Genomic DNA, 51,664 nt, shown 5'->3' on the forward strand with positions numbered 1-51,664 from the left:
AGGCCGACATCGTCGGGCTGTCCGGCCTGATCACACCCTCGCTCGACGAGATGGCGTTCTTCGCCGCAGAATTGCAGCGCGAAGGCCTCAAGCTGCCGCTCTTGATCGGCGGCGCCACCACGAGCCGCGTGCATACGGCGGTGAAGATCGACCCGAGCTATCGCGCAGGCCCCGTGGTGCATGTCAACGACGCCAGCCGCGCCGTCGGTGTTGCGTCGGCGCTGCTGTCGCCCGAGAGGCGCGAGGCCTATGCCGCGGAGGTGCGCGCCGAATACGCAAAGATCTCGGACGCCCATATGCGCGCCCAGGCCGACAAGAAGCGGCTGAAGCTGGCGACCGCCCGCGCCAACCGCGTGCCGGTCGACTTCACCGCGAACAAGCCGGTGAAGCCGACCTTCCTCGGCACCCGAAGCTTTGACGACTACGATCTCGCCGAGCTGGTGCCCTATATCGACTGGACCCCGTTCTTCCAGACCTGGGAGCTCGCCGGACGCTTCCCCGCCATCCTCGACGACGCCAAGGTCGGCGAAGTTGCGCGCTCGCTCTACGGCGACGCGCGCAAGATGCTCGACCTGATCGTCAAGGAGAAATGGTTCCGCGCGCGCGCCACCGTCGGCTTCTGGCCGGCCAATGCGCAGGGCGACGACATCGTGCTCTATGCCGACGAGAGCCGGACCAGCACGATCGCGACGCTGCACACGCTGCGCCAGCAGCTCGAGAAGCGCGAGGGCCGTTTCAACGCCGCGCTGTCCGACTTCGTCGCGCCCGCCACAACCGGCGTGCCCGACTATGTCGGCGGCTTCGTCGTCACCGCCGGCATCGGCGAGGATGTGGTCGCTGACCGTTTCAAGATGGCCAATGACGACTATTCCTCGATCCTGTGCAAGGCGCTGGCCGACCGCCTGGCCGAAGCGTTCGCCGAGCGCATGCATGCCCGCGTCCGCCGCGAATTCTGGGCCTATGCGCCGGACGAGACGCTCTCCCCCGACGAGTTGATCCTCGAAGAGTATCAGGGCATCCGTCCCGCCCCCGGCTATCCCGCGCAACCCGATCACACCGAGAAGGCCACGCTGTTCGAGCTGCTCGATGCCGAGAACACCGCCGGCGTGAAGCTGACCGAGAGCTATGCGATGTGGCCGGGCTCCTCCGTGTCGGGGCTCTATCTCGCCAATCCAGAGAGCTATTATTTCGGAGTCGGCAAGATCGAGCGCGATCAGGTCGAGGATTATGCTGCGCGCAAGGGCATGAGCGTCGCCGAGACCGAGCGCTGGCTCGCGCCGATTCTGAACTACATCCCGACGCGAGAGGGTGGGAGCGACAAGGCGGCGTTCACGGCAACGCCGGCGAACGACGAGACGTCGAAGGAGCTTGCGTCGCATCCGCCGGGCTGCACCTGCGCGGTGCACCTGGTCTGGCAGAAGAAGCGCGCGGGCGCGGGTTAGGCGCCCTCCAAACAGAAAACGAGAAATCAACCCCATGCACAGTAGGCATGGGGTTGAAAAAGCTCGATAATTTTTGCGGTGTCACCGAATAATTTTTCGATATTACCGAAATTGCTTGCGGCGTCGGGCAAAACACCTGTAACATTCCATCATCGCCGACCGTGCCCGTTTGATACTCCCTCGCCAGTCGCCATCACGGCGCGTGCCACACGTTCGCTGTCGTCCTGGCGAAAGCCATCCATACCGGGTGATCCATTGGTGGCCATCGCAGGCAATACCGAACGACCAATCTTCGCCAAATGACCCGCTGGGGCAATGGGTCGTGGCTTTCGCCAGGACGACATTGGTGAAGCAATGCCTGGCATGTGCTGGGGCAACGCACAGCATCGAACGCAAAGCGCGTTTGCCGCGACCAATGGCGGTCGTCGCCGAAGCGCAGGGGAATCGGATGCTGAACGCCCAACAATTGATGTGGACACAGATTGCCGCCGGCATCGCCGTGCTGCTGTTTGGATTGACGCTGTTCAATCTGATCCGCATGCGGGGCCGGATGGTGGCGGCGCGGAGCTGGGACAAGGTGGAGGGCATCATCACGGTCTCCCGGGTCGACCAGCCGACGGCGCATTCCTCGGACGATCGGAACGACGCCAAGCCCATCATCCGCTATCGATATCAGGCCGGCGGCCAGGAGCTGGAAGGCGACAAGATCTTTGTCGGCGGCACCGTCATCACGACGAGGGTCCTGGCCGCAAAACTGACCGGACGCTATCCGGTCGGCGCCCATGTCGAGGTCCATGTCGATCCGAAGCAACCGACAGAGGCGCTGCTGGAGCCTGCCGCCGCGCAGAACGTCGCGGCCCTGGTGGCGTTCACAATGGTCTTCGGCGTCATCGCCGCCACCCTGACCGCGCATTCGTTCGCGGGCCACGTGCTCTACGCCGACAAGGGCGTCCCGCTGTTCGCGTTCGCGGTGCCGATCATCGTGCTCGTGGGCGGGGTGTTCCTCGCCGCCGATTATGTCCGGACGCGCCGGCTGGCGAGCGCCAGCCTGCGCTGGCCGACCGCGTCGGGCAGGGTCACCCATTGCGACGTGATCGAGGAAATCATCGAAGAGAAGACCGAGCACGACAATCGACCGACGACTTCAAAGCTCGTCCACCGCTATCAGATCGACCTGCGCTACGCCTACAGGGTCGGCAAGCGCGACTTCATCGGCACCGAAGTCGATTGGAACGGCACCATGATCTCCGGCCTGCGCGAGGCCGCCGAAGAGGCCGCGGCGAAATATCGGCCTGGGAAGAGCGTCCAGGTCTATTACGATCCGGACCAGCCCGGACAAGCCGTGCTGGAGCCTGCAAGCCGGGGAGGCGCGCTGGGGCCGCTGATCGGTGCCGCGGTCTGCGCGGTTGTCGGCGGCCTCTTCCTGACGATCCTGATCAAGGTCGGGTTCGCATAGCGGCGATCACCCCTTCGGCGGTGCCAGGGGCTGCACAATCTCCTTGAACGGCGCCAGCGCCTCGCACGCGTCGGCATGCGCCGACAGCGCCGGATAGCGCGATGGCTCGAACAACTGCGGATGGGCCTCGCGGGTGAAGCGGACGACGCAGGCGACCACAATATCGGCGTGGCCGATGCGCTCGCCCAGCCAGTACGGCGTGGTCACCTTGGCGCGCTCGGCCTCCAGCGCTTTCAGCACGTCCGCGATCTGCGCCTGGCAGCGCTCGACCCATAGCGTAAGCTGCTCCTTCCGCAGCACGCGTTCGTAGAGCAGGCTCACGGCCTTGTCGCCGAGGCCGGACGCGAGCGCGCAGATGCGCAAGTGATGCCGGCGCTCGGCGCCGGAGCGCGGCAGCATCGCCTTCTCCGGCCCGGCGAGCTCGTCGAGATAATCGAGGATGAACGTGCTCTCGATCAGCGCCTCGCCGTTGTCGAGCACCAGCGTCGGCACGCGGCGCAGCGGATTATAGGGCGCGATCTTGTCGGCGTCGCCGAAGGTCGACCACGGCCTGTGCTCGAAGGCGAGGCCGTAAAGCCGCAGCGCAATCGCGACGCGGCGGACGAAGGGGGAATCATATTGGCCGATCAGGAACATGGTTTTGCGCTCTTCTCTGGCTTTTGGACGAGGCAGGGCCGATCAGTTTCCACGGCAAGGCCGCAGTGGCGCAAGCAAAATCATGGAAGTGGAGCATTGCGCTGCATGCAACGGCGCCGCGACAGCGGCTGCCGGATGCGTTATCAAGGACGGCATCATGACAGCAACAATGGACATCAATCGGGAGCGGATCGCGGCGACCGAGGCCGTCATCCGTCCGCACATACGGCGCACGCCGCTCGTTGAGGCCGATCTCGCCGATTTTGGCCTGCCGGCTTCTCCCGTCACGTTCAAGCTCGAGATGCTGCAGCATTCCGGATCGTTCAAGGCGCGGGGTGCCTTCGCCAATCTGCTGTTGCGCCGGCTGCCGGAAGCCGGTGTCGTCGCCGCATCGGGCGGCAATCACGGCGCGGCGGTGGCGTATGCGGCGCAGCGGCTCGGCATCCCGGCCACGATTTTCGTGCCCGACATCACCTCGCCGGCCAAAGCCGAGCGTATCAGAGGCTATGGCGCGAAACTCGTGATTGCGGGCAGCCGCTATGCCGACGCGCTCGCCGCAAGCGAAACCCATGTCGCGCAGACCGGCGCCATGGCGGTGCATGCCTACGACCAGGTCGAGACCTTGCTCGGTCAGGGCAGTGTCGGAATGGAGCTGGAGCAGGATGCACCGGGCATTGACACGGTGCTGGTTGCAGTCGGCGGCGGCGGCCTGATCGGTGGCATGGCAGCCTGGAGCGCCGGCAGGACGCGCATCGTGGCGGTCGAGCCCGAGCAATCGCCGACGCTTCACGCCGCCTTCGCGGCAGGCGCGCCGATCGATGCGCCGGCGGGCGGCACCGCCGCCGATAGTCTCGCCCCGCGACGTGTCGGACAATTGATGTTTCCGATTGCGCGGGCCCATGTCGAGCGGGTCGTCCTGGTCGCCGACGACGCGATCAAGCAGGCGCAGTCGGCCTTGTGGTCGAGCCTGCGCCTGGTGGCCGAGCCCGGCGGCGCCGCCGCATTTGCCGCCTTGCTCTCCGGTCGCTATCGCCCCTCACCCGGCGAGCGGGTCGCGGTGCTGCTTTGCGGTGCAAACACCACGGCGGTGAATTTCAACAGCTAGCGAGCTTCGCATGATCGGGTATCGCGGACTCATCGCCGCACGGAGCAGAGCGATTTGACTGCTGACAAGCCTCCCTCACTCACTCTCCTAGGCGCCTACTCCTTCAGCGCTGATAATGCTGCCTATGCCCGTTTCATCCGGGAATTGATCGACTCACACGATCCCCCCAATTTCAGCGAAGAGGTGAACGCTCTGCTGCGGAAAGCCGGCAGGGGCGATGAAATAGTGCCTCTGACTGGTGAGGACCGGCGGAAATTGGAAGACAATCTACGAGGTTACATGGATGACGCTGTAATTCTCGAGGTGCTCGTGGCGAATCCGGACGCGCGGTTCAATCCTCATGATTTTACCCAAATCGATCCGTCCAACCCGGAAGGCCACGCAGAGATGGCGTGGAACGAAACGTTCCTGACCGCGGATGGCGAGACGGTGATCGAGACCGACTACAAGCAAAGACTGCCCGCGGCGAAACAGTATCGCGTGGTGTTCGTCATCCATCGTTGGGAGCCTAGCCTCCCACTGCTCTCCAGCTACGGAGAGCTGTATGCTCCGCCCGTGCAGCCATTGACCGAGCGATTACGGCGTCTCGCTCCCTATGATCTTCCGGAACCGAGTGTTGGCGTGATCCGGTGATCCCGCCACGCGTAGCCCCAATGAAACGCGACGACAGCGCCACACTCCGTCATTGCGAGCGCAGCGAAGCAACCAGTATCTCCCACGGAACCAGACTGGATTGCTTCGTCGCAAGGGCTCCTCGCAATGACGGCGGAGAGGCAGCTGCTACCTATTCGATGATCGGCACATGCTTTGCCGCGGACCGCGGCGCCGTGCCATCGAGCCGCGGGTCGTCGGCGATCTCGATCTGGCGGCGGAACGGACGGAAGCCCGAGCGCTGGTAGAATGCGACGGCGGACGGATGGTCGAACGTGCAGGTGTGCACCCAGACGCGGGACAGGTCGCGTGACCATGCGAGCTCAAGCGCGCGGTTCATCATAAAGCGGGCGGCACCGCTGCCGATCAGTTTTGCGGTGACACCGAAATACACCAGCTCGCATTGGCCGGCCTCGCGAAAGTCCAGCTCCAGCAGGCCCTCATCGTGGCCGTCCACGACAAGCGCATATACCTCGACGCCCGGTGCATGGATGATTGCGGCGAGCTCGCCGTCGTTCATGCGCGCCCGCGAAAACCACAGCCACTCCTCGCCGACGCGGCGATGGAGGTCGCGATACCAATGAAGCGCGGGAGTATCGACCTTGCGCAGGGTCCATGCGCCAAGAGGATTGTCACGCAGCGGCGGACGCGCTGTCATCTCGAGATGCGTGACGACGGCAGCGATCTTGCTGGCGGGAATGTCGGAATAGCCGTCGGGGAGGATCATGGGATGCGTCCCTTAGAAGCTGAACGCCGGCAACACATTCCGGGTCGTCCTGGCGAAAGCCTGGACGACGGCGGGATTTCTGGATACGCCTCATTCACCGCGGCGTCAGCGTGATCGCCTCCGCCGTTGCAGCCTCGACCGCGGCGCGGCTGTAGAGCAGCGGCACATACTGGCCGGTCGCCCAGAGCGGCGCGAGGTCGCGATAATGGCCGCTGAAGGGATCGCCCGACTGGCCCGGTGTGTTGATGGTGCGGCTCGCATCCCAATTGCCGACGTCGAGCACCATGCGGAACGATGCGCCAGCGAACAGCTGATAATCGGTGCGGCGATAGGTGGCCGCGCGCGGCACGTTGGCGGCGCCGCCGTAGGCCAGCGGACCGACCGAGAGCTGAGCGGCCGTCGCCTTGTCGGCCAGCGGCATCAGAGCATGGTCGAATTTTGCGACGTGCAGGCGGCCCCAGCGCCAGGTTGAGGAATCGGCCCCGAGCTTGGCTGTGACATCGGCCACCGCGGCGCCGAGGCTGTCGCGCAGGATCTGGTCGCGCGCGGTGGCGGGATCGGAGCCAAACGACGCGTCCGGAGATTCCAGAAAGGCGACAAGCGCCGAAATGCTGGACGCCTCCGGCGCGATCAGGTCGGCAGCCTTGGGCGCCGTGGTCTTCAGCAGTACCGGTCCAAGATGATTGGAGATCCAGACCTCGAACACCGCAGCAGCGGCATTGTCGGCGGCATCACGGGCGTCCCAAGGCTTGAGCAGTTCGAGGCCCTTCTTCACGTTGGCATCGTCCGAAGTGAGCGGCTGCAACAGCTTGACCAGCCGCCGGCCCAGCATCGTGGTGTCGTCGTTCTGCAGATCCATGGCATCGGCCAGCGTCACCTTGCTGTTGGCCTTCAGGACCTCGGTGATGCGCTGCCAGCGCGCACTGTCCGCCCATTCGAAGCCGACCTTGCGCTCGCTGACGGGATAATCCGCCGGCAGGTTCATCTGGTTGGCGGTGGCGAGAAAGCCCTGCTTGGGCTGATAGGTCTTGGGCAGTTCGTCGAGCGAGAGAAAACCCTGCCATTCGTAGCGGCCGTCGCCGGGCACCGGCATCAGGCCATCATAGTTGGCGCGCCGCGGCGTCTTGCCGGCGGCGACCCAGCCGATATTGCCCTTGGTGTCCGCATAGACCTGATTCTCCGACGGCGCGCCCCAGCGCCGCATGGCGCCGAGGAATCCGTTCCAGTCCTTCGCGGTCATGTAGTCGGAGGAGCCGAAATAGGCCGAGGTGCCGGGCTCGAACCAGATCGAGCGGACGGCGAAGGCCCGCTTGTTGGCGTCGTCGACGTAGATCACCGGACCATGCCGGGTGAATTTCAGCTCGAGATCGCGATCGCTCTCGCCTTTCACCTGCTCTTTCTCGTGGACGATGCGCATGTCCTCCCAGCCAGCGCCATAGCGGTACTGGTTGGGATTCTGCGGATTGAGCTCGTAGATGTAGAGGTCTTCCTGGTCGACGTTGAAGATGGTGAGACCGAAGGCGATGGTGCCGTTGTGGCCGATGGAGATGCCGGGCAGCGCGGGCTCGCCCGCGCCGATCACGGAGAGGCCGGGCGCATTGAGGCCGACGATGTAGCGCAGCGAGGGCACGCTGTGCTCGCGATGCGGATCGTTGGCGAGGATCGGACGCCCAGTCGCGGTCCGTGACGCCGCGATCACCCAATTGTTGGAGCCGATGGTGTCGCGTTGCAGGTCGGCCTCGGTGAGGTACTTGTCGGGATCGTGCGCGAGTGCGGCCTGGCGATCTTTCGGCGCGGCAAAGGCGACCGGGCGCGTCGCCAGATCGTAGGGCGCCAGCACCGCCTTCGGCACGCTGCAGGGATCGAGACCATCTGGAATTTTCGTCGTCCACGCCGGCTCGAGCTTGACGCGAAACCGATCGGCATCGAGGCCTGCCGCGCAGGCGACCAAGGAGCGCTTGACCTCGGAGGCGACATTGCGCGTCAGGCCGTGGCTGCGGATGCGGACGATGTCATCCGCCGTCCACGCATCCGGCATCGTGCCGGCGATCCTGAACTCGATCGGCAGCGGGCGCTTGCCCGCGCGCACATCGGCGACGTAGGCGTTGACCCCGGCGACGAATGCCTCCGCATAGGTCTTCCCCTTGGGGCCGTAAGCCGCCCATTCCGCATTCATATCGCCGCGATAAAGAAAGAGACGCAGCGCCTTGTCCTGTTCGGCATAGGCCGGGCCGAAATCCTTGGCCAGCAGACCAAGCCCTCGCTTGCGCCAAAGATCGATCTGCCAGAGCCGGTCGCGCGCGGCGTTAAAGCCTTGCAGGAAGAACAGGTCGTGCTCATTGCCGGCATAGATGTGGGGGATACCCCAGACATCGACCAGAATCTGCGCGGGAGCATCGAGACCGGCGACGTCGGTCTTGACCTGCCGCGCGCTGCCGAGCGGGTCCGGCTTCTCACGCGCGAGGGAGGTCGAGGTGAGCAGCGCGGCGCAGATCGCGGCGCCGCAGAGCTTTTGGACGACCCGGTTGAAATCCGTGTTCATTGTCGTTTCTCCCGTTTGTTGTTGTTGGGCGCGTCGTGCGCGCCCGTTATTCGCCCTCGTCGCTCGCGAGCACGCCCTTCACCGCCCTCGTCCATCCCGCAAGCTTCCGCTCGCGCGTCGCCTGGCTCATGTTGGGCTTGAAGCGGTGCTCCAGCCGCCAGTTATCGGCGAATTTGGTCGGCTCGGGATAGACGCCGGCCTCGAGGCCGGCAAGATAGGCGGCGCCAAGTGCCGTCGTCTCCTGGATCACGGGGCGATCGACCGGCGCATCGAGCAGGTCGGCGAGGCGCTGCATGGTCCAGTCGGATGCGGTCATGCCGCCATCGACGCGGAGCACGACGCTTGCCACCTCCGAGCTCGGCCAGTCGGCGCGCATTGCGGCCCAGAGATCAAAGGTCTGGTAGCAGACGCTTTCCAGGGCGGCGTGGGCAAGCTCGGCCGGGCCGGTGTTGCGGGTGAGGCCGAACAGGGCGCCGCGCACGCGCGGATTCCAGTACGGCGCGCCCATGCCGACGAAGGCCGGGACGAGATAGACGCTCTGCATGGAGTCCGACTGATCGGCGAGAGGTCCGGTCTCGGCGGCATGCTTGATGATGCCGAGGCCGTCGCGCAGCCACTGCACTGCCGAACCTGCGACGAAGATCGAGCCTTCGAGCGCATAGGTGCGCTTGCCCCCGAGCTGGTAGGCGATGGTGGTGAGCAGCTTGTTCTTCGAGGCCACGGGCGTGGTGCCGGTGTTGAGCAGGGCGAAGCAGCCGGTGCCGTAAGTCGATTTCATCATCCCCGGACGGAAGCAGGCCTGGCCGATGGTCGCGGCCTGCTGGTCGCCGGCGATGCCGCAGATCGCAATGGCGCCGCCGAACAAATCCGGCGTGCTCTCGCCGAAACGGGCGGAGGAATCCTTCACCTCGGGCAGCATCGAGCGCGGCACGCCGATGATCTCCAAGAGCTCGTCGTCCCACTGGCCGGTGTGGATGTTGAACAGCAGCGTGCGCGAGGCGTTGGTGGCGTCGGTGGCGTGGACCTTGCCGCCGGTGAGACGCCAAAGCAGATAGCAATCGACGGTGCCGAACATCAATTCGCCGCGCGCGGCGCGCGCCCGTGCGCCGGGGACGTGGTCGAGAATCCAGGCGACCTTGGTGCCGGAGAAATAGGGGTCGATGATCAGGCCGGTCTTCTGCGAGATCACGGGCTCGCGGCCGTCGGCTTTCAGCTTGGCGCAGATGTCGGCGGTGCGGCGGTCCTGCCAGACGATGGCGCGGTGCACGGCCTGCCCGGTGGCGCGGTCCCACACCACGGTGGTCTCGCGCTGGTTGGTGATGCCGATCGCGGCGATGTCCTTTGCGCCGATGCCGGCCTGCGCGATCGCGTCGCGGCAGACCGTCACGGTCGAGGTCCAGATGTCCTCGGGCTCGTGCTCGACCCAACCCGAGGCAGGGAAATGCTGCGGAAACTCGGCCTGCGCCTTCGCCGCAATGGAAATGTCGCCGCGAAACACGATCGCGCGCGAGGAGGTGGTGCCCTGGTCGATGGCGAGGACGAAAGACATGGAAGCAAACCTTGGGGTTTCTTTGGCGTTTTCCCGGCGTTGTCCGGTGAGGGGCTATTGTGTTTCGCCAAAGGGAGCGGATTAGGGCGGGAAGGTCAAGACGGCTGTCCTCCCACCCTCCCCTGGAGGGCAGGGTGGGCTCGCATGCAGCGAAGCGGAACGCGAACCGGGGCGGGGTGACAGACTATCCGCGAACTTGATGAGCAGCAGCCGTCTCGTCGACGCAAGCGATACCGCCTTTGCGGCTTCACCCCACCCCGCCTCGCGTTGCGCTCTGGGCAACACGAAGCGACCCTCCCCCTCTAGCGGAGGAAAAGTGAAGCGCGCCCGGCGTACAATTGCAAGTAGAGCAGAAGTTACGGCGCCGCCGTGGTCACGCCGCCGTCGATGACGATCGTTTGTCCCGTCATGAAGCTCGACGCGTCGGAGGCGAGGTAGGCCACTGCGCCTGCGATTTCGTCGGGTTCGCCGATACGGCGGAGCGGCGTGGTGGCCGTGCGGCGTTTCAGATTCGCTTCGTCTTCCCACAGCGCGCGGGCGAAGTCGGTCTTGACGAGGCCGGGCGCGATGCAGTTGACGCGGACGCCTTTCGGGCCCCATTCGCCGGCGAGCGAACGACACAGCGCGAAGTCGGCGGCTTTCGAGATGCCGTAGGCGCCGATCACGGTCGAACCGCGCAAGCCCCCGATCGAGGAGATGATGACGACTGAGCCGTTGCCGCGGTCGGCCATCTGCGGGATCGCAAGCGCGGAGAGCCAGATGTTGCTCTTGACGTTGCTGCCCATGATCTTGTCGAAGGCCTCGTCGGTGATGTCGAGCAGCGGGCCGTAATACGGGTTGACCGCGGCGTTGCAGACGAGGATGTCGATCTTGCCGTAATGCTTGATCGTGCCCGCGATCAGCGCCTCGACCTCCTGCTTGCGCGCGATGTTGCAGGGGATGACGGTGGCCTCGCCGCCGGCCGCCTTGATGCCGTCGGCGACTGCCTTGCAGGCATCGGCCTTGCGCGAGGAGACCACCACTTTGGCGCCGAGCTTTGCGAGCAGCTCGGCGGAGGAGCGGCCGATGCCGCGGCTGGAGCCGGTGACCACGGCGACCTTGCCGGTGAGATCGAACGGGGTGTTCTTCATTGTTGTTGGGCTCCGTTGAGGCCACTTGTTCAGACGTCATCGCCCGGCTTACCCGGGCGATCCAGTATTCCAGAGACGGCGCGGCTAGAACCGAGAAGCCGCAGCGTACTGGATCCCCCGCCTGCGCGGGGGATGACAGCGACCTTGTAGCTAGATCAACCCGCCACCGTCCGCCACGCGGCGCTGGTGGTAGTCGGTGTCGCCGAACGAGTTCTCGATCATGGTCAGGCGCTTGAAGTAATGGCCGATCTTCGCCTCCATGGTCATGCCGATGCCGCCGTGGAGCTGGATCGCCTGCTGTCCCACGAACTTCAGCGACTTGCCGATCTGCACCTTGGCCGCGGCAATAGCGTTGCTGCGCTCCTTGGCGTCCTGGAAATCGCCCGCCATGGTCGCGAACATCGACATCGATCGCGCCTGCTCGGTGGCGACGAACATGTCAGAGGCGCGGTGCTGCAGCGACTGGAACGAGCCGATCGGCACCCCGAACTGCTTGCGCGTCTTGATGTACTCGACCGTGGTCTTGAGCGATTCGTCCATCAGGCCGACCGCTTCGGCGCAGAGCGCGATGCGAGCTTCGTCGACCACACGCTCGATCAGCGTGAGCGAATCGTCGGGATTGCCGAGCACGGCATCGGCACCGATTTCGACGCCGGTGAAGGTGATGTCGGCGGCGTGCAGGCCGTCCTGGGTCGGGTACGACTTCTTGGCGACGCCCTTGGCGTCGGCCGGCACCAGGAACACGCCGATGCCGCTCTTGTCGCGGCGCTCGCCCCTAGTGCGCGCGGTCACGATGAGGGTATCTGCATTCTCGCCGTTGAGCACGACGAACTTCTCGCCGTCGATGACCCAACCGTCGCCCTTCTTCTTCGCCGTCGTGGTGACGTCGAAGAGATCGTAGCGCGAGTTCTTCTCGAGCTGGGCAAAGGCGAGCGTCTTGCTGCCGTCTACGATGCCGGGCACATGCGCGGCCTTCTGCGCATCGCTGCCCGCATGGCGCAGGAAGCCGCCGCCGATCACGACGGTTGCGAGGTAAGGCTCGAGCACCAGTGCCTTGCCGAGCGCCTCCATCACGATCATGGTCTCGACGCCGCCGCCGCCGAAGCCGCCATCGGCCTCCGCGAAGGGCAGACCGAGCAGGCCCTGCTCGGCGAGCTTGCCCCAGACCGCTTTGCTCCAGCCGCCCTTCTCCTTCATGTACTTCTTGCGGCTCTCGAAATCGTAGGAATCGGTCAAGAGGCCGTCGATGCTTTCCTTGAGAAGCCGCTGCTCCTCGTTCAGATCAAAATCCATGTTCTTTGCTCTCCGGTATCGATTTCGTCATGCCCGGCCTTATGCCGGGCATCCACGTTCTTTCGTGGCGCTAGGCGTGGATGGCCGGGTCAGGCCCGGCCGTGACGGTGAGTGCGTGTTGATGGTGTACGATCAAAGCCCCAGCACCGCCTTGGCGATGATGTTGCGCTGGATCTCGTTGGAGCCGCCGTAGATCGAGACCTTGCGGTTGTTGAAATAGCTCGGCGCGATCTGGGCGGTCCAGTCCATGGCTTCGTTCGAGCCGTCGTCGCCGTGCACGTCATAGGGTGCCGCGAACGGGCCGATCACCTCCATCAGCAGCTCGGTGGTGGTCTGCTGGATCTCGGAGCCCTTGATCTTCAGCACCGAGGAAGCCGGATTGGGCTTGCCTTTGCCGTGCTTGCCTTCGTCGGCGACGACGCGGAGCTGGGTGAGTTCGAGCGCCTTGAGCTCGATCTCGCAGGCCGCGAGCTTGTCGCGGAAGGCCGCGTCCTGAATGATCGGCTTGCCGCCGGATTCGACCTTGGAGGCGAGATCGCGGATGCGGCGGAGCCGCTCCTTGGAGACGCCGACCCGCGCGATGCCGGTGCGCTCATTGCCGAGCAGGAATTTCGCGTAATCCCAGCCCTTGTTCTCCTCGCCGATCAGGTTCTCGATGGGCACTTCGACGTCGTCGAAGAACACCTCGTTGACCTCGGCGCCGCCGTCGATGGTCTGGATCGGGCGCACCGTGACGCCCTTCGACTTCATCGAGAACACGATGAAGGAGATGCCCATCTGCTTCTTGGCGGACGGGTCGGTGCGGCAGAGGCAGAAGATCATGTCGGCGTGCTGGGCGAGCGTGGTCCAGGTCTTCTGGCCGTTGATGATCCACTTGTCGCCCTTGCGCTCGGCCTTCGTCTTCAGCGAGGCGAGGTCGGAGCCGGAGCCGGGCTCGGAGAAGCCCTGGCACCACCAGTCGTCGACATTGGCGATGCGCGGCAGATACTGCTTCTTCTGCTCTTCATTGCCGAAGGTGTAGATGACGGGACCCACCATGCTGACGCCGAAGGCGAGCGGCTGCGGCGCCGGATAGGACTGCAGCTCCTCGTTGAAGATATAGTGCTGCACGGAGGTCCAGCCGGTGCCGCCATATTGCTTGGGCCAGTGGCTGACGCCCCAGCCCTTCTTGTTGAGGATGCGCCACCACGTCACCATCTCGTCCTTCGAGAGGTGGCGGCCCTCGACCAGCTTGCGCCGCGTATCCGGCGGCACGTTGTCGCGGAAGAATGACCGCACTTCCTCGCGAAACGCCTGCTCTTCTTTCGTGAATGCGAGATCCATCGGATCCTCCTGTGAATGTGTCGTCCCGGCGAAGGCCGGGACCCATAACCACCGGCCTTCGTTGGTTTGCGAAGGCCATTGTTGTTCGCGTGCCACACTCCTGCTGCGGAGTATGGGTCCCGGCTTTCGCCGGGACGACGGTTACTGGACGACGGCTACTGCAACACCTCGAAAAGCCCCGCCGCGCCCATGCCGCCGCCGACGCACATGGTGACGACCGCGTACTTCGCCTTGCGGCGGCGGCCTTCAATCAGAGCGTGGCCGGTGAGGCGCGCGCCCGACATGCCGTAGGGATGGCCCACCGCGATCGCGCCGCCGTCGACATTGATCTTGTCGGGGTCGATGCCGAGCTTGTCGCGGCAATACAGCACCTGCACCGCGAAAGCTTCGTTCAGCTCCCACAGGCCGATGTCGTCGACGGTCAGGCCATGACGCTTGAGCAGGCGCGGCACGGCGAATACCGGGCCGATGCCCATCTCGTCCGGCTCGCAGCCGGCGGAGACGAAGCCGCGGAAGATGCCGAGCGGGTTCAGCCCGCGCTTTGCCGCTTCCTTGTCGCTCATGATCACGCTCGCGCTGGCGCCGTCCGAAAGCTGGCTGGCATTGCCGGCGGTGACCGAAAATCCCTCGCCACGGACGGCCTTGAGGCCGGCGAGGCCTTCTGCGGTGGTCTCGGGGCGCGGGCCCTCGTCCTGCGACAGCGTGACGTCCTTGAACGAGACTGCACCGGTGGCCTTGTCGGTCACCGCCATCCTGGTGGTGATCGGCGCGAGCTCATCCTTGAACTTTCCGCCCTGCTGCGCCGCGGCGGTGCGGCGCTGGCTCTCCAGCGAATATTCGTCCTGCTTTTCGCGCGAGATGCCGTAGCGCTTGGCGACGATCTCGGCGGTGTCGATCATGGGCATGTAGACCTCGCCCTTGATCTCGAGCAGCGCCGGGTCCTGCGCGTGGAAGCCGTTCATCTTGTCGTTCTGCACCAGCGAGATGGACTCGCCGCCACCGCCGACCGCGATCTCGACACCGTCGAAGATCACCGAACGCGCGGCGAGCGCGATCGCCTGCAGGCCCGAGGCGCATTGCCGGTCGATAGTGGTGCCGGCGACGGTGACGGGGAGACCGGCACGGAGCAGCGCCTTGCGCGCGATGTTGCCGCCGGTCGCGCCCTGCTGGAGTGCTGCGCCCATCACGACGTCCTCGACCTCCTTGGGGTCGATCTTGGCGCGCGCGACGGCCTCGCCGATGGCGTGGCCGAGCAGCGTTGCGCCCTCGGTGGCGTTGAGCGCGCCGCGATAGGCCTTCCCGATCGGGGTGCGGGCGGTGGAAACGATGACGGCGTCGGTCAAGCGCGATCTCCTGATGCAAGTCGGGTGGCAAGTTGGGCGGATTGTGACGGTTTCTGCCGCTGGCGCAATTCGTGGCGCGACAGCTTTCCGACCGGCGTGCGCGGCAGATCGTGGACGAATTCGACCTCCGCCGGCAATTCGTGCTTGCCGAGCTTGCCGGCGAGCTGAGCGCGCAGCTCGTCGAGCGAGAACGGCTTTGCATCCGTCTTCAGCTTGATGAAGGCTTTGGCGGCCTCGCCGCGGTACTGGTCGGGAATACCGAGCACGATCACCTCGTGCACGCCTGGTATGGTATAGATCGCCTGCTCGATCATCTGCGGATAGACGTTGAAGCCGCCAGAGATGATCATGTCCTTCTTGCGGTCGACCAGGAAGAAATAGCCGTCGGTATCGACATAGCCGATGTCGCCGGTGAGGAAGCGGCCGTCGACGAAGGCCTCCGCGGATCCTTCGGGCTTATTCCAGTAGCCTTTGGTGACGTTCGGGCCCTTGATGCGAATCTCGCCGACTTCGCCCGGCGGCAGCACCTTCGAGGGATCGTCCAGGGAAACGACGTCGAGCTCGATGCCGGGCAGCATCAGGCCGATCGAGCCGGGCTTATCGGGACCTGTAGGCGGATGGCCGGTGCCGGGCGAGCAGGTCTCGGTCATGCCCCAGCCGCTGCGGAGCTTCTTGCCGACTTTGCGCTCGAAGAAACTCGCGATCTCCACCGGCAGCGGCGCGCCCCCGGAGCCGATCGTCGCCAGCGAGGAGAAATCGCGCTTGTCGAGATCGGGAAGGGCTGCGATCGCGATCCACATCGTCGGCACGCCGGGAAAGTAGGTTGCGCGCTTGATTTCGATGTCGCGCATCACCGCTTCGACGTCAAAACGCTGATGCAGCGAGATCAGATTGCCGCGCCTGAGCGAGGACAGCAGCACGACGGTGAGCGCATAGATGTGGAACAGCGGCAGCACGCAGATCACGCGCTCGACGACGTCGCCACGCGTCGCGCGCGACGGCTTGCCCCAGACGTCGTACATCGACACGGCCGAGGTGAGATTGCCGTGGGTCAGCATCGCGCCTTTGGGCAAGCCGGTGGTGCCACCGGTATATTGCAGCAGCGCGACATCGTCGGCGCTCACTTGCGGCCACTCTGCCGGCGCGGTGGCGCCCTCGACAAAGGCCTTGAAGGTGACGATGCGGGGATCGCTGGGGATCGCAGCCTGCGGCGTGCCGACCTTACCCCAATTATCGTCCTCGCAGACCACCAGGCGGTCGATCAGGCCCTTCTCCAGGAATTTCAGCGCGGTCGGCAGCAACGCCGCCAGGTTAGAGGTGACGAGCAGGCGCGAACCGGAATCGGAGACCTTGTGCGTCAGCGCGATCTCGCCGTCGAGCGGTGAGAGATGCGCGACGCGGGCGCCGGCCTTCAGCGCGCCGAAGAAATTGACGGGATCGTCCGGCGTATTGCCGAGGAACAGCGCGACCGAACTGTTCTTGCCGTAGCCGGCGCGCAGGAAGGCGGCGGCTGCGCGCTCAGCCATCGCGGCGAGTTCGCTGTAGGTAATCGGATGGTCGCGGAATTCCAGCGCGGTGCGCGGGCCGTACTCGGCGGCGGCTTTTGCCAGCAGATCAGGCAGCGTGCCCTGGACGATGGTGTCGTCCCAGCGCACGCCCTCGGGATAAAACTGTTCGCCGGGATGGGTCATTAGGGGTCGTTACTCTGCAAGGCGGCCGCGACGATACCGTGTGAGGTGGGCACAAGCGGACCGGCTCCCTTCCCCCTTGTGGGGAAAGGTTGGGGAAGGAGGTGGCCACAAACGCCGGCGCCCGGGCCTGCCCCCGTCCCTGACCCTCCCCCACAACGGGGGAGGGAACGGAGAGAGCGTTGCCCGGGACGAGACATCACAGCCACCGCCAATCCAATCACGCCGCTTTCGAGCCCGCCGCGAGCGAGGCGAAGGTCTTGCCTTCGGCCGCGAGCTTCTTCAGCAGCGGCGCGGGCTCGAGGCTCGGATCGTTGGTCTCCTTGGCGTAGAAGGAGAGCCGATCGGCGATGTGCTTGAGGCCGACGGTGTCGGCCCAGAACATCGGGCCGCCGCGGTAGATCGGCCAGCCATAGCCATAGAGCCAGACCACGTCGATATCGGACGGGCGCGCGGCAATGCCCTCTTCCAGGATCTTCGCGCCCTCGTTGATCATCGGGTACATCATGCGCTCGAGGATCTCATCGTCGCTGACGACGCGCTTCTTGCGGCCCAAACGAAGCAGCGTCTCGTCGATCAGCTTCTCGACTTCGGGATCGGGCAGCGCCGAACGGGAGCCGGCTTCGTATTTGTAATAGCCCTTGCCGGTCTTCTGGCCGAAGCGTCCGGCTTCGCAGAGCGCATCCGCGATCTCCGACTTGATGCCGCGGTCCTTGCGCGAGCGCCAGCCGATGTCGAGGCCGGCGAGGTCACCCATCGCGAACGGCCCCATCGGCATGCCGAACTTCGTCACGACGGCGTCGACCTGCTGCGGAAGCGCGCCTTCGAACAGCAGTTTCTCGGACTGCTTGCCGCGCTGGGCCAGCATGCGGTTGCCGACAAAGCCGTCGCAGACGCCGACCACGGCCGGCACTTTTGCGATTTTGCGCGCGATCGAGACCGCCGTCACAAGGGCATCCGGCGCGGTCTTGTCGGCGCGCACGATCTCGCACAATTTCATGACGTTGGCGGGAGAGAAGAAGTGCATGCCGAGCACGTCCTGCGGACGCTTGGTCGACTTCGCGATCTCGTCGATGTTCAGGTAGGAGGTGTTGGAGGCGAGCACGGCGCCCGGCTTGACGTACTGGTCGAGCTTGCCGAACACTTCCTTTTTCACTGCCATGGTCTCGAACACGGCTTCGATGACGAGGTCGGCGTCGCCGACGTTCTCGATGCCCACGACGCCGTTGATCAGCGCCATGCGCTTCGCGGGCGCATCCGCCGGGATGCCGCCCCGTGCCGCGGTCGCTTCCCAGTTCTTCTGCATGATGCCCATGCCGCGCTTGAGCTGCTCCTCGCCTGTCTCGATCAGGGTGACGGGAATGCCGGCATTGGCAAAGGACATCGCGATGCCACCGCCCATCGTGCCGGCGCCGAGGATGGCGACGCGGTTCACGGGCCGCGGCTTGGTCCCTTCAGGAACGCCGGCGATCTTGCTGGCCTCGCGCTCCGCGAAGAAGGCATAACGCTGCGCCTTGGACTGATCGCTGGCGACGAGCTTCAGGAAGCCCTCGCGCTCCTTCTTCAGACCTTCGTCGAACGGCAGGTCGATGGCGTAGCCGACGGCGTCGGCCGCCGCGAACGGCGCTTCCAGGCCGCGCGACTTCTTGGTCATGGCGGCGACCGCATTGGTGAAGATCGAGCGGTCGGCCTTGGCCGCCGCGATCTTGGAGTCGTCGTCACGCAGGCGGCGCAGCGGACGCTTTTCAGCCAGCAGCTTTCGTACGAAGGCTTCGCCACCGGCGGCCGGACCCTCGACGATCTCCTCGATCAGACCGTTCTTCAGCGCTTCCGCCGCTCCGATCGGATCACCGCCGACGATCATCTTGACCGCGAGCTCCGGTCCAACCGCGCGCGGCAGGCGCTGGGTGCCGCCGGCGCCCGGCAGCAGGCCGAGCTTCACCTCGGGGAGGCCGAGCTTGGCTTCCTTCACCGCGACGCGGAAATGACAGGCGAGCGCGACCTCGAGGCCACCGCCGAGCGCGGTGCCGTGGATCGCGGCCACGACCGGCTTCGGTGAATTCTCGATCTCGGAAAGCACGTCGTTAAGGGCGGGCGGCTTCGGCGGCTTGCCGAATTCGGTGATGTCGGCGCCCGCGATGAAGGTGCGGCCGGCACAGGTCAGCACGATGCCCTTGATGGCGGGATCGGCGACCGCGGCCTTGATGCACTCCAGAATTCCGCCACGAACCGCGGCGCTCAGCGCGTTGACCGGAGGGCTGTCGACCGTGACGATCCCGACTTCGTCATGACGCTCAAGCTTGACCACTTCGCTCACGGTGTCCCTCCTTGGTGGGGTAACTTTGTTCAATTTCGCACTGCAGAATTTAATTCCGCATCTTGACGGCAGGGTTATTTTGAAGCACGTGGCTTGTCAACGACTCCGCGCAAGAAGCAGATCAGGGATGAAGCGTACAGGAAAGAAGACAGCGACCGATCGGAATTTCGTCGTCGCGCTTTCCCGCGGACTTGACGTATTGCGCGCATTCCAGCCCAGCGACGGACTTCTTGGCAATCAGGAAATCGCGGCCCGCACCAATTTGCCCAAGCCGACCGTTTCGCGGCTGACCTATACCTTGACCAAGCTCGGCTATCTGACGCCGGTTCCCCGCTTCGAGAAATATCAGCTTGCGCCGGCCGCGATGGCGCTCGGCTACGCCGCGTTGTCCAATCTCGGCGTTCGGCATTTGTCCGAGCCGTTTCGCGAGGAAATGATGCGTGCGACCGGCGGCGCCGTCGCCATCGGCGGCCGCGACCGGCACAGCATGATCTATTTCGGACAGAGCCGTGGCAGCGAGACGGTTGGCGTTCAACTGGACGTCGGCTCCCGCGTGCCGATTGCAACCAGCGCGATGGGCCGCGCCTATTTCTGGGCACTCGACGAAGACAATCGCGCTGAACTGTCTCGTGTCTTGCGCGAACATTACGGCAGCCGCTGGCCCAAGATGCGCGACGGGTTGGAACGCTCCGGCGAGACGGTCGCGAAATATGGATTTGCGATTTCGGTCGGCGACTGGCACGACGACATCGGCGCCGCCGGCGTCGCGCTCAGACTCAACGACGGAACCGGTCCTTACGCATTCAATTGCGGCGCGCCCGCATTCCGCTTCACGGAAGAGCGTTTGATCAACGACATTGGACCGCGTCTGCTTGCGATGGTAAGGAACATCGAAGCGGCACTCGGGGGTCTGATGCCGCATTCCAAAAAAGACGTCAGCAAAAAGCTGAAATCAGGAGGGAAAGTTGCGCGTGTGGCCGAGGGGATCAGATAGCCTTTGTCATCATCGGGAGCGGTTCACATCGCCCCTTCGCTCACTGAACACAGTGGGCGAGACGAGATGACGCAGGCACAGCTCGCGCAGGGGACATCGCCCCTGCTCGCGGTTCGCGACGTCAGCGTCGTGTTCGGCGGCATCGTCGCGCTCAATGGTGTGTCCTTTGACATGCACAAGGGCCAGATCCTCGGCTTGATCGGCCCTAACGGCGCCGGCAAGACCACGCTCTTCAACTGCCTCTCGCGGCTCTACCAGCCGTCGTCCGGCGACATCCTGATGGAGGGCGCGAGCATCCTGACGCGCCCGCCGCACCGGATCGCGGAGATCGGCATCGGCCGCACCTTCCAGAACGTGGCGCTGTTTCCGAATTTGTCGGTGATGGACAATGTCCGCGTCGGCACCCATGCCCGCACCTCCAGCGACATCATCAGCGACTCGCTGCGGCTGGCCTGGGTTCGCCGCAGCGAGAGCGACGTCAACAAGAAGGTGCACGAGATCCTCGCCTATCTCGACCTCGAGGACGTCGCCCACACCGTCGTGTCGGGCCTGCCGTTCGGCACGCAGAAGCGCGTCGAGCTGGCGCGCGCGCTCGCTGCCGATCCGAAGATCCTGCTGCTCGACGAGCCCGCCGGCGGCCTCAACCACGAGGAAGTCTACGTGCTCGGCGACCTCATCCGCCGCATCCGCGACGAACGCCACATGACCGTGCTGCTGGTCGAGCATCACATGGGCCTCGTGATGTCGATCGCCGACCACGTCGTCGCGCTGAATTTCGGCAAGAAGCTCGCGGAAGGCACGCCCGCCCAGGTGCAGGCGGATCCCGACGTCATCAAGGCCTATCTCGGGAGCAAGGACCAATGACGACGCTGCTCAACGTCAAGGACCTGCGCGCTTATTACGGCCAGGTCCAGGCCCTCCACGGTCTGTCCTTCTCGCTCAGCGAGGGATCGCTGACCACGTTGCTGGGGGCCAACGGCGCCGGCAAGACCACCACGCTGCGCGCGATCTGCAACATGGTGCGCTCAACCGGCGGCATCGAGTTCGACGGCAAGCCGCTGAACAACCGCTCCACCGAGAGCATCGTGCGGTTCGGCATCGCCCATGTGCCGCAGGGCCGCGGCACCTTCACCACCATGACGGTGGAGGAAAACCTCCAGCTCGGCGCGATCACCCGCAAGGACAGCGCCGGCATCGTCTCCGACATCGAGCGCATGTATGCGCATTTCCCGGTGCTGAAGCAGCGGCATACCCAACAGGCCGGCACGCTCTCGGGCGGCGAGCAGCAGATGCTGGCGGTCGCCCGCGCCCTGATGCTGCGGCCGCGGCTGATGCTGCTGGACGAGCCTTCGTTCGGCCTGGCGCCGCTGGTGGTGCGCGACCTGTTCGGCATCCTCGGCAAGATCAACCGCGAGGACAAGGTGTCGATCCTGGTGGTCGAGCAGAACGCCCAGCTCGCGCTGGAGCTCGCCGACCAGGCCTATGTGATCGAGACCGGGCGCATCGTGATGTCGGGCAACGCCAAGGACATCGCGAACAACGAAGAAATCCGCAAATCCTACCTGGGTTACTGAGGAGCCGGCACGATGGAGCTGTTCACCAACCAAGTGCTGGCCGGCATCGCCACGGGCGCGATCTACGCCTGCATGGCGCTCGCCGTGGTCATGATCTATCAGGCGATCGACCATCTCAACTTCGCCCAGGGTGAGATGGCGATGTTCTCGACCTTCATCTCCTGGCAGCTGATGCAATGGGGCATCCCATATTGGGCTGCCTTCGTGATCACGCTGGCATTGTCCTTTGTCGGCGGCATCGCGATCGAGCGCATCCTGTTCAAGCCGCTCGCCAAGGCGCCGGTGCTGACCAACGTCGCCGGCTTTATCGCGCTGTTCGCGATCATCAACTCCTCGGCCGGCCTGATCTGGGACTTCACCATTAAGCAGTATCCGACCCCGTTCGGCTCCTCGCCCTTCCTCGGCAGCCAGCTGATCTCGACCCACCAGGCCGGCATGATCGGCGTCACCGTGCTGCTGCTGCTCGGCCTCTACTTCTTCTTCCAGTACACCAAGATCGGCCTCGCCATGCGCGCGGCCGCCTCCGTGCCTGAATCGGCCCGACTGGTCGGCATCAACACGAGCTGGATGATCGCGCTCGGCTGGGGCATGGCGTCCGCGATCGGTGCGATCGCCGGCATGCTGATCGCACCGGTCGTGTTCCTCGAGCCCAATATGATGGGCGGCGTGCTGATCTACGGCTTCGCCGCGGCGGTGCTCGGCGGACTGACCAGCCCGTTCGGCGCCGTGGTCGGCGGCTTCCTGGTCGGCGTCTTCGAGAACCTCGCCGGCACCTACATTCCCGGCGTCGGCAACGAGCTGAAGCTTCCGATCGCGCTCGCGCTGATCATTTCCGTCCTGGTCGTCAAACCCGCTGGCCTGTTCGGCCGGCAAATCGTCAAGCGAGTTTGATCATGAGCGCTGCAGAAGACGTCGTCACGGAAGCCCCGGCCGTCGAGGCGGTTCCGAAGCGGGCGATGACGCTGGGCACGGGCACCTCTCTGTTGGTGCTGGCGGTGCTGTTGATCGTGCCGGTGTTCGTCAAGAACTTCATCATCTTCCAGATGACGATGCTCCTGATCTACGGGCTCGCGGTGCTGGCCTTGAACATCCTGACGGGCGGCTCCGGCCAGTTCTCGCTCGGCCAGAGCGCCTTCTACGCCGTGGGCGCTTATACGTCGGCGGTGCTGATGGAGTACTTCAACGTCAACTATGCGCTGACAATTCCGATTTCCGCCGCGGTCTGCTTCGCATTCGGCTACCTGTTCGGCAAGCCGGCGCTGCGGCTGTCGGGCGTCTATCTCGCGCTCGCGACCTTTGCGCTTGCCACCGCGATGCCGCAGCTGCTGAAGCTGAACTTCCTCGAGCACTGGACCGGCGGCGTGCAGGGCCTCGTCGTCACCAAGCCCGACGCGCCGTTCGGGCTGCCTATGTCGCAGGACACCTGGCTCTACTACTTCTCGCTCGCCGTCGTGCTCGCGATCTACATCTTCTCGGTCAACCTGCTGCGCTCCCGGTCGGGCCGCGCCTTCATGGCGATCCGCGACAACGAGATCGCGGCCTCCTCGATGGGCGTCAACGTCGCACTGTACAAGACGCTGGCCTTCGGCGTGTCCGCCGGCATCACCGGCGTTGCCGGCTCGCTTGGCGCCATCGCCGTGCAGTTCGTCGCGCCCGACAGCTACACGATCACGCTGGCGATCTCGCTGTTCCTCGGCATGGTCGTCGGTGGCGTCGGCTGGCTGCCCGGCTCGTTCGTCGGCGCCGCCTTCATCATTTTCGTGCCGAACATGGCGGAGGGCATCTCCAAGGGCCTCTCCGGCGCGGTGTTCGGCGTACTCCTGTTCGCCGTCATCTACCTCGTGCCGCACGGCGCGAGGCAGATTGCGATCATGGGCCAGCAACTCGTCGGCCGGCTCAGAAAGAACTGACAACCCGTTGATTAAGCTAAGGAGACCCGAATTGTTTTTTGAAAGAACACTGCGAACCGCTGCGCTGGTGACGGCAACGGCGGTCATCACTCTCACCTCCGGCGCCGCATTCGCCCAGAAAAAATATGACACCGGCGCGTCCGATACCGAGATCAAGATCGGCAACATCATGCCGTATAGCGGTCCGGCCTCGGCCTATGGCATCATCGGCAAGACCGAAGAAGCCTACTTCAAGATGATCAACGACAAGGGCGGCATCAACGGCCGCAAGATCAACTTCGTCACCTATGACGACGGCTATTCGCCGCCGAAGGCCGTCGAGCAGGTCCGCAAGCTGGTCGAGAGCGACGAGGTGATCGTCGTGTTCAACCCGCTCGGCACGCCCTCGAACAGCGCGATCCAGAAATACCTCAACGCCAAGAAGATCCCGCAGCTGTTCGTCGCCACCGGCGCCACCAAGTGGAATGACCCGAAGAACTTCCCCTGGACCATGGGCTGGCAGCCGTCCTACCAGAGCGAAGCGCAGATCTACGCGAAATGGCTGTTGAAGGAAAAGCCGGACGTCAAGATCGCGATCCTCTATCAGAACGACGATTTCGGCAAAGACTACCTCAAGGGCACCAAGGACGGCCTGGGCGCCAAGGGCGCGTCCATGATCATCATGGAAGAAAGCTACGAGGTGTCCGAACCCTCGATCGACGGTCACATCGTCAAGATCAAGGCGGCCAATCCCGACGTCCTGCTGATCTACGCGACGCCGAAGTTCGCGGCCCAGACCATCAAGAAGACCGCCGAGCTGAGCTGGAAGCCGCTGCAGATCCTCACCAACGTGTCGATCTCGGTCGGCAGCGTGATGAAGCCGGCCGGCTTCGAGGCCTCGCAGGGCGTGCTGTCGGCGGCCTATGCCAAGGACTCCACGGACCCGCAGTGGGCCAACGACCCCGGCATGAAGAAGTGGAACGAGTTCGTCGACAAGTACATGCCGGGTGCCGACAAGTCCGACACCAGCATGGTCTACGGCTACGGCGCGGCGTCGACGCTGGCCAAGGTCCTGGAGATGTGCGGCGACGATCTGACCCGGGCCAACATCATGAAGCAGGCGGCCTCGTTGAAGGATTTCGCACCGGATACCCTGCTGCCCGGCGTCAAGATCAACACCAGCCCAACCGACTTCGCCCCGATCGCCCAGCTCCAGATGCAGCGTTTCAAGGGCGAGAAGTGGGAACTCTTCGGCGAGATCATCAGCGGCGACATCGCCACGGAGTGACGCTCTGACGCTATAGTCCGACACATCGAGAAGCCCCCGCGAACGAATCGCGGGGGCTTTTTGTTGACGTCCCGCATCAATCTTGTTCAATGCGGCGGCGATCCGTTCCGGGTGGAGAAAGATGACTGCCGTTCGATTTCAGGTTGCGGGCGTTCTGGCCGCATTCGCGTTGTGCACTGCGATGAGCGGCCCGGTCCTGGCGCAGAAGAAATACGACAGCGGCGCTTCCGATACCGAGATCAAAATCGGCAACATCATGCCCTATAGCGGCCCGGCCTCCGCCTATGCGGCGATCGGCAAGGCCGAGGAAGCCTATTTCAACAAGATCAATGCCGAGGGCGGCATCGGCGGCCGCAAGATCAAGTTCATCTCCTACGACGACGGCTATTCGCCGCCGAAGACGGTGGAGCAGGCCCGCAAGCTGGTCGAGAGCGACGGGGTGCTGCTGATCTTCGGCTCGCTCGGCACCTCCACCAACGGCGCCATCCGCAAATACATGAACGAGAAGAAGGTGCCGCAATTGTTCGTGGCGAGCGGCGCTTCGAAGTGGAACGATCCGAAGCAATATCCCTGGACCATGGGCTGGCAGCCGAGCTACGCCAGCGAGGCGCGCATCTACGCCAAATACATCATGAAGGAGAAGCCGGACGGCAAGATCGGCGTGCTCTATCAGAACGACGATTTCGGCAAGGACTACCTGAAAGGGCTGAAGGATGGCCTTGGACCCAAGGCCTCGATGATCGTGCTGGAAGACGGTTACGACACGTCGGAGCCGGCAATCGACGAGCACGTTGTGAAATTGAAGGCCTCCGGCGCCGACATTTTCGTCAGCATCACCACCCCGAAATTTGCAGCGCAGGCGATCAAGAAGGCGGCCGAGATCGGCTGGCATCCGGTCCACATCATCTCCAACGTCTCGGCCTCGGTCGGCGGCGTACTCGAGCCGGCGGGGCTCGAGATCTCGCAAGGGATCCTGTCGGCGAGCTACACCAAGGACGCCTCCGACCCGCAATGGAATGCCGATGACGGCATGAAGAAATTCTACAACTTCCTCGCCAAATACGATCCCAAGGCCAACAAGCTCGATGCCGGCGTGGTGTTCGGCTATGCCGCCGCGCAGACCATGGTGAAGGTGCTGCAAATGTGCGGTGACGACCTCACCCGCGACAACGTCATGAAGCAGGCCGCCTCCTTGAAGGATTTCCAGCCCGACACGCTGTTGCCAGGCATCAAGATCAACACCGCAGCCGACGATTTCGCCCCGATCGAGCAGCTCCAGATGATGCGCTTCAAGGGCAAGAAGTGGGAGCTGTTCGGGGACGTGATCTCGAGCGAGCTCGACCACTGAAGCCGCGCAACTCAAACTCGCTCCTGATCGGTTCATCAACTCAAGCGGATGCCTCTTCTCGCAGTCGCACACGAGCGCGCGGCCGCCCCTGACTACTAAAGAAGCAGCCCCCGCGACCCCGCCGCAGGGGCTTTCTGTTGTAGGCATCAGGTAAATCGTATTGAATTGCGGCTGCGTCACCAAAAACAGGCAACACAAGAAAAGGGACGCACACACACCAAGAAAATAGGGAGATAGGAATGCCCGCTGTCACCGGCAAACTTGCGGCCGCGTCACTGGCGCTCGCGCTCATTGCGGCCTCGGCCTCCACTGCATCGGCCCAGAAGAAATACGACACCGGCGCGACCGATACCGAGATCAAGGTCGGCAACATCATGCCTTACAGCGGACCGGCCTCCGCCTACGGCATCATCGGACGGACCGAAGCCGCCTATTTCAAGAAGATCAACGACGAAGGCGGCATCAACGGTCGCAAGATCAACTTCATCAGCTACGACGACGCCTACTCGCCGCCGAAAACGGTGGAGCAGGCGCGCAAGCTGGTCGAGAGCGACGAGGTGCTGTTCATCTTCAACTCGCTCGGCACGCCGCCGAACTCGGCGATCCACAAATACATGAACTCGAAGAAGGTGCCGCAGCTCTTCGTCGCCACCGGCGCCACCAAGTGGAACGATCCGCAGAACTTCCCCTGGACCATGGGGTGGCAGCCCAACTACCAGAGCGAGACGCAGATCTACGCGAAGTGGCTGCTGAAGAACAAGCCCGACGCCAAGATCGCCGTGCTGTTCCAGAACGATGATTACGGCAAGGATTATCTCAAGGGCCTGAAGGACGGCCTCGGCGCCAAAGCCGCGTCGATGATCGTCGTGGAGGAGAGCTACGAGACCTCCGAACCGACCATCGACAACCACATCGTCAAGCTGAAGTCGACCGGCGCCGACGTCTTCATGAACATCACGACGCCGAAATTCGCAGCCCAGGCGATCAAGAAGAACGCCGAGATCGGCTGGAAGCCGCTGCACTTCCTCAACAACGTCTCTGCCTCCGTCGGCAGCGTGATGAAGCCTGCCGGCTTCGAGAACGGCCAGGACATCATCTCGGCCGATTATCTGAAGGACGTATCGGATCCGCAGTGGGCCAATGATGCCGGCATGAAGGACTTTCTCGCCTTCATGACCAAATACTTCCCCGAGGGCGACAAGCTCGATAAGGGCACGATCGTCGGCTATGCCGTGGCCCAGACCCTGGTTCAGGTCTTGAAGCAGTGCGGTGACGATCTCACGCGCGAGAACGTCATGAAGCAAGCGGCGAATCTGAAGGACTTCCGCACCGAGGCCCTGCTGCCGGGCGTGAAGATCAACACCTCGCCGACCGATTTCGCGCCGATCAGCCAGCTTCAACTCGAGAAGTTCAAAGGCGAGAAGTTTGAGCTGTTCGGAGACGTGATCAGCGCCGACGTCGGCGGTTAGCCCCATCAAGGACGCGACGACGGAAACCCCCTGCGAACCATCGCAGGGGGTTTTTGCTTGCGCGGCGATTATGATCACGCGATTGCACAATCGAATGATGGCAAAGCCGGCTTACGCTTTGGCGCATGATGCGGTAGGCAGGTGAGCGGCGCGTTCGCCGCCAGTCTTTCCTGTCCGCTCAAGGCCCTTCGTCATGACCGACCGACGCCCCCTGCTCCGCGCGCTCTACGACGCCGCCGTTGCCGCCGCTCATCCGAGCACAATTCTGGCGCCGCACCTGCGGCCCGCGCCAAAGGGACGCGTGATCTGTCTCGCCGCCGGCAAGGGCGCGGCCGCGATGGCCGCCGCCGCCGAGCGGCATTATCTCGACACGCTCGGGCTCGCACCGGAACGCCTCGTCGGCATCGCCACCACGCGTCACGGCTACGGCGTGCCGACGCGCCGCATCCGCGTGGTCGAGGCCGGTCATCCCGTGCCCGACGAAGCCGGCCTGAAGGGCGCGGCCGACACGCTGGCGCTCGCGGCCGAGGCCGGGCCGGACGATCTGCTCTTGGTGCTGCTCACCGGCGGCGGCTCGGCGAACTGGATCGCGCCCGTCAACGGCATCAGCTTCGGGCAGAAGCAGGCGGTCAACAAGGCGCTGCTCCGCTCCGGCGCGCCGATCGGCGAGATGAATGTCGTGCGCAAGCATCTGTCGCGGATCAAGGGCGGGCGGCTGGCGCGCGCCGGCAAAAATGCCGCCGAGATCGTGACGCTTGCGATTTCCGACGTGCCGCATGACGATCCCTCCGCAATCGCCTCCGGTCCGACCGTGCCCGATCCGACCACGCTCAATGATGCGCGCGCCATCGTCGCCAGGTACAAGCTCGACATCGACGATGCCGTCCGCCGCGCGCTGGACGACCCCGCCAACGAGAGCTGCAAGCCCGGTGATGCCGCCTTCGCGCGCGCGCATTTCGAATTGATCGCACGTCCGAAGCAATCGCTCGACGCTGCGGTCAAACTCGCGCATGAGGCCGGTTACGAGACGATCGATCTCGGCGCCGACCTCGAAGGGGAGGCCCGCGACGTTGCCGCCGATCACGCCAGGCTGGCGCTTCAGGCCCGCGCGCAGGGCAAGCGTGTCGCGATCCTCTCCGGCGGCGAGCTCACGGTCACCGTGCGCGGCAATGGCCGCGGCGGCCCGAACCAGGAATACGCGCTGGCGCTCGCCGGCCTCTTGAAGGACACGCCTGACATCTCCGCGCTCGCCGGCGACACCGACGGCGCCGATGGCGGTGCCGGCAATCCCACTGATCCCGCCGGCGCGCTGATCGACGCGGCGACGTTCGCGAAGATGGCGGCGCAGCGGCTGCAGCCGCAGGCCTATCTCGACAACAACGACGCGACCACGTTCTTCGAGGCGACGGGCGACCTGTTGCTGCCGGGGCCCACGCTGACCAATGTGAACGACATCAGGGTAATCCTGGTCGACTGACACGGTGGCATCGCCATCCCGCCGGCGCCCCGCGCGGTTCGGCGGACGACATGGTTAACGATCTCTGAATTCTCGTCGGTGTCCTCTTTTCCAGGGGGCGGGCATCGCCGCCCTTAACCTCGCGTTCGCCGCAGTTTCAGGAACATGTCCCGAAATTGGGCGAATTGTCGGGCTGATCTACCGCGAGATGTACGCGCTCTCGCCCGACCAGGTGCACCCGGGCACGCCGATCAAGGACCTGATCGAGCATCGGCTCAAACTGGGCCTGAGCATCGGCGGAGAAGCCGGCGCCTATGTCCGTGCCCGCACCGAGGGTTCGGTCGTCAGTGAGCAGACGGTCCAGCAATTCGCCGACGGACGAATCATCGCCTACACCATTCATCCCCTGCCCGACGGCGGCGGCATGGCGACGCACGAGGACATTACAGAGCGCGAAGAGCTCAGTCGGCGGTTGCAGGAGCGCAATTTTCAGTTCGACATCGCGATCAACAACATGTCGCACGGACTCTGCTTCTTCAGCGCCGACCATCGGCTGGTGGTCTGCAACACGCACTTTATCGAGATGTACGGCCTGCCGCCCGACCGCGTTCGTCCGGGCACGCCGCTCCAGGAGATCCTCGACCTACGCTACGAGGTCGGCAGCGTGCCGGCGATGACGCGGGAGGAATACGCCAAATGGCGGACCGATGTCGCCATGTCAGCCGAGGCCATGGACAGCATCGTCGAGATGCAGAACGGGCGAACCTTCAGATCAGGCACCGACCGATGCCCGATCTCAGGTGGGTCGCGACCCACGAAGACATCACCGAGCAGCGCAAGGCGGAATTGCAGATCGCGCATATGGCGCACTACGACGCGCTGACGGACCTCGCCAATCGCGCCCTGCTCGGTCAGCGCCTCAAGCAGGCGCTCGAACAGGGCGGGATGTTCGCGATCCACCACGTCGATCTCGACAAGTTCAAGGCCGTCAACGACACCCTGGGCCACCAGGCCGGCGACATCCTGCTGCAGGATGTCAGCCGCCGCCTCAAGCAGCTCGCGCGCGACAGCGATACGGTCGCGCGCATGGGTGGCGATGAATTCGTGATCCTCCAGACGCCGATTTCCGATTCGAGCGAGGCGGACCTGCTGGCGCGCGACGTTGTCAGGACGCTGAGTGCTCCGTTCGGGCTCGACGGACACCAGACCATTGCGGGCGCGAGCATCGGGATCGCGATTGCGCCTGGCGACGGCTCGACGCCCGAGCAACTCCTGCACAATGCCGATCTGGCCCTGTATCGCGCGAAAAGCGACGGCCGCGGCATGCACTGCTTCTTCGAACCGGCCATGGGCGAAGAAGCGCAAAGCCGTCGCGGGCTGGAGCAGGACCTGCGCAACGGCCTTGCCGCCGGCCAGTTCGAACTGCACTACCAGCCGGTCGTGAAGACCGACGGCGGCGAGATCAGCGGCTTCGAAGCCTTGATCCGCTGGCGACATCCCCGGCGCGGACTGGTCGCGCCCAACAGCTTTATCCCGCTTGCGGAAGAGATCGGCCTGATCGTGCCGATCGGCGAATGGGTGATCCGGCAGGCCTGTGGCACTGCAAGCCGATGGCCGGACCATCTGCACGTCGCCGTCAACATCTCGGCGGTGCAATTCCGCCAGCCGGGCCTGACGGAGGTGATCGTCGGCGCGCTGGCGGCCTCCGGCCTCGATCCGCGGCGGCTGGAGATCGAGATCACGGAAAGCGTGTTTCTGCAGGACAGGAACGGAACGCTGACGACGCTGCACCAGCTCCGGGCGCTGGGCATCAAGGTCGCCATGGACGATTTCGGCACCGGCTATTCGTCACTGACCTATCTGCAATGCTTCCCCTTCGACAAGATCAAGATCGACCGGTCTTTCGTCAGCGGCGTGGAAAACAATGCGGCATCCCTCAGCATCGTGCGGGCGGTGGCGGCACTGGCGCGCGGGATGGGCATGACGACGACGGCGGAGGGGGTGGAGAGCGAGGAGCAACGGGACCGGATCGCAGCGGAGGGCTGCACGGAAATGCAGGGCTATTTGTTCAGCCCTCCGTTGCCCGCCGAGGAAATCGAGCGCCATTTCCTGTCCGCGAAAACACCTGCCATGCCCGACCGGTTCGCTCTGCGGCATAACCGCCGCCAGCCCGCCCGCGCTTCCGGGTTTGATGCCCGGTCGCCGGGCAATCAACCGTCAAAACTCGTTGGCGATCTTCGAGAGCATCCCGAGCAGGGCTTCGCGGTTGGACGGCCCGAGCAGCTCGTTCAGCCGGGCCTCGTGCTTGGTGGCGACGAGCTTCTTGGCGCGGGCCAGCACGGCCTTGCCCTTGTCGGTCAGCACCAAGATGTGCGAGCGGCGGTCGTTGGTGGAGCGGATCCGCGCGCAAAGGTCGCGGCTCTCGAGATTGTCGAGCATCGCCACGAAATTCGGGCGCAGGATGCCGAGGGTGGAGGCGATCTCGGTCTGGTTACGGCCGGGGTTTTTCTCGACCAGCAGCAGCACGGAGAACTGCGCCGGCGTGAGCTGGAGCGAGGCCATGCAGCGCAGGAAGTTCTCGAACACCTTGAGCTGTGCCCGCTTCAGGACATAGCCGAGCTGCTCCGAGAGCTCGCCGAGCTGGAGGGCTTCACCAGGCCCGTCGGCCGCGTCCTTGCGGCCCTTGGCGGTCTCGGCGGGTTTTTCAGAGGACTTTTCAGCGGTTTTGGAAACGGTCATCGCCTCATGCTCGCAATCCCGTTAAGTTCGGGAGGATCGTTCGCCACCCTTGATGTTATATTTGATAATTGTTATGGACCATATCAAATATCGTCAGCGCTGTTCAATGGCTGTGAGCGGACCGTCCACCACAATCAGGGGACCGGTCCTGAATCTTTGAGGGGGAGCGTCCGGTCTTGAATACCACCATCATGCTGTTCCTGCTGCAGGACGGCATCACCAATGGCGCGATCTATGCGCTGCTCGGCCTGGCGCTGGTGCTGGTGTTCGCCGTCACCCGCGTCATCCTCATTCCCCAAGGCGAATTCGTCACCTATGGCGCGCTGACCTATGCCTCGCTGGCCGCGGGCCAGATGCCGGGTACGGCGAAACTCGCGCTCGCCCTGGGCATTGGCGCCTTCGCGTTCGACCTGTTCGCCGCGCGCAAGGCGCTGCACGGACGCCTGATCCTGCGCAGCGTCATCACCAATATCGTGCTGCCGGCCATCGTGCTGGCGCTGACCGTCTACTACGCCGCTCAGAAGCCGCCGGTTGCGGTCTGCATCGCACTGTCGCTGGTGATCGTGGCGATGATCGGCCTGTTTCTCTACCGCATCGCATTCCAGCCGCTGGCGCACACCTCCGTGCTGGTGCTGTTGATCGCCTCGGTGGGCGTTCACCTCGCGCTTCAGGGTTTGGGCCTTTTGTTCTTCGGCGCCGAAGGCCAGCGCGGACCTGCCGTGCTGTCCGGCTCCTTCACCAGCGGTGCGCTGCGCTTCACCGGCCAGAGCATCACGGTCTATGGCATTACCATCGCCTTCATCGTCGGGCTGTGGCTGTTCTTTGGGTTGACACTTTACGGCAAGGCGCTGCGCGCGACCGCTGTGAACCGGCTCGGTGCCCGGCTCGTCGGCATCCGCACCACGCTATCCGGTCAGATCGCCTTCCTGCTGGCGTCCGTCATCGGCGCACTGTCGGGCATCATGATCGTGCCTATCACGACGCTGTATTACGACTCGGGCTTCCTGATCGGCCTGAAGGGCTTTGTCGCCGCGATCATCGGCGGGCTTGTCAGCTACCCCCTCACCGCCGTCGCGGCGCTAGTCGTCGGCATCGTCGAGGCGTTCTCGTCCTTCTATGCCTCCAACTACAAGGAGGTGATCGTTTTCATGCTCTTGATTCCCGTGCTGCTGCTGCGCTCGCTCGCGGCGCCTGCGGTCGAGGAAGAGAAGGACTGACGCCAAGATGCAGAGCCGGCTCCCCATCCTCATCTTCGCGCTGATCATGGCGGCGATCCCGTTTGTTCCGGGCATGCCCCCATTCTGGATCGTGCTGCTCGACAATATCGGCCTCGCGGCCCTGGTCGCGATGGGCCTCGTGCTGCTGACCGGCGTCGGCGGCCTGACCTCGTTTGGACAAGCGGCCTTCGTCGGCTTCGGCGCCTACACCACCGCGGTGCTGTCGACAACCTACGGCATGTCGCCCTGGCTGACGCTACCACTGTCGCTGCTGGTCAGCGGATTGCTGGCGGTGCTGCTCGGCCTCGTCACCGTCCGTCTCTCCGGCCATTATCTGCCGCTCGGCACGCTCGCCTGGGGACTCGGCTTGTTCTATCTCTTCAGCAAGCTGGAATTTTTGGGAAGAAACGACGGCATCTCGGCGATCCCGCCGCTGTCGATCGGCTCGTTCAAAATGCTCTCGCCCGGCTCGATCTACTACGCGATCTGGGTTGCCGTGATCCTCTCGGCGTTGCTCACGATGAACCTGCTGGACTCCCGCACCGGCCGCGCCATCCGCGCGCTCCGGCGCGGCCATGTCGCGGCCGAGGCGTTCGGCGTGCACACCCCGCGGGCGAAAATGCTGGTGTTCATCCATGCCGCCGTGCTCGCCGGCCTCTCCGGCTGGCTCTACGCCCATCTTCAGCGCGCGGTGAACCCGACGCCGTTCGGCGCGCAGGCGGGCATCGAGTATCTCTTCATCGCCGTGGTCGGCGGCGCCGGCTATGTCTGGGGCGGCGTCCTGGGCGCGGCGCTGGTCGTGGTCCTGAAGGAAGTGCTGCAGAGCTACCTGCCGTTGATCCTGCCCGGCTCGGGCCAGGTCGAGACCATCGTGTTCGGCATCATGCTGGTGGCGTTGCTCCAGCTCGCACCCGGCGGCGTCTGGCCCTGGCTGATGTCGTTCCTGCCCCAGCGTACCAGTGGCAAGAAGCCAGACACTTCGCTGAAACTGGAGCAGCGCACCCGCTCGCCCGGCCAATCCAGCGTCCTGCTCCAGGTCGAGAAGGCGCGGAAACAATTTGGCGGCTTGGTCGCGGTGAACAACGTCTCCTTCGACGTCCAGGCTCGCGAGATCGTCGCGCTGATCGGCCCCAACGGCGCCGGCAAGAGCACCACCTTCAACCTGATCACCGGCGTGCTGTCGGCCAGCTCGGGCTCGATCTCCGTGCTCGGCAACAAGGTCGACAGGGCGCCGCCGCAGGAGATCGTCAAGCTCGGCATCTCCCGCACCTTCCAGCACGTCAAGCTGGTGCCTGATATGACCGTGCTGGAAAACGTCGCGATCGGTGCCCATCTGCGCGGCCATTCGGGGCCGATCTCCTCGATGCTGCGGCTCGACCGCACTGATGAGGCAAAGCTGCTCGCCGAAGCCACCCGCCAGATCGAGCGGGTCGGACTTGGCGAGCAGATGCATCAGCTCGCAGGCTCGCTCTCACTGGGACAGCAACGGATCGTCGAGATCGCCCGTGCGTTGTGCGTCGATCCGATGCTGCTGCTGCTCGACGAGCCGGCCGCCGGCCTGCGCCACATGGAGAAGGAGCGGCTCGCGACGCTGCTGCGCGAGCTGCGCGACGGCGGCATGAGCGTCCTGCTGGTCGAGCACGACATGGGCTTCGTCATGAACCTCGCCGACCGCATCGTGGTGCTCGATTTCGGCACCAAGATCGCGGAAGGAACGCCGGCCACGATCAAGACCAATCCCGAAGTGATCAAGGCCTATCTCGGAGTGGCGGCATGAGCGCGCTGTTGTCCGTCGCCAACGCCCATGTCGCCTATGGCAAGGTCGAGGCCGTGCGCTCGGTCTCGCTCGAAGTCGGCCAGAACCAGATCGTCACCATCGTCGGCGCCAACGGTGCCGGCAAGACCACGCTGCTCTCCGCCATCATCGGCATTTTGCCGCTGAAAGGGCGCGTTTCATTCGCAGGTCAGGACCTGTCGCGGCTCGACATCGAGGACCGCGTCGCCATGGGGCTTGGCCTCGTTCCCGAGCACCGCGAATTGTTCGTGACCATGAATGTCGAGGACAATCTCGAGTTAGGGGCCTTCCGCATCGAGAGAAGCAAGGCGAAAGCCTCGATGGAGCGGGTCTACACGCTGTTTCCGCGGCTCAAGGAGCGGCGCAAGCAGCTCGCCGGCACGCTCTCCGGCGGCGAGCAGCAGATGCTCGCAATGGGCCGCGCACTGATGGGCGAGCCCAAGCTCCTGATGCTGGACGAGCCGAGCCTCGGCCTCGCCCCGATCATCGTCGCCGACATTTTCCGCATCGTCACCGAACTGCGCGCCGCCGGCGTCTCCGTGCTGCTGGTCGAGCAGAACGCGCAGGCGGCATTGAAGATCGCGGATCAGGCCTATGTCATGGAGCTCGGCGAGTTCGTGCTCAGCGGCAAGGCCAGCGACATCGCGGCGAATGAGCGCGTGGCGGCGAGCTATCTCGGCTTCCAGCACGAAGGGGCGAGTGTGTTGTAACTTCGAGACGCGCTTCCTCAAACTCATCTGTCATCGTCCGCCTAGTGCGCAATTGCGCACAGGGGCGGACGATCCAGTATTCCAGAGACCTGTGCTTGAACCGAGGCGCCGCGGCGTACTGGATGCCCCGCCTTCGCGGGGCATGACATCGGAGGATTCAGGGAGAGACGAAGATCGTGGCCTAGCTTGCCCCCTTGTCACCCTTCAGCGCCGCGAGCTCTGCTTCCAGCTCCGCGATCTTCGCATCCCTTGCCGCCAGCGCCGCCGCCACATCTCCAGCGTCGAACTTCTGCGGGATGTGCTGCGGGCAGTTCGTGTCCCACGCTTCGATCTTGAACAGGATCACCTGCTCGGGCCGGGCGCGATAGCCTTTCGGCATCAGCGATGTCGTCAGCGCCTCGTCGTCCTCGACCACCCGCGCTTCGCCCCAGATCTTCACCCGGCGGCGATGGGCGTAGTCCATCACGAAGATGTAGGCCTTGGGATTTTCAGACAGGTTTCCCTGCGTGATGTATTGCCGATTGCCGGCGTAGTCCGTGAAAGCCAGCGTCTGCTTGTCCAGCACCTTCAAGAAGCCCTTCGGGCCGCCACGATGCTGGATGTAGGGCTGGCCGTCGGCCGATGCCGTGGCGAGATAAAAGCTGTTGGCGTCGGCCAGGAACGCCGCGAGGTTCTCATCGACCTCGGTGCGCCAGCCGCGCTGCTCGGCATGGGCATAGCCTTCGCGTGATCCCTTTCGGGTCTGGATCGACTTCACCGCCGGCGTGAACGCCACGTCGCTGGCGTAGGTGTGAGTTGCCGTCATCGGAACATCTCCTGAAATCCCGGCGCATCCCTGCGTCTTCGCCATCCAAAATGGACCTCCCGCCGGCTAAAACAATCATCCCGCTTGACACTTCATCGTTGCGTTATATGCAATAATGCCATGGATCGCCTCGAAGCCATGCATGTTTTCGTCACCGTCGCCGACCTGCGCGGCTTCGCGCCGGCGGCACGAAAACTGCGGCTGTCCCCCTCCGCGGTGACGCGGCTGATCGCGGCGCTGGAGGAGCATCTTGGCGCGCGGCTGTTGCAGCGGACCACCCGTCAAGTGACCCTGACCGACGTCGGCACGCGCTATCTCGAGCGCGCGCGTCGCATCCTCGCCGATGTCGAGGAGGCCGACGGCTCGGCACGGGAGGAGCGCAACCGACCGAGCGGGCGGCTGGTGGTGTCGGCGCCGGTCGGCTTTGGCCGGCTCCATGTCGGGCCTGTCATGATCGCCTACCTCAAGCGCTATCCCGAGGTCGCCTGCGAATTGCGGCTGTCGGACAACCTGGTCAATCTCGTGGAAGATGCCGTCGACGTCGCGGTGCGGATCGGCCATCTCGCCGACTCCTCCCTCGTCGCGCGCCAGGTCGGCGAGATGCGGCGGATCGTGGTGGCGACACCTGGCTATCTCAAGCGCCATGGCGAGCCGAAGACGCCGGAGGCATTGCTCGGGCACCAGACCATCGCCTTCGGTCCATCCGCGAACTGGCGCTTCGTGCAGGACGGCCGCGACATCGAGGTGGCGCCGAATCCACGCTTCGCCAGCAACAGCGCCGACGCCGCCCTGCAATATGCCGAGGCGGGCGGCGGCGTGACCCGGGTGCTGGCCTATCAGGCTGCCGAGGGCCTGCGGCGCGGGCGGCTCAGAATCGTGTTGGCGAAATACGAGCAGCCGGCGTTGCCGATCCACATCGTCTACCCGACCTCGCGCCTGCTCTCCGCCAAGGTGCGTGCCTTCGTCGATCTCGTGGTGGAGACCGCGGAGTGGAAATTCGGGTGACGCCCTCACCCCTTCTTCGGCACTACGCGAAAGGTGCCGCTGGCGCGGGCGATCACGGCGCCGTCGGCCTTCGCGAGGCACTGCGCGAAACAGATCGTGCTGCCGGTCTTGATCGCCTCACCCTCGACCGCGAGCCATTGGCCGATCTCGCCGGCGCCGACATAGTCGACCGACAGCGAGATCGTGACCAACGAGGTCGTCCAGCCCGTCGCCTGCGCGCAGCTGTAGCCCATGGCGGCATCGGCCAGCGCCGCGATCAGGCCGCCATGGATCAGCCCGCGCGCGTTGGTGTGCGGTTTCGCCAGCCGCAATCCCACGGTGACGCCGTTGTCGGTCTTCCTGGAGTAAAGCGGCTCCCAAGGATCGGTGAGCGGGGCTTTGCGAAAGTGCGGCTCGAAGCCGGCGGGAATGTCGGTGCTGGTCATGTCCGTCTCGCGTTGGTGGCTCCCGCCATTGAACGCGGCAGACGGGACAGATGCACCACCTACAAAGTTTTAAACGGAATTTGCGCGGGTGTTTGAAAGGAGTGGCGCCGTCGCCCCGCTATCCCTGTCATCACCCGCGAAAGCGGGTGATCCAGTATTCCAGAGACGGTGACGTGATACGGAGAGGCCGCGGCGTACTGGATGCCCCGCTTTCGCGAGGCATGACGGCGCGCCCTAAAACGGCAGCCCCACGTAATTCTCCGACAGCGAGGTCATCGCGGCCTGCGACTGCGTGACATAGTCGAGCTCGGCGAGCTGGATGCGCGCGCCGATGGTGCCGGTGTCGGGGAATTTGTGCAGCATCGAGGTCATCCACCAGGAGAAGCGCACGGCCTTCCAGACCCGCGCCAGCGCCTTCGCCGAATAGGCATCAATGCCGGCGCTGGATTTTTCGTCGTAGAACTCGCGAAACGCACTCGACAGATAATGCGCGTCGCTCGCGGCCAGGTTCAGCCCCTTGGCGCCGGTCGGCGGCACGATATGGGCGGCGTCACCGCACAGGAACATCCTGCCGAAGCGCATCGGCTCGGCGACGAAGCTGCGCAGCGGCGCAATGCTCTTCTCAATCGAGGGGCCCGTGACCAAGCTGTCGGCGGCGTCCTGGTCGAGCCGGCGCTTGAGCTCGTCCCAGAAACGGTCGTCCGGCCATTGGTCGACGTGGTCGTCGAGCGCGCACTGCACATAGTAACGGCTGCGCCTGGTCGAACGCATGGTGCAGAGCGCAAAGCCACGGGCGTGGTTGGAATAGATCAGCTCGTGGCTGACCGGCGGCGTCTCGGAGAGGATGCCCAGCCAGCCGAACGGATAGATGCGCTCGAACTCCTCGATGGCCGAAGCCGGAACGCTGGCGCGGCTGACGCCGTGAAACCCGTCGCAACCGGCGATGAAATCGCAATCGATGGTGTGGGTGACGCCATCTTTCACGTAGGTTACGCGCGGGTGACCGCCGTCGAAATCCTGCGGCTGCACGTCCTTGGCCTCGTAGACCGAGGTGAGGCCGGCGGCCGTGCGCGCATTCATCAGATCGAGCGTGACCTCGGTCTGGCCGTAGATCATGACCGTCTTGCCGGTCGCAGCCTTCATGTCGATGCGGTGGCGGCGCCCCGAGAAGGTGAGTTCGATCCCTTCATGCACCAGCCCTTCGGCATGCGCCCGTGCGCCGGCGCCGATCTGGTCGAGCAGCGCAACTGTTCCCTCCTCCAGCAGTCCGGCACGGATGCGGCCGAGCACATAGTCCGGGCTCTGCCGCTCCAGAATGACATTGTCGATGCCATAATGATGCAGCAGTTGCCCAAGCAACAATCCTGCCGGCCCCGCCCCGATGATTGCGACTTTTGTCCGCAATACTTGCTCCTCCCGATCCTGTAGGCTTTCGGCGTGGCTCGCTTGTCGCTGCCGTCCGCGCACGATAATTATATCATATAACGGTTGGGCAAAAGGGAGTGCGCGGCGGCACGTCGCGCCAGTTCCGGCTTGAACGCGCCGGCCAACTAGATAACATGTTAATTAACGAGACCGGGCCATCGAAGCCCGCCGTCAAAAGAGGGAGAGACGCGTGATGAGGAAAGCCTGTCTGGCGTTGCTGCTGGCAGCAAGCGTGAGCCCTGCGTTCGCGCAGGACAAGACCTTCGATTTGAAGATCTCGCACTGGGTGCCGGCCTCGCATCCACTACAGAAATCGCTGGAGGACTGGGCTGCTGCGGTCGAGAAGGATTCCGGCGGCACCATCAAGGGCAAGGTGTTTCCGGCCCAGCAGATGGGCAAGGCGTTCGACCATTACGACATGGCGCGCGACGGCATCGCCGACGTCACCTATGTCAATCCCGGCTACCAGCCCGGCCGTTTCCCGATCATCGGCGCTGGCGAATTGCCATTCCTGATCTCGGATGCCAAGGGCGGCTCGATGGGGCTCGACGCCTGGTACCGCAAATACGCCGAGAAGGAGATGAAGGACGTCAAATACTGCCTCGCCTTCGTCCACTCGCCCTCCTCCTTCCATTCCCGCACCAAGAAGATCGTGATGCCGGAGGACGTGAAGGGCCTGAAGATCCGCCCCGCCCACGCCACCATGGCGAACTTCGTCACCTCGCTCGGCGGCACCAATGTGCAATCCTCCGCGCCCGAAGTGCGCGACATCATCGAGCGCGGCGTCGCCGATGGCGTCACCTTCCCCTGGGGCTCGCTGGTGCTGTTCGGCATCGACAAGGTGACCAAATACGACATGGAGGCGCCGCTCTACACCACGACCTTCGTGTTCGTCATGAACAAGGACAAGTACAATGCGATGTCCGACAAGCAGAAGGCCGCGATCGACAAGAATTGCACGGTCGAAATGGCAGGCGTGGTCGGCGAGCACTGGGGCAAGTTCGAGGATGCCGGCATCGACAAGGTCAAGGCGGAGTCCGGTCACGAGGTCTACAAGCTGACGCCCGAGCAGACCGCGGCCTGGAAGAAGGCCGCCGAGCCGCTGGTGAAGACCTGGAGTGACGGCGCGAAGAAGACCGGCGTGGATCCGGACGCGGCGCTTAGCGAGCTGAAGGCCTCGCTGAAGAAGTACAACGCGCTGGCGGAGTAGTTCTTCGTCGAAACACATGCGGCGGCGGGATGCATCTCGCCGCCGTTGTTCTGCACGCGGGTCGAGACGCGAGGAGCGCATCGCGCGTCCTCTCCCTCTCCCGCCCGAGGATGGCATCTCTTAGGAAGCTCCCATGAAGCGCAGCTGGATGGATCGTATTATCGATTCGATCGAATGGATTGCAGCGGCTTTCGTCGGCATCGTCGCGCTCGACATCTTCCTGTCGGTGTTGCTTCGCAACACGCTGAACTATTCGATCCCCGATAGTTTCGACATCGGCCGCATGCTGCTCGGCATCCTGATCTTCTGGGGCATCGCCGCGACCTCCTATCGCGGCACCCACATCACCGTCGACCTCGTCTGGGGCAATGTCGGGCCGCGCTACCAGCGCTGGATCGACGTGTTCGCGACCCTGGTGCTGCTGTTCGTCGTGACGGTGCAGACCTGGACGCTGTTCGACAAGGTGCGCGGCACCTACAACGACAACGTCCAGACCTTCGACATGCACATGCCGACCTGGCCGTTCTTCGCGATCGCCTGGATCGGCGACGTCTCGGCCGTGCTGCTGATCGCGATCCGCACCTACCGGTTGATCTTCCATCCCGAAGAGATGCACGACCCCAAGCTGAAGGCGACGGAGTAATCATGAGCACCGATGCCGTCGCCGTAATCGGCTTCGTTTCCCTGTTCGCCCTGATGCTGCTGCGCGTGCCGGTCGGCATGGCCATGGGCCTCGTCGGCGTCTCCGGCTTTTCCTATCTCGTCGGCGCCACGCCGGCGCTGAAGCTGGTCGGCCAGACCTCGATGCGCACGGTGACCGACTACACCTTCGGCGTCATTCCGATGTTTCTGCTGATGGGCTCGTTCGTCAGCAATTCCGGCATGAGTCGCGAGCTGTTCCGCGCCGCCAACGGCTTTGTCGGCCATTTGCGCGGCGGACTCGGCATCGCCACCGTCGGCGCCTGCGGCGGCTTTGCCGCGATCTGCGGCTCCTCGGTCGCGACCGCCGCGACCTTCTCCGCGGTCGCTTACCCCGAGATGCGCCGCTTCGGCTATCCGCAGTCGTTTGCCACCGGCGTGATCGCGGCCGGCGGCACGCTGGGTGCGATGCTGCCGCCCTCCACCGTGCTCGCCGTCTACGGCATCATCACCGAGCAGGACATCGGCAAGCTGTTCATCGCCGGCATCATCCCGGGCATCCTCGCGATGACCATGTACATGATCACGATCTTCCTGATCGGTTATTTCCGGCCCGACTTCCTGCCCAAGGGCAAGGAGCTGCCGTGGCGCGAGCGCTTCGCCGGCCTGAAGGACATCTGGGCGCCGGTGCTGCTGTTCGTGTTCGTCATCGGCGGCCTTTACGGCCTGCCCTATTTGCCGCGCTTCACGCCGACCGAAGCGGGCGGCGTCGGCGCCGCCGGCGCCTTCATCATCGGCGTGGCGACCGGCCGGCTCGACCGCGAGAAGATTCTGGCGTCGCTGCTCCAGGCGACGCGCACGGCCGCCGCCGTGTTCACCGTGCTGATCGGCGCCTTGATCTTCGGCTATTTCCTCACGGTGACGCAGACCCCGCAAAAGGTGACGGAATTCCTCACCGGCCTCGGTCTCGGCCCCTACGGCGTGCTGGCGTTGATCATGGTGATGTATCTCGTGCTCGGCTGCCTGATGGACGCCATGGCGATGATCATCCTCACCGTGCCGATCATCTTCCCCGTGATCATGCATCTCGGTTTCGACCCGATCTGGTTCGGCGTCATCATCGTCATGACGGTCGAGCTCGGCCTGATCCATCCGCCGGTGGGCATGAACGTCTTTGTCATCAAGAGCGTGGTGAAGGACGTTTCCTTCTCCACCATCTTCAAGGGCGTGATTCCGTTCGTGGCGACAGACCTGGTGCGCCTGGTGATCCTGATCGCCTTCCCGCTGCTGGCGACATGGCTGCCGACGCGGATGATGGCGCATTGAGGAGGTGGTAAAGCGGCGAGCTGTCTTTTCCCTCTCCCCTTGTGGGAGAGGGTGGCTCGCCGCAAAGCGGCGAGACGGGTGAGGGGTATATTTCCTCAAGCGCTGATCTGAGTTTGGAGAGGCATACCCCTCATCCGGCGCTTCGCGCCACCTTCTCCCACAAGGGAGAAGGAAGGACAGCGGCGCTAGTTCAATACAGAAAGGTGACCGATGACGGCCCCTACCCTCGAGACCAAATACGTCTTTACCGTCACCGCACGCATCGGCGACGTCGTCACCGCCGGCGAGACCGGTATCGGCATTCGCCGCATCATCCCGATCGTCGGCGGCGAGGTGACGGGTGCGATCACCGGCAAGGTGCTGCCGTTCGGCGCGGACTTCCAGACCATCCGCCCGAATGAGCTGATTGATCTCGAAGCGAAGTACGCGTTCGAAACCGACGACGGTGCCACCGTCTATGTCGAGAACAAGGGCATGCGCTTCGGCCCGGTCGAGCTGTTGCAAAAGCTCAAGCGCGGCGAACCGGTGGATCCCAAACTGATCTATTTCCGCACCGTGCCGAGGTTCGAGACCGGGCACGAGAAGTACCGCTGGCTGATGGAGCACATTTTTGTCGGGTCAGCAGCGCGTCATGCGGATCGAGTCGTGATCGACGTGCATCAGGTGATGTGAAGGCTTCAGTGCCCTTCGCCGTCGTCCCGGCGAAGGCTGGGACCCATACCGCGTGATCTGTCGATCGCGAATAGTCGGAGTACCGAACGACTTGGCCAAACTTCTCCCTGTGGTTATGGCTCCCGGCCTCCGCCGGGACGACACCGCATTTGGAGGGCGCCTTTTGCCCGCCTGACTGACCCAAGAGGCACCTAGCCCCTTGTTGACTCCTCCTGAATTCGTTATACAACATAACTATTCTGACAAGGACGCAAATGACACAGGGAAACGCCGAGACCGCTGACGCGGGCGCCGCCGGGCTTTTGAAGATCGAGCGGGCGGACCGGGTTTTGACCGTCGGCCTCAATCGGCCGGCCAAGCGCAATGCGCTCAACGACGGCATCATCCTGGAGATCGGCGAGTGTTTTGCGGCCCTGCCCGAGGATATCGGCGCCGTCGTCATCCACGGCATCGGCGACCATTTTTCCAGCGGTCTCGACCTCTCCGAACTGACCGACCATGATGCCAGTGGCGGCCTTCTCCATTCCCAGATGTGGCACCGGGTGTTCGACCGCATCCAGTACAGCCGCGTGCCTGTGATCGCCGCGCTCAGGGGCGCCGTGATCGGAGGCGGGCTGGAGCTCGCCTGCGCGGCGCATATCCGTGTCGCCGAACCCTCGACCTATTTCGCGCTGCCGGAGGGGCAGCGCGGCATCTTCGTCGGTGGCGGCGGTTCGGTGCGCCTGCCGCGCCTGATCGGCGTCGCCAGGATGATGGACATGATGCTGACCGGCCGCGTCTATTCCGCGACCGAAGGCACCTCCTACGGCTTTGCGCAATATGTCACGGAAGCCGGCAACGGGCTCGGCAAGGCGATGGAGCTTGCGACCAAGGTCGCCTCCAACGCGCCGCTGACCAACTTCGCCGTGCTCCAGGCGCTGCCGATGATCGCGGAGGCCAATCCGCAGACCGGCCTGTTGATGGAATCGCTGATGGCGACGGTGGCGCAGAGCGACAAAGAGGCAAAACGCAGGATCCGCGAGTTCCTCGAACACAAGACCGCAAAGGTGAAGCCGAAATCATGAGCGCGCAGCCGTCCTCTTCCAGCATGGAGCGCGGCGCGAGCACTTCCCCGCTGCGGCCCATTTCGTTCGGCGATCCCGTCGTCAATATCGAGCGGCGCGACGACGGCACGATTTATCTGCGGCCCAAACAGCCGCTCGGCGATTATCCGGCCCGCATCACCGACCGCCTGCATCACTGGGCGAGCGCGACGCCCGATCGCGTCTTCATGGCCGAGCGCGAAGGTGGCCGCGGCTGGCGCAAGATCAGCTACGCCGAGCTGCTCGCCGCGAGCCGGCACATCGCCTCAGGGCTCATTGCGCGCGGGCTGTCGGCGGAGCGGCCGGTCGTCATCCTCTCCGGCAATTCGATCGACCACGCATTGCTCGCGTTCGGCGCGTTCTATGCCGGCATTCCGTTCTGCCCGGTGTCGCCGGCCTATTCGCTGGTATCGAAGGATTACGGCAAGCTCTCCTACCTGATGAAGCTGCTGACGCCCGGCCTTGTCTTCGCCGAGGACGCCGACAAGTTCGCCGACGCGCTCGCGGCCAACGTCTCGCTCGGCACCGAGATCGCCGCGTCCTACGGCCACGTGCCGGGCCGCGACGTCACCTTGCTCGCCGACCTCATGGCAACCCCGATCCGCGGCGATCTGGACGAGGTCCACGGCAAGATCGGCCCCGACACCATCGCGAAATTCCTGCTGACCTCGGGCTCGACCGGCAACCCCAAGGCGGTCATCAACACCCAGCGCATGATCTGCGCCAACCAGGTGATGCTGCGCGAGACACTCGCCTTCCTCAGGGACGAGCCGCCCGTCATCATCGACTGGCTGCCCTGGAATCACACTTTTGGCGGCAACCACAATATCGGGCTGACGCTCTACAATGGCGGCTCGATGTATCTCGATGCCGGCAAGCCGGTGCCTGGAGGCATCGAGGAAACCGTGCGCAATCTCCAGGAGATTTCGCCGACGGTCTATTTCAACGTCCCCAAGGGCTACGAGTCGCTGCTGCCTTATCTGCGCGACGACCAGCGCCTCCGCGCAAAATTCTTCGACCGGCTGCACGCGATGTTCTTCTCGGGCGCGGCGCTGTCGCCGTTCGTCTGGAACAGCCTCGACGAGCTGGCGGTGAAGGAAAAAGGCTACCGCGTACCGATGCTGACCGGCCTCGGTGCAACCGAGACCGCGCCGTTCTTCATGTCGGTCAACCCGCGCACCAGCCGCTCCGGCCATGTCGGGCTTCCCGTATCCGGCAATGACGCCAAGCTGGTGCCGAACAACGGCAAGATGGAAGTTCGTTGCAAGGGGCCGAACGTGATGCCCGGCTACTGGCGCCAGCCCGACATCACCGCAAATTCGTTCGACGAAGAAGGCTTCTACAAGCTCGGCGATGCCCTCAAGCCCGTCGATCCCGATGATCTCAATGCCGGCTTCGATTTCGACGGCCGCATCGGTGAGGATTTCAAGCTCGGCAGCGGCACCTGGGTCAGCGTCGGCCCATTGCGCGCGCGCTTCGTCGCGGCTTGCGCGCCGCTGGTGCGCGACGTCGTCATCGCCGGCATCAACCGAGACGAGATCTCCGCGCTCGTCGTGCTCGATCTCGACGGCTGCCGGCTGATCAACCCGACGCTGCCGACCGACGATCTCGTCGTCGCGACCCGCGACCGGCTGGTGCGCGAGGCATTTCGCGAACGGCTGACCCGCTTTCTCAGCGCGGCCACGGGATCCTCGACGCGGATCACGCGCGCGATCCTCATGGACACGCCACTCTCGATCGACAAGGGCGAAGTCACCGACAAGGGCTCGATCAACCAGCGCGCGGTGCTCGAGCATCGCAGCCTGCTGATCGAGGAGCTCTACGCTGCCAATCCATCGGACCGTGTGATATCGGTCGGGTAAGAGGACGTCGCACCTAGGGAGAACGCCATGTTGTTGAAGGATCAGGCTGTCATCGTCACGGGCGGCGCGTCGGGACTGGGCGCGGCGACCGCGCGTAAGCTGGCGGCGCAGGGCGCCAGGGTCGCGGTGTGCGACCTCAATGCCAAGCTCGCCGAAACTGTCGCCGCCGAGATCAAGGGCGTGGCTGTGGCTTGCGACGTCTCCGATGCGGCTTCCGCTGAGGCTGCGATCGCCCAAGCGACCAAGTCCCATGGACCCGCGCGCGTGCTGGTCAATTGCGCCGGCATCGGCGTTGCCAAGCGCGTCGTCGGCCGCGACGGCCCGATGGCGCTCGCCGATTTCGACAAGGTGATCAAGGTCAATTTGATCGGCACCTTCAACATGCTCCGCCTTGCCGCGAACGAGATGTCCAAGCTCGAGCCGCAGGCAACCGGCGAGCGCGGCGTCATCATCAACACGGCATCCGTTGCCGCTTATGACGGCCAGATCGGGCAATCGGCCTATTCGGCCTCCAAGGGCGGCATCGTCGGCATGACGCTGCCGATCGCGCGCGAGCTGGCGCAGTTCGGCGTCCGCGTGCTGACGATCGCGCCCGGCCTGTTCCTCACGCCGCTGCTCGCCAACCTGCCGCAGGAAGCCCAGGACTCGCTCGCCGCCGCGATCCCGTTCCCGCGCCGGCTCGGCCACGCCGACGAGTTCGCGGCGCTCGCCCTGCACATGGTCGAGAATTCCTACCTCAACGGCGAAGTGGTGCGCCTCGACGGCTCGCTGCGCATGGCGCCGAAATAGGGCGCGGCATATGTTCGTGAACCGGCGCGACGTCCAGATCCAGTGGGGTGACTGCGACCCCGCCAACATCGTCTATTACCCGCGTTATTTCGCGATGTTCGACGATTCGACGTCGACCCTGTTCGAAGTCGCCGGCTTCTCCAAGCAGGACCTGGTCAAGAAATACGGCCTGGTGGGCATTCCCATGGTCGATACACGCGCCAAGTTCTACATCCCCTCGACTTATGGCGACTGGATCACCATCGAAACCAAGATCGAGAGCATCAAGCGCTCGAGTTTCGAGGTGAAGCACAGCGTCTTCAAGGGCGAGGCGCTGGCTATCGAGGGTTTCGAGACCCGTGTCCTGGTCGGGCGCGACCCCGTTAACCCCGACAAACTGAAATCGGCACCGTTTCCTGCGGAAATGGTAGCCAAATTCACGGGGAGCGAGGCCCGGAGCTAAATCGCCACATCACCAAAAGAGGGGGCTGAATTACCCCCCGATTTCTGCTTTCAAAGAAACACATAAAGGGAGGAATAGATGAAACGCTTTTACCTGACCGCCGCCGTCACCGCGGCTGCGCTTGCGCTGCCGGCCGTGCCCGCGCGGGCTCAGACCGCCGAGGTCACCATCGGCATCACCACCACCACGACCGGCCCGGGCGCAGCGCTGGGCATTCCCGAGCGCAATGCGCTGGAGTTCGTGCCGAAGGAGATCGGCGGCGTGCCGCTGAAGGTGATCGTACTCGACGACGGCGGCGATCCGACCACCGCGACCACCAACGCCCGCCGCTTCGTGACCGAATCCAAGGCCGACATCATCATGGGCTCGGCGCTGACGCCGCCGACCATCGCGGTGTCCAACGTCGCCAACGAAGCCGGCATTCCGCATTTCGGCCTGGCGCCGTTCCCGATTACGCCGGAGCGCATGAAGTGGTCGGTGGCGATGCCGCAGCCGATCCCGATCGTGGGCAAGGTGCTGTACGACCACATGAAGTCGAAGGGTGTGAAGACCGTCGGTTATATCGGCTATTCCGACTCCTATGGCGACCTCTGGTTCAACGATTTGAAGGCGCAGGCCGTGCCGATGGGCATAACCATCGCCGACGAGGAGCGCTTCGCTCGCCCCGACACGTCGGTGACCGGACAGGTGCTGAAGCTCGTGGCGGCGAATCCCGATGCCATTCTGGTCGGCGCTTCCGGCACCGCGGCCGCGCTGCCGCAGACCGAGCTACGCGAGCGTGGCTATCAGGGCCTGATCTACCAGACCCATGGCGCCGCCAGTATGGACTTCATCCGTATCGCCGGCAAAGCTGCGGAAGGCGTGCTGATGGCCTCTGGTCCCGTCATGGATCCCGAGGACCAGCCGGACGAAGCCGCCACCAAGAAGCCGGGCCTCGCGCTCAACTCGGCCTATGAAGCCAAGTACGGCCCGAACAGCCGCAGCCAGTTCGCCGGTCACTCTTACGACGCCTTCGAGATTCTCAAGCGCATCATCCCGGCGGCACTCAAGACGGCGAAGCCAGGCACGCCGGAATTCCGCGAGGCGATTCGCCAGGCGCTGCTGTCGGAGAAGGAGCTTGCGGCGAGCCAAGGCGTCTACAATTTCACCGAAAAGGATCGCTACGGCCTCGACGAGCGCTCGCGCATCCTGCTCACGGTGAAGAACGGCAAGTACACGCTGGTGAAATAGACGCAGCGGCAGGATTGAGACGACGAGAGCCGGCCCGATGGGCCGGCTCTTTTTGTTTGCAGCGAGCGTAATGCCGGATCGCGTTTGAACAACAGCACCGCTCTCTGAGTTCCCTCCTCCCTTGTGGGGGAGGGGACACACCTTTCTCGGGGCGCTAGATGAGTCTCATTCCAGGCCTCAAGCCGCCTGCCGCAGCGGGGTCCAGGCGAACTCCGGATAGTAACTGTCCATCATCCGGTCGACATAAGCGGTGAGGTTCGGAAATCCTTCGGCGCGACGGCGCAGTGCGGATTCGAAGAACGGCGTCAGGATCCCGGCGAGTGCACCGAAGGCGGTGGCATCGACGCCGCAGGGCTTGTTGCCCATCAGATAGGACTTGTCGCCGAGCTGCACCGAGAGCGCAAACAGCGAGCGCACGGCGAGATCGACGTCGTCATCGGGCGCGTGGCGGCCGAGTCCGGAGAGCAGGTAGTTCTCGGCGACACGGAATTGCGCGTCCTCGCGCAACTTCTCGCGATTGTGCTCCGGCGCGCCGTCGAAGAAATGCGCAGGCCCCTTGGCGAAGTTGACCGGATCGACCCAGCGCGCCCCGACCAGCGCAAAATAAACGTGATGCTCGATCATGCGTTCGAATGCCCAGGCCTGCGCGCGCTCGACGAGCGACAGACCGGCGTCGAAATCGAAGCCGTAGCGGCGCTCGATATGGGCGCGGATGAAAGTGGAATCGGCCACCGCCTCGCCGCCATCGTCGATGAAGGGCAGCTGCCCCTTGGGTGATGCGGGTGGCATCGCCCGCTCCTTCCGGTAGGGCAATCCCGCCATCTTGAGCTGCACCTCCGTCTTGGTGACGAAGGGGCTGATTTCCGGCAGGCCGAAGCCGGCGCCAAAGCCGTAAAGCGTGATCATGAAGGCTCTCCTGAAACGACCGAAAGAGTTGAGGGAACTTAACCGCGGGCTGCTGCCACCATGGTGGCAGCAGCCGTGATATCTTCTGCGAAACGGGCCCCCCGCCAGGCGCGGGCCATGACATGACGGACCAGCGCGTCCGCGGCCTGCACCAGGAAGCGAGCCACCATGGTCGCGAGCGCAAGGCGGAGGTCGAGGACCATGAGATCAAGGGATACGAGGCGGCCGAACGCCCATGCGTACCAAGCTCGGGCTTGCAAACGCGGGACTTGCAAAGGCTGGACCTGTAAAGGCGGGGTCCGCCATAGCGCAGCGGCCGGGCCGAAATGAGTTGGAATGATCATGGACAAATCCTCTTCAGTCGACGTGTTGTCCCGGTATAGAACTCCCCTGCTGCCAACATCCTGTCAGCAGCCGCGCGCCGCCTTCTGAAAAACCACCGACAAGAGATCCGTGATGAGACGCGCCGACCGGCTGTTTCAAATCATCCAGGTGCTGAGGCGCACGCGTAAGCCGCTGACGGCGGACGCCATCGCGGCCGAGCTCGAGACCTCGAAGCGCACGATCTATCGCGACATCGCCACGCTGATCGGCCAGCGCGTGCCGATCCGTGGTGAAGCCGGCATGGGCTACATCCTGGAAAAGGGTTTTGACCTGCCGCCTTTGATGCTGACACCCGACGAAATCGAGGCGGCGGTGCTGGGCGCGCAATGGGTCGCCGGCCATGCCGATCCCGCGCTGGCGCGTGCGGCTGAAGATCTGATGGCCAAGATCGCCGACACTGTCCCTGAGCGCCTGCGTCCGTTCGTGCTGGAGCCGGCAAGCCGGGCCCGACCGAGCTGGAACAGGGAGCCGGACCGCTTGGACATGGCTCGCACGCGCACCCAGATCCACGAAGGCAAGAAGATCATGCTGCGCTATCGCGACGAGCAGGGCCGCGCCAGCGAGCGCATGATCTGGCCGATTTCGATCGGCTATCTCGAAGCCGTGCGCCTGCTCGCGGCCTGGTGCGAGCTGCGCGGCGACTTCCGCAGCTTCCGCACCGACCGCGTGGTCGACGCGAGCTATCCCGACGAGAGATATCCTGAAAGGCGCGACGTGCTGCGCGCGAAATGGCGCCAGAGCCTGGTCTGGGGCCCGCCAAAGGACACGTGACGATGGATGAGAACGCCCCGATCGACCTGTCGAGCTGTTGCCAGAGTTGCGGCGCCTGCTGCGGCTATTCGGCGAACTGGCCGCGCTTCTCGATCGAGAGCGACGAGGAGCTTGCCGCGATTCCCGAAGCGCTCGTCAACGACCGTCAATCCGGCATGCGCTGCGAAGGCGATCGCTGTTCGGCGTTGCAGGGGAACATTGGAAAAGCGACCGCGTGCGGCATCTATGCAGTGCGGCCGGACGTGTGCCGCACCTGCATGCCGGGCGATGCCGAATGCGCGATGGCGCGACGGAAATTCGGGCTGCCGGTGATAGAGGCCGCCGGCGCATGATCCGGAAAAGTGTGCAGCGGTTTTCCGCCGAGATCATACGCCAATAGAGAGCTAGAGCGCGATCGATCGTGCTTTAGGCCGGGACGGCTTCGCCGATCTCGTCGTCGATCTCGTCGTCCAGCGGCGCGAGCACCGAGAGCGGCTTGGTCGACAGCGTGATCGGCTTGCGGCCACCCGACAGCGACGGCGAGGATTTCGCCGCGCCTTCGCGCGCAAGCGCGTAGAGCGTCGAACCGACACGGCCGCCGTTCTCGATCAGGTCGCGCTCGTTACAGCTGCCAGCGATCGCGACCGCCAGCGAGTGCAGATGGCTGCGCCGATAGCAGAACAGCGCCAGCCTGGCGCGCGCGTCAGGGGAAACACTTTCAACCAGCCTCGGCAGGCCACTCTCGCTGGCGCGGTACATCTCGCCAAGGAGTTCGTCGCGGACCGGGCAGGAATCGCCTTCAAAGGTATCGCGGCTTGAAAACATTGCAGTTCTCCCTCGTCTGGGAAGATGCAGTGCAATTCTCTAATGAAAGGTTAACCACGCTGCCCGGTAGTCACCCGGGGGTCCTTGCGCGTGGGCCGCGAATCAATGGGCTGGGCGGGGATCCAGCCGCGCTATCTGAGCCGATGAGTCAGGCGCGAACGCCTCCACGCGTCATGGCCGGGCTTGTCCCGGCCATCCACGGAAAG

At 64.4% G+C, this 51,664-nt stretch carries 46 protein-coding genes and 1 pseudogene; 30 read left to right on the forward strand and 17 right to left on the reverse strand.

The window, feature by feature from the left end:
* Both IVB13_RS29145 and IVB13_RS29150 read left to right on the forward strand, forming a co-directional pair.
* The coding region (locus tag IVB13_RS29145) for a vitamin B12 dependent-methionine synthase activation domain-containing protein (RefSeq protein WP_276578408.1) at positions 1-1,442 on the forward strand (1,442 nt) is incomplete at its 5' end.
* Between the two features lie 448 nt (positions 1,443-1,890).
* A complete protein-coding gene (locus IVB13_RS29150; protein ID WP_247294164.1) occupies positions 1,891-2,898 on the forward strand; it encodes a DUF3592 domain-containing protein in 1,008 nt (335 codons plus the stop codon).
* Between the two features lie 6 nt (positions 2,899-2,904).
* Here IVB13_RS29150 and IVB13_RS29155 read toward each other — a convergent pair whose 3' ends face one another.
* Complete coding sequence (locus IVB13_RS29155) at positions 2,905-3,534, reverse strand: glutathione S-transferase family protein (RefSeq protein ID WP_018454705.1); 630 nt, start codon at positions 3,532-3,534, stop codon at positions 2,905-2,907.
* A 157-nt stretch (positions 3,535-3,691) separates the two neighbouring features.
* Here IVB13_RS29155 and IVB13_RS29160 point away from each other — a divergent pair, with 157 nt between their 5' ends.
* Positions 3,692-4,639, forward strand: a complete 948-nt coding sequence (locus tag IVB13_RS29160; RefSeq protein WP_247491025.1) for a threonine/serine dehydratase — start codon at positions 3,692-3,694, stop codon at positions 4,637-4,639.
* A 54-nt stretch (positions 4,640-4,693) separates the two neighbouring features.
* Positions 4,694-5,272, forward strand: coding sequence for a hypothetical protein (locus IVB13_RS29165; RefSeq protein WP_247491027.1), 579 nt, complete (start codon positions 4,694-4,696; stop codon positions 5,270-5,272).
* A gap of 151 nt (positions 5,273-5,423) precedes the next feature.
* On the opposite strand, the gene IVB13_RS29170 is transcribed toward IVB13_RS29165, so the two are convergent.
* From IVB13_RS29170 to IVB13_RS29210, 9 genes are all read right to left on the reverse strand, one after another.
* Positions 5,424-6,017, reverse strand: a complete 594-nt coding sequence (locus IVB13_RS29170) for a GNAT family N-acetyltransferase (RefSeq protein WP_018454707.1) — start codon at positions 6,015-6,017, stop codon at positions 5,424-5,426.
* A gap of 94 nt (positions 6,018-6,111) precedes the next feature.
* On the reverse strand, positions 6,112-8,559 hold the full coding sequence (locus tag IVB13_RS29175; RefSeq protein WP_018454708.1) for a penicillin acylase family protein: 2,448 nt from the start codon (positions 8,557-8,559) through the stop codon (positions 6,112-6,114).
* Between the two features lie 46 nt (positions 8,560-8,605).
* Positions 8,606-10,108, reverse strand: coding sequence for a glycerol kinase GlpK (glpK, locus tag IVB13_RS29180; RefSeq protein WP_018454709.1), 1,503 nt, complete (start codon positions 10,106-10,108; stop codon positions 8,606-8,608).
* Between the two features lie 356 nt (positions 10,109-10,464).
* Positions 10,465-11,238 carry a glucose 1-dehydrogenase gene (locus IVB13_RS29185; protein ID WP_085351716.1) on the reverse strand — a complete coding sequence of 258 codons (774 nt, stop codon included), beginning with the start codon at positions 11,236-11,238 and terminating at the stop codon, positions 10,465-10,467.
* Positions 11,239-11,388: 150 nt separating this feature from the next.
* Positions 11,389-12,531, reverse strand: coding sequence for a pimeloyl-CoA dehydrogenase small subunit (gene pimD, locus IVB13_RS29190; protein WP_018454711.1), 1,143 nt, complete (start codon positions 12,529-12,531; stop codon positions 11,389-11,391).
* 132 nt (positions 12,532-12,663) lie between these two features.
* Positions 12,664-13,854, reverse strand: coding sequence for a pimeloyl-CoA dehydrogenase large subunit (gene pimC / locus IVB13_RS29195; protein WP_018454712.1), 1,191 nt, complete (start codon positions 13,852-13,854; stop codon positions 12,664-12,666).
* Between the two features lie 155 nt (positions 13,855-14,009).
* Complete coding sequence (locus IVB13_RS29200) at positions 14,010-15,197, reverse strand: acetyl-CoA C-acyltransferase (RefSeq protein ID WP_247294166.1); 1,188 nt, start codon at positions 15,195-15,197, stop codon at positions 14,010-14,012.
* Positions 15,194-16,888 (reverse strand): dicarboxylate--CoA ligase PimA, encoded by a 1,695-nt coding sequence (gene pimA / locus IVB13_RS29205; RefSeq protein WP_247491029.1) that lies wholly within the window; start codon positions 16,886-16,888, stop codon positions 15,194-15,196. Before pimA ends, IVB13_RS29200 begins: the two co-directional genes overlap by 4 nt.
* 217 nt (positions 16,889-17,105) lie before the next feature.
* Complete coding sequence (locus tag IVB13_RS29210; protein WP_247294167.1) at positions 17,106-19,202, reverse strand: 3-hydroxyacyl-CoA dehydrogenase NAD-binding domain-containing protein; 2,097 nt, start codon at positions 19,200-19,202, stop codon at positions 17,106-17,108.
* A gap of 127 nt (positions 19,203-19,329) precedes the next feature.
* Between IVB13_RS29210 and IVB13_RS29215 the strand changes: the two genes are divergently transcribed.
* From IVB13_RS29215 to IVB13_RS29265, 11 genes and pseudogenes are all read left to right on the forward strand, one after another.
* Entirely contained in the window at positions 19,330-20,196 is an 867-nt protein-coding gene (locus tag IVB13_RS29215; RefSeq protein WP_018458483.1) for an IclR family transcriptional regulator, read from the forward strand.
* Between the two features lie 66 nt (positions 20,197-20,262).
* The gene (locus IVB13_RS29220) at positions 20,263-21,060 is read left to right on the forward strand and encodes an ABC transporter ATP-binding protein (RefSeq protein ID WP_007599710.1); all 798 of its coding nucleotides are present in this window, start codon (positions 20,263-20,265) and stop codon (positions 21,058-21,060) included.
* Positions 21,057-21,770, forward strand: a complete 714-nt coding sequence (locus tag IVB13_RS29225) for an ABC transporter ATP-binding protein (RefSeq protein ID WP_007599709.1) — start codon at positions 21,057-21,059, stop codon at positions 21,768-21,770. The genes IVB13_RS29220 and IVB13_RS29225 overlap by 4 nt, the downstream gene beginning before the upstream one ends.
* A gap of 12 nt (positions 21,771-21,782) precedes the next feature.
* Complete coding sequence (locus tag IVB13_RS29230) at positions 21,783-22,661, forward strand: branched-chain amino acid ABC transporter permease (RefSeq protein WP_007599708.1); 879 nt, start codon at positions 21,783-21,785, stop codon at positions 22,659-22,661.
* Between the two features lie 2 nt (positions 22,662-22,663).
* Positions 22,664-23,680, forward strand: a complete 1,017-nt coding sequence (locus IVB13_RS29235) for a branched-chain amino acid ABC transporter permease (protein ID WP_026233593.1) — start codon at positions 22,664-22,666, stop codon at positions 23,678-23,680.
* 31 nt (positions 23,681-23,711) lie between these two features.
* Positions 23,712-24,947, forward strand: a complete 1,236-nt coding sequence (locus IVB13_RS29240; RefSeq protein WP_247491031.1) for an ABC transporter substrate-binding protein — start codon at positions 23,712-23,714, stop codon at positions 24,945-24,947.
* A 121-nt stretch (positions 24,948-25,068) separates the two neighbouring features.
* Positions 25,069-26,295, forward strand: a complete 1,227-nt coding sequence (locus IVB13_RS29245) for an ABC transporter substrate-binding protein (RefSeq protein ID WP_018458480.1) — start codon at positions 25,069-25,071, stop codon at positions 26,293-26,295.
* 239 nt (positions 26,296-26,534) lie between these two features.
* Positions 26,535-27,764 (forward strand): ABC transporter substrate-binding protein, encoded by a 1,230-nt coding sequence (locus IVB13_RS29250; protein ID WP_018458479.1) that lies wholly within the window; start codon positions 26,535-26,537, stop codon positions 27,762-27,764.
* A gap of 193 nt (positions 27,765-27,957) precedes the next feature.
* On the forward strand, positions 27,958-29,241 hold the full coding sequence (locus tag IVB13_RS29255) for a glycerate kinase (RefSeq protein ID WP_018458478.1): 1,284 nt from the start codon (positions 27,958-27,960) through the stop codon (positions 29,239-29,241).
* Positions 29,242-29,428: 187 nt separating this feature from the next.
* A complete protein-coding gene (locus tag IVB13_RS29260) occupies positions 29,429-30,103 on the forward strand; it encodes a PAS-domain containing protein (RefSeq protein ID WP_026233591.1) in 675 nt (224 codons plus the stop codon).
* Positions 30,082-31,239: pseudogene (locus IVB13_RS29265) on the forward strand (EAL domain-containing protein); the annotation flags it as partial. The gene IVB13_RS29260 and the pseudogene IVB13_RS29265, both read left to right, overlap by 22 nt.
* A gap of 198 nt (positions 31,240-31,437) precedes the next feature.
* Here the strand turns inward: IVB13_RS29265 and IVB13_RS29270 are convergent.
* Positions 31,438-31,959 carry a MarR family transcriptional regulator gene (locus IVB13_RS29270; RefSeq protein ID WP_007605305.1) on the reverse strand — a complete coding sequence of 174 codons (522 nt, stop codon included), beginning with the start codon at positions 31,957-31,959 and terminating at the stop codon, positions 31,438-31,440.
* Positions 31,960-32,135: 176 nt separating this feature from the next.
* On the opposite strand from IVB13_RS29270, the gene IVB13_RS29275 reads away from it, so the two are divergent.
* From IVB13_RS29275 to IVB13_RS29285, 3 genes are read left to right on the forward strand one after another with little or no spacing between them, the layout of a single operon-like run.
* Positions 32,136-33,176 (forward strand): branched-chain amino acid ABC transporter permease, encoded by a 1,041-nt coding sequence (locus IVB13_RS29275; protein WP_026233590.1) that lies wholly within the window; start codon positions 32,136-32,138, stop codon positions 33,174-33,176.
* 7 nt (positions 33,177-33,183) lie between these two features.
* Positions 33,184-34,953: a branched-chain amino acid ABC transporter ATP-binding protein/permease gene (locus IVB13_RS29280; protein WP_247491033.1), complete on the forward strand. Its 1,770-nt coding sequence runs from the start codon at positions 33,184-33,186 to the stop codon at positions 34,951-34,953.
* Positions 34,950-35,681, forward strand: coding sequence for an ABC transporter ATP-binding protein (locus IVB13_RS29285; protein WP_018458475.1), 732 nt, complete (start codon positions 34,950-34,952; stop codon positions 35,679-35,681). The genes IVB13_RS29280 and IVB13_RS29285 overlap by 4 nt, the downstream gene beginning before the upstream one ends.
* A 181-nt stretch (positions 35,682-35,862) precedes the next feature.
* Here IVB13_RS29285 and IVB13_RS29290 read toward each other — a convergent pair whose 3' ends face one another.
* Complete coding sequence (locus tag IVB13_RS29290; protein ID WP_018458474.1) at positions 35,863-36,486, reverse strand: pyridoxamine 5'-phosphate oxidase family protein; 624 nt, start codon at positions 36,484-36,486, stop codon at positions 35,863-35,865.
* Positions 36,487-36,606: 120 nt separating this feature from the next.
* On the opposite strand from IVB13_RS29290, the gene IVB13_RS29295 reads away from it, so the two are divergent.
* Positions 36,607-37,491, forward strand: coding sequence for a LysR family transcriptional regulator (locus tag IVB13_RS29295; RefSeq protein WP_018458473.1), 885 nt, complete (start codon positions 36,607-36,609; stop codon positions 37,489-37,491).
* A 5-nt stretch (positions 37,492-37,496) separates the two neighbouring features.
* On the opposite strand, the gene IVB13_RS29300 is transcribed toward IVB13_RS29295, so the two are convergent.
* Positions 37,497-37,916, reverse strand: a complete 420-nt coding sequence (locus IVB13_RS29300) for a PaaI family thioesterase (protein ID WP_018458472.1) — start codon at positions 37,914-37,916, stop codon at positions 37,497-37,499.
* 234 nt (positions 37,917-38,150) lie between these two features.
* Complete coding sequence (gene pobA, locus IVB13_RS29305; protein ID WP_026233588.1) at positions 38,151-39,320, reverse strand: 4-hydroxybenzoate 3-monooxygenase; 1,170 nt, start codon at positions 39,318-39,320, stop codon at positions 38,151-38,153.
* A gap of 214 nt (positions 39,321-39,534) precedes the next feature.
* Here pobA and IVB13_RS29310 point away from each other — a divergent pair, with 214 nt between their 5' ends.
* The 9 genes from IVB13_RS29310 (at position 39,535) to IVB13_RS29350 (ending at position 48,593) form a co-directional block, all read left to right on the forward strand.
* Positions 39,535-40,551: a TRAP transporter substrate-binding protein gene (locus IVB13_RS29310; RefSeq protein WP_018458470.1), complete on the forward strand. Its 1,017-nt coding sequence runs from the start codon at positions 39,535-39,537 to the stop codon at positions 40,549-40,551.
* A 133-nt stretch (positions 40,552-40,684) separates the two neighbouring features.
* The gene (locus IVB13_RS29315; RefSeq protein ID WP_018458469.1) at positions 40,685-41,194 is read left to right on the forward strand and encodes a TRAP transporter small permease; all 510 of its coding nucleotides are present in this window, start codon (positions 40,685-40,687) and stop codon (positions 41,192-41,194) included.
* Positions 41,195-41,196: 2 nt separating this feature from the next.
* On the forward strand, positions 41,197-42,516 hold the full coding sequence (locus IVB13_RS29320; protein WP_018458468.1) for a TRAP transporter permease: 1,320 nt from the start codon (positions 41,197-41,199) through the stop codon (positions 42,514-42,516).
* A gap of 210 nt (positions 42,517-42,726) precedes the next feature.
* The gene (locus IVB13_RS29325; protein WP_018458467.1) at positions 42,727-43,188 is read left to right on the forward strand and encodes a DUF3237 domain-containing protein; all 462 of its coding nucleotides are present in this window, start codon (positions 42,727-42,729) and stop codon (positions 43,186-43,188) included.
* 254 nt (positions 43,189-43,442) lie between these two features.
* Entirely contained in the window at positions 43,443-44,252 is an 810-nt protein-coding gene (locus tag IVB13_RS29330) for a crotonase/enoyl-CoA hydratase family protein (RefSeq protein ID WP_018458466.1), read from the forward strand.
* Entirely contained in the window at positions 44,249-46,132 is a 1,884-nt protein-coding gene (locus tag IVB13_RS29335) for a feruloyl-CoA synthase (protein ID WP_026233587.1), read from the forward strand. Before IVB13_RS29330 ends, IVB13_RS29335 begins: the two co-directional genes overlap by 4 nt.
* Positions 46,133-46,159: 27 nt before the next feature.
* Entirely contained in the window at positions 46,160-46,921 is a 762-nt protein-coding gene (locus tag IVB13_RS29340; protein WP_018458464.1) for an SDR family NAD(P)-dependent oxidoreductase, read from the forward strand.
* A 10-nt stretch (positions 46,922-46,931) separates the two neighbouring features.
* Positions 46,932-47,363, forward strand: a complete 432-nt coding sequence (locus IVB13_RS29345; protein WP_018458463.1) for a thioesterase family protein — start codon at positions 46,932-46,934, stop codon at positions 47,361-47,363.
* A 78-nt stretch (positions 47,364-47,441) separates the two neighbouring features.
* Positions 47,442-48,593 carry an ABC transporter substrate-binding protein gene (locus IVB13_RS29350; protein WP_018458462.1) on the forward strand — a complete coding sequence of 384 codons (1,152 nt, stop codon included), beginning with the start codon at positions 47,442-47,444 and terminating at the stop codon, positions 48,591-48,593.
* A gap of 177 nt (positions 48,594-48,770) precedes the next feature.
* On the opposite strand, the gene IVB13_RS29355 is transcribed toward IVB13_RS29350, so the two are convergent.
* Together IVB13_RS29355 and IVB13_RS29360 are read right to left on the reverse strand one after the other, a co-directional pair.
* Entirely contained in the window at positions 48,771-49,499 is a 729-nt protein-coding gene (locus IVB13_RS29355) for a glutathione S-transferase family protein (protein ID WP_018458461.1), read from the reverse strand.
* 38 nt (positions 49,500-49,537) lie between these two features.
* Positions 49,538-49,843 carry a hypothetical protein gene (locus IVB13_RS29360; RefSeq protein WP_247294194.1) on the reverse strand — a complete coding sequence of 102 codons (306 nt, stop codon included), beginning with the start codon at positions 49,841-49,843 and terminating at the stop codon, positions 49,538-49,540.
* 112 nt (positions 49,844-49,955) lie between these two features.
* Between IVB13_RS29360 and IVB13_RS29365 the strand changes: the two genes are divergently transcribed.
* Both IVB13_RS29365 and IVB13_RS29370 read left to right on the forward strand, forming a co-directional pair.
* Positions 49,956-50,654: a YafY family protein gene (locus IVB13_RS29365; RefSeq protein ID WP_007599649.1), complete on the forward strand. Its 699-nt coding sequence runs from the start codon at positions 49,956-49,958 to the stop codon at positions 50,652-50,654.
* A gap of 2 nt (positions 50,655-50,656) precedes the next feature.
* A complete protein-coding gene (locus IVB13_RS29370) occupies positions 50,657-50,986 on the forward strand; it encodes a YkgJ family cysteine cluster protein (protein WP_018458459.1) in 330 nt (109 codons plus the stop codon).
* A 73-nt stretch (positions 50,987-51,059) separates the two neighbouring features.
* Here the strand turns inward: IVB13_RS29370 and IVB13_RS29375 are convergent, their stop codons facing one another.
* The gene (locus tag IVB13_RS29375; protein WP_018458458.1) at positions 51,060-51,458 is read right to left on the reverse strand and encodes a hypothetical protein; all 399 of its coding nucleotides are present in this window, start codon (positions 51,456-51,458) and stop codon (positions 51,060-51,062) included.
* Positions 51,459-51,664: the final 206 nt, after the last annotated feature.

The sequence above is a fragment of the Bradyrhizobium sp. 17 genome (genome assembly GCF_023073515.1).
Classification (GTDB): domain Bacteria; phylum Pseudomonadota; class Alphaproteobacteria; order Rhizobiales; family Xanthobacteraceae; genus Bradyrhizobium; species Bradyrhizobium canariense_D.

What these genes read in the sequence shown, in the direction of transcription:
- IVB13_RS29150 (WP_247294164.1), top strand. Translation starts at nt 1,891, where the DNA reads ATGCTGAACGCCCAACAATTGATGTGGACACAGATTGCCGCCGGCATC.
- IVB13_RS29155 (WP_018454705.1), bottom strand. Translation starts at nt 3,534, where the DNA reads ATGTTCCTGATCGGCCAATATGATTCCCCCTTCGTCCGCCGCGTCGCG.
- IVB13_RS29160 (WP_247491025.1), top strand. Translation starts at nt 3,692, where the DNA reads ATGACAGCAACAATGGACATCAATCGGGAGCGGATCGCGGCGACCGAG.
- IVB13_RS29170 (WP_018454707.1), bottom strand. Translation starts at nt 6,017, where the DNA reads ATGATCCTCCCCGACGGCTATTCCGACATTCCCGCCAGCAAGATCGCT.
- IVB13_RS29175 (WP_018454708.1), bottom strand. Translation starts at nt 8,559, where the DNA reads ATGAACACGGATTTCAACCGGGTCGTCCAAAAGCTCTGCGGCGCCGCG.
- glpK (WP_018454709.1), bottom strand. Translation starts at nt 10,108, where the DNA reads ATGTCTTTCGTCCTCGCCATCGACCAGGGCACCACCTCCTCGCGCGCG.
- IVB13_RS29185 (WP_085351716.1), bottom strand. Translation starts at nt 11,238, where the DNA reads ATGAAGAACACCCCGTTCGATCTCACCGGCAAGGTCGCCGTGGTCACC.
- pimD (WP_018454711.1), bottom strand. Translation starts at nt 12,531, where the DNA reads ATGGATTTTGATCTGAACGAGGAGCAGCGGCTTCTCAAGGAAAGCATC.
- pimC (WP_018454712.1), bottom strand. Translation starts at nt 13,854, where the DNA reads ATGGATCTCGCATTCACGAAAGAAGAGCAGGCGTTTCGCGAGGAAGTG.
- pimA (WP_247491029.1), bottom strand. Translation starts at nt 16,888, where the DNA reads ATGACCCATCCCGGCGAACAGTTTTATCCCGAGGGCGTGCGCTGGGAC.
- IVB13_RS29215 (WP_018458483.1), top strand. Translation starts at nt 19,330, where the DNA reads ATGAAGCGTACAGGAAAGAAGACAGCGACCGATCGGAATTTCGTCGTC.
- IVB13_RS29220 (WP_007599710.1), top strand. Translation starts at nt 20,263, where the DNA reads ATGACGCAGGCACAGCTCGCGCAGGGGACATCGCCCCTGCTCGCGGTT.
- IVB13_RS29225 (WP_007599709.1), top strand. Translation starts at nt 21,057, where the DNA reads ATGACGACGCTGCTCAACGTCAAGGACCTGCGCGCTTATTACGGCCAG.
- IVB13_RS29230 (WP_007599708.1), top strand. Translation starts at nt 21,783, where the DNA reads ATGGAGCTGTTCACCAACCAAGTGCTGGCCGGCATCGCCACGGGCGCG.
- IVB13_RS29235 (WP_026233593.1), top strand. Translation starts at nt 22,664, where the DNA reads ATGAGCGCTGCAGAAGACGTCGTCACGGAAGCCCCGGCCGTCGAGGCG.
- IVB13_RS29245 (WP_018458480.1), top strand. Translation starts at nt 25,069, where the DNA reads ATGACTGCCGTTCGATTTCAGGTTGCGGGCGTTCTGGCCGCATTCGCG.
- IVB13_RS29250 (WP_018458479.1), top strand. Translation starts at nt 26,535, where the DNA reads ATGCCCGCTGTCACCGGCAAACTTGCGGCCGCGTCACTGGCGCTCGCG.
- IVB13_RS29255 (WP_018458478.1), top strand. Translation starts at nt 27,958, where the DNA reads ATGACCGACCGACGCCCCCTGCTCCGCGCGCTCTACGACGCCGCCGTT.
- IVB13_RS29260 (WP_026233591.1), top strand. Translation starts at nt 29,429, where the DNA reads ATGTACGCGCTCTCGCCCGACCAGGTGCACCCGGGCACGCCGATCAAG.
- IVB13_RS29270 (WP_007605305.1), bottom strand. Translation starts at nt 31,959, where the DNA reads ATGACCGTTTCCAAAACCGCTGAAAAGTCCTCTGAAAAACCCGCCGAG.
- IVB13_RS29280 (WP_247491033.1), top strand. Translation starts at nt 33,184, where the DNA reads ATGCAGAGCCGGCTCCCCATCCTCATCTTCGCGCTGATCATGGCGGCG.
- IVB13_RS29285 (WP_018458475.1), top strand. Translation starts at nt 34,950, where the DNA reads ATGAGCGCGCTGTTGTCCGTCGCCAACGCCCATGTCGCCTATGGCAAG.
- IVB13_RS29290 (WP_018458474.1), bottom strand. Translation starts at nt 36,486, where the DNA reads ATGACGGCAACTCACACCTACGCCAGCGACGTGGCGTTCACGCCGGCG.
- IVB13_RS29295 (WP_018458473.1), top strand. Translation starts at nt 36,607, where the DNA reads ATGGATCGCCTCGAAGCCATGCATGTTTTCGTCACCGTCGCCGACCTG.
- IVB13_RS29300 (WP_018458472.1), bottom strand. Translation starts at nt 37,916, where the DNA reads ATGACCAGCACCGACATTCCCGCCGGCTTCGAGCCGCACTTTCGCAAA.
- IVB13_RS29310 (WP_018458470.1), top strand. Translation starts at nt 39,535, where the DNA reads ATGAGGAAAGCCTGTCTGGCGTTGCTGCTGGCAGCAAGCGTGAGCCCT.
- IVB13_RS29315 (WP_018458469.1), top strand. Translation starts at nt 40,685, where the DNA reads ATGAAGCGCAGCTGGATGGATCGTATTATCGATTCGATCGAATGGATT.
- IVB13_RS29320 (WP_018458468.1), top strand. Translation starts at nt 41,197, where the DNA reads ATGAGCACCGATGCCGTCGCCGTAATCGGCTTCGTTTCCCTGTTCGCC.
- IVB13_RS29325 (WP_018458467.1), top strand. Translation starts at nt 42,727, where the DNA reads ATGACGGCCCCTACCCTCGAGACCAAATACGTCTTTACCGTCACCGCA.
- IVB13_RS29330 (WP_018458466.1), top strand. Translation starts at nt 43,443, where the DNA reads ATGACACAGGGAAACGCCGAGACCGCTGACGCGGGCGCCGCCGGGCTT.
- IVB13_RS29335 (WP_026233587.1), top strand. Translation starts at nt 44,249, where the DNA reads ATGAGCGCGCAGCCGTCCTCTTCCAGCATGGAGCGCGGCGCGAGCACT.
- IVB13_RS29340 (WP_018458464.1), top strand. Translation starts at nt 46,160, where the DNA reads ATGTTGTTGAAGGATCAGGCTGTCATCGTCACGGGCGGCGCGTCGGGA.
- IVB13_RS29345 (WP_018458463.1), top strand. Translation starts at nt 46,932, where the DNA reads ATGTTCGTGAACCGGCGCGACGTCCAGATCCAGTGGGGTGACTGCGAC.
- IVB13_RS29350 (WP_018458462.1), top strand. Translation starts at nt 47,442, where the DNA reads ATGAAACGCTTTTACCTGACCGCCGCCGTCACCGCGGCTGCGCTTGCG.
- IVB13_RS29355 (WP_018458461.1), bottom strand. Translation starts at nt 49,499, where the DNA reads ATGATCACGCTTTACGGCTTTGGCGCCGGCTTCGGCCTGCCGGAAATC.
- IVB13_RS29360 (WP_247294194.1), bottom strand. Translation starts at nt 49,843, where the DNA reads ATGATCATTCCAACTCATTTCGGCCCGGCCGCTGCGCTATGGCGGACC.
- IVB13_RS29365 (WP_007599649.1), top strand. Translation starts at nt 49,956, where the DNA reads ATGAGACGCGCCGACCGGCTGTTTCAAATCATCCAGGTGCTGAGGCGC.
- IVB13_RS29370 (WP_018458459.1), top strand. Translation starts at nt 50,657, where the DNA reads ATGGATGAGAACGCCCCGATCGACCTGTCGAGCTGTTGCCAGAGTTGC.
- IVB13_RS29375 (WP_018458458.1), bottom strand. Translation starts at nt 51,458, where the DNA reads ATGTTTTCAAGCCGCGATACCTTTGAAGGCGATTCCTGCCCGGTCCGC.